Raw genomic sequence first — 57,671 nt, 5'->3', positions numbered from 1 at the left:
GCAGTGCCCGGCAGTCAGAAGCGACCGGGGAGTTGCTTGGTTACCACACCAGGAAGTCCCGCGCAGATGCTTTGCTGGCACGATCTGCAGCATGAGAAATAGCCGTGATCTCGTTGATCTCGTCGTTACCCGGCCGCGTTCGAGGTCGAACAACTTGTATCGAGGGGGGCAGACGCGCCTGTGTCGACCGCTACTTCCAAGCCGACAGGGTTTGCAGAGTGAGATCCGCCAAGGCAGCATCGGATGCCGGATTCTGTCCGGTGATCAGTTCCCGGTCTTGCACGACATTCGATTTCCATCCCGCTACGGTCGACACCTTGCCTCCCGCGGTTTCCAGTCCTTGCTGCGGCGTGAATAGAGGATCTGCATGAAAGACGTTCTTCGCCGCGATGGATTCTTCTTCGTCGCTGAAAACCGTCATCCTGTAACCTCGATACGGCCATTTTGCGGCCAGGCTGCGAGCTTGGTCGACATTGCCAGCCTGCAACGCTGCCTGGTTCGAAGCGGGGTCGCGGGTCGCGGACAGTAGCGCGACCGGACCGTGGCAAAGGAGCACCGTCGTGCGGTGATGCGCATGAAAATACCGGAGGATGGAACCCAGATCGTCGTTTGCCATGAGATCGATCATCGGCGCGGGACCGCCCGGGACGAAGATCGCTTTGTACTGGCTCAGGTCCTGATGAGCGACCTCGTTCAAGGTGAGCGGATGGGCGAGCCCGGTCAGCGTGCCCTGGAATCGCTGGGCCGATTCGAGCGCGTTCTTGCTTCCACCAAAGTAATCTGTGGTGACGGACGACTGGTCCACTGCCGGGACGTTACCTTTGGGATTGGCGAAGACAAGTTCGTATCCGGCCTCAGCGAACTTTTGAGCCGGTACGGTAAGTTCGTTGAGGTAATACCCGGTCTCGAACGTCTTGCCATCTTTCAGCGGCAGTACCTGCTCGCTTGAAAGTACGATAAGAATCTTTCCCTTCGACTGCTGGGCGAGCAGCGGAGAGGACACGAATGAAGCTATCAGGGCTGCAAGGGCAGCACTAATCAAGCGTTTGCCGATTGTCATCTGAAATCCTTGTGTAAATCGATGTCGCGACACCCGCGCGAAAGGAACCGGGACGGAATCCGCATGGCGCAGCAGGCGTGGCGTACAGGCATACGGCCGACGTTGCGTATCGTGTTCATGCGCTGGACTTACTGATCATTCCGGCGAGCGCAGTTTCGAGCGAGGTGCCCCCGCGCGTGGTTTCGGTAGCAGGGCGTTCAAAGACAATCCAGCCAGTGTTGAAACCATTTAGCATCTCGGCCATCGCGTCGGCCGATCGGGAAGTGAGTCCCCAGGAGCGATAGGTCGAAAGCCATTGCGTCTCGGGCTGTACCTGGGCTGTTACCGGTCTTCCAAGGACCGTCGCCAAAGCGGCAGCGATGTCATGAGGAGAGTATCGTCGCGGGCCCTCGAGTTCGACGATGCGTTGCCCCCGCCAGTCGGCCTGCAGAACAGCGGCGACAGTTGTACCGATATCGGCGGTGGCAATCATCGGCACCTCGCGGTCGAGCGGGTTGAGCATGCTCGGCAGCACGCCGGTCTCGCGCACGGAGGTGATCAATCCAGCGTAGTTCTCCATGAACCATCCCGCCCGGATCGAGGTGACGGCGGGCAAGTCGGCGAAGGCGCGCTCCATGTGGTGCAGCTTTAAAATTGCGCCGGTGCCGTGGGAATGTTGAGCCCCAATTGAAGAAAGCAGCACGACCTTCGTGGGGGATACCGCACGCAGGGCTTCGTTCAATGCCTTCAGTGCAGCGGTGTTTTCTGCGAACATGTCTTTGGACTCGAACCAGGTCGGCGTCATGATGAAGATGCCGTCCACGCCGTCAAAAGCGGTTTTCAACGCATCGCCGTCGTAGGGGTTTCCTACGACGACCTGCGCTCCTCGCGCGCGCCACGCTGCCGCCTTTTCCTCGCGGCGAACGATGGCTCGAACTTCGCTTCCATCGGCGAGCAGCTTGGTCGCTGCCGTTGTGCCGACATTCCCGGTAATTCCCATGATTGTGTAAACGGCCATGAATCCATCCTTTGTCTTTAACCTGCCGCCGCCCGTGTGGCGGTGCTTGATGGACTGCATTTAATGACTTTGACGGCTTGAGATAAAGAGGGCTCTGGTTCAAGGACTATCCGCTCTCGCTTGATAATCGCTTAAGATTGGCCGTTCCAGAGTGTCGCCACCGTGTCTGGTCGGGAGCAGCCGTTGAATGCGAGAGGGCCGGGTGCGCAATGTTGAAGGAACGAACACGGCGACTATTGACGGTTAATTTAACTTCCAGACTGGGTAAAATGGCACTATGGATTGAGGCTTATCAAGCAGAGGTTGTTAATGGATCGTCTGACGGGTATGGAAGTCTTTGTGCGGGTCGTTGATAAGGGGGGATTTACCGCAGCGGCTGAAGCAAGTGGCATGTCGACGACGATGGTCAGCAACCACATCCAGGAACTGGAGCGACGGCTCGGCGCACGGCTGCTGAATCGCACGACACGGCGTCACAGCTTGACCGAGATAGGCAAGGCGTTTTATGACCAATGCATAGATATCCTTACTAGAATAGATGGTGCGGAAACGGAAGCTCGTGAAATGCGCTCAGAGCCGCGAGGTCGCTTGCGCGTAAGCGCACCTGTGTCCCTGGGATCTCATCTGCTTTTGCCTTTGCTCGCGGACTACTTCAAGGCGTATCCACGGGTGGAAGTCGAACTGATGCTGAACGACAGGCTGGTCGATCTGGCGGATGAAGGATTCGATGCCGTGTTTCGCTTCGGCAAACTTGGCGATGTAGGATTGGTTGCACGGCCACTGCGGGGCCTCGGCCGGATCGTTTGCGCGTCCCCTGCCTATCTCGCCGAACAGGGCACGCCACGTAGTCCAGAGGAATTAGCCTCGCACAATTGTCTCTGCTTCCACTACATCCAGCCAGAGCGTGAATGGCGCTTCGACAAGCCCAAGGGCTGCACTATCTCGGTGTCGGGGCAACTGACGGTAAATAACGGTCCGGCGCTCCTGATGGCCGCTCTGGGCGGCATTGGCATTGTCATGCTGCCGGACTTCCTCGTGGCGAACGACATAGCGTCAGGCAGATTAATCCAGCTGTTCCCGGAAGAGGACTTTTCGAGAGCGCCACTGCAACTGGTTTATCTTCCAGATCGTTACATGACACCCAAGCTGCGAAGCTTCGTCGACTTTGTCGTGGAACACCTTGCTTGAGTGGACCCGGGCTAGGGCGAGCCGAGCGCCGGGTCGGTAAGACGTCGATCATCGCGTCGATGCCAGTGACTTGGCTGGCCTCGGACACTGTCATGCCAGGGCTCGTCATGGCTAACTCCGATCCGTCCAGCGGAACGATGTGTCGGCTCTATGCTGGCGATCCAAGGTGCCTGGCGAGCGAGGTGTGTACTGATGCGACAACAGACGCTCCCGCTTCTGCCCCCAATTTGCTTACTTGCCCGTACTCGCTGTGCTCGCCGACACGACAGCCTGTGCCGCGGCCTCACTTCATCGCCGCGATCACTTCGAACAAGGCGAGGTTCAGCAGCTTGACATCGTTATTGGCCGGTTCCGGTTGTGACGAGAACTTGGCGATCACCGTCTCCCGTGACGGGTCGACGTATAGCCACTGGCCATGGATGCCGATCGCGAAGCAGGCTCCGCTGGCGTTGCCAACCTGATACCACTTGTTGCGGTACTTGCCGTTCGGCAGCCAGGCTGAGAAGGTTCCCTGTCGCCATGCCTCGGTGCTCCCGCCCGAGAGCGTATCTTTCATCCAGTCCGCCGGTATCAGCCTGCGCTCGCCGACAGTACCGCCGAGGCGCACCAACTCGCCGATTCTCGCCAGATCGCGCACCGTCATGCACAGGCCGCCGCCCGAGCGCGCGGTGCCGGCGAGGTCCACCGTCACGCAGCCGTCCTGTCGTAACCCCAGTGGCTGCCACAGACGCTTGGCTGCGAAATCCGCGTAGCGTTCGCCCGAGGCACGCTCGATCACGAGGCCGAGCACGTCCGAGTTGGGGGAGCAATAATGGAAAGGACCGCCGTGCTCCCCCGCACCTTTGGGCAGCGAAGCGAGGAAGCCGATCACCGTCTCCGGTTGCTCACCGTCTCGCCGTGGATCCAGCAGGCCTGCCCGGCGGTAGCGCGCAAAGACCCCATTCGGATCGAGATAGTCTTCGTTGAACGCGAGGCTGGTGCGCATATCCAGTACGTGCCTTACGCGGGCGTCGCCGAACGCTGAATGCGCGAGCTCCGGCACGTAATGCGCGACCGGGGCTTCAGGGTCCAGAAGTCCGTCGCCGACGAGCACACCGGCGAGCAGGCCCGCGACTGACTTGCTGGCCGAAAACAGGATGTGCTGGCTCTGCAGGGTAAAGTGCGGCGCGTGAAAATCAGCGACGAAACGCCCGGCTCGCATCACCGTGATGGCATCGGTCGAGGTCTGCCGCAGAATCGCCGCTACCGTGCGGCGTTCGCCGTCGAGCACGAATTCATGTTCGGTCAGCGCGCCGGCATCGACCTTGGGTTCTTCGGGAAGACCGGGCGTGGCCGGGATTCGCGCCGTCGGGATCAACTCGTGGACATGGCGAAAGGCCCACACATTCCAGGGCGCCTCGCGCCAGTTGCCGTGCCGGACGCTGTCCCTGCGAAAGCCGTAGTCGCTTTCGAAATGTGAAGAGATCATCTTGGCTGCATATTCCTATGGCGTGCGGTCGTGAAAAAGCGAGGGGATCAATGAACGTGCTGCAGGAACTCGCGGAAGCGTTCTCCCGGCGGCGCCGACAGCATCTCGACGGGATTGCCGTCGTGCACCACGCGGCCGGCTTCCATGAAGAGCAGGCGGGAACCGACGCGTTGCGCAAAGCCCATTTCGTGAGTGACGACGACCATCGTCATGCCCTCGCTGGCGAGCGTCTGCATGACCTTGAGGACTTCCTGGCGCAATTCCGGATCGAGCGCCGAAGTCGGCTCGTCGAACAGCATCAGCTTGGGCTGGACGGCGAGTGCCCGCGCAATTGCGACGCGTTGCTGCTGACCGCCGGAAAGCTGCGACGGATAGTGATGCATCCGCTCGGACAGACCGACTTTCTGCAGAAGCGCGGTGGCGATCTCGCGCGCTTCCGCCCGCGTTTGGCCGCGCGCCCGGATCGGTCCGAACATGACGTTCTGCATCGCCGTCAGGTTCGGAAAGAGATTGAACTGCTGGAACACCATACCGGCTTCGAGCCTGATGCGCCTGACGTCGCGCGCTGAACCCACCACGCTGATGTCGTCGACGCGCAGGTCGCCGTCGCTGATTTTTTCGAGTCCGTTGATGCAGCGGAGCATCGTCGACTTGCCAGACCCGGACGGCCCGACGATAACCGCGACTTCTCCCCGTTCGATCGCGAGGTCGAGCGGATGCAGAACGACGTGGGAGCCGAAGCGCTTCGAGGCTTGCTGAAATTCGATCATGCTCATGGCAGGCGTACTCTCCGTTCGAGCACTCGCAGGCCCAGCGCGAGCATGCTGATCACGAGCAGGTAGATGACCGCCACCGCGGTCCAGATCTCGACCGCCCGAAAATTCTCGGCCATGATTTCCTGCCCTCGCCGGGTCAGTTCGCCGACGCCGATGACGAGAAAGATCGACGTGTCCTTGACCAGGTTGACGAACTGGTTGCCCATCGCCGGCAGCGCGCGCCGAAAGGCGATGGGGGTGATGACGTGAGCCAGCACGCTGTGAAACGGAAGCCCCATCGCGAGACCGGCCTCGCGCAGTCCGGCCGGCACGCCGTCGAGCGCGCCGCGGATGATCTCCGCGTTGTACGCGCCCGCGTTGACGATCAGGGTGATGATGGCGGCGCTGGTCGCACTGATACGGATATCCATCATGATCGGCAGTGCGAAGTAGACGAACATCACCTGGACCACGATCGGCGTGCCGCGAATCAAGGCAACGTAGATCTGGGCCGGGACGACGGCTAGCCGGCCGCCGTAGGTCAGCGCCACGCCCGCGAGCATGCCGAGCACGACGCCCCCGGCCAGCCCGGCCAGCGCGATCAGGAGGGTGAGCCGAAGGCCTTGCAGCAGGTCCGGCAGCGCGGCAATGACCGCCGCCCAGTCAAAGCTCATGACGACGCCTCGCCGAACCATTTCCGGTTGAGCGCCTGGAGCCGTCCGTCGGCCTTCATGGCGGCGAGCTGACGGTTGGCCGCGGCGACCAGCGGGCTGCCTTTCTGGAAGCCGATGCCGACGTCGAGGCCCTCCAGAGCCGGCAGCACGACCCTTACCTTGTTCTTGCCGGCGTTGTTGGCGTAGTAGAGCAACAGGGGTTTGTCGTAGATGACTGCGTCGGTGCGGCCGGCCTCCAGCGCAAGCAGCGCGTTGTTGATGCTGGGCAACTGCTCGAGCGTCGCGTCCTTGATGTGCTCCTTGACGTAGCCGACCGCGAGCGTGCCCGTTTCGGTGCCGATGTGTTTGCCGGCAAGATCGGCCGGCGTGTGGATGGTGTCATTGTCGATGCGGGTCAGCGCGATCAGGCCGCTTTTATAGTACGGATCGGAAAAATCGATAACTTGCTGGCGCTCCGGCTTGATGAATAGCTGAGACACGATTACGTCGATGTTGCGAGTCTGAAGCGCCGGGATCAGCGCGCCGAACTCCATCGGTTGCAGGCGCCATCGGCGGTTCAGCCCCTTCGCGATCTCGTTCCAGACTTCGACGTCGAAGCCGGTATAGGTGTCGCCCTGCTTGAACGCGAACGGCGGCGCGCCTACGTTGGAGCCGACGACCAGTTCGGCGTCGGCAGCCCGGACGGAACGGGACAGCAGGATGGCAGGCGCGGCTGCCAGGCTGAGTTGCAGCAGTTGACGGCGATTCATGGTTCTTCCTCCACGGTAAGGGAATCGTGCCGGGCCTGGCGTTTCCACGGCGGTCCGGTGTTTGTTATGGCCTGGCGTTTCGTTATGGCCGGCGTAGATGCGGATGCCGGAGCGTTCCCGCGTCACCTGGACCAGACACAGGCGTCAACGCGACAGTGAGTTCGATTTCGAGCAGGCCGTTGCCCGGCAGGCTGGCAACGCCGAGTGCCGATCTCGCATGCCGGCCGTTTTCGCCGAAGATTTCGTGGAGCAGGGTCGAGGCTTCATCCATGACCTGGCTGTGGTTCACGAAGCCGGGCACGGCATTGACGAAGCCCCGCAGGAACAGGATGCGGTCGACCGCCGCCGTGACCGGCAGCGTCGCGACGAGCACGCTCAGGGCGCGCAGCACGCAGATCCGTGCCGCGTGCCGGATGAGCTCGGCTGGCGTATCGCGATCGACCGGTCCGGCGATGATCTCCTCGCCGACACGGCTGACCTGGCCGCTGATGTAAGCGATGTCACCGTGGATCACCGCACCGACGTAGGCGCCTCGGGACGACGGCGCAGGCGGCAGCGTCATGCCCAGTTGCGCCAGCCGACCGGCGATATCGATCGTCATGACAGGGCTCCGCCGTGCGCTTCGAAGCGAACCGGACCGCCCAGCCAGCAGCCGTCCGGGCGGCCGTGGTCGAGACTGAAGCGTATCGAGATCTGCGACGGGCGTTTCATCGCGCGTCCCTGGCGGATCGTGATGGTCCGCGCGGACGCTTCCACCATGCCGTTGGCGAGGAGACCGAAAGACAGCGCGGAGGCCGCGATCCCGGTGGCCGCGTCCTCCGGATAACCCGAGGCGCGCGGAAACTGCCGGGCGTCGAAGATTTGCCGGCCCGCGTCGAAGGTGGCATAGGGATAGAGGCCAGTCGAGCCGATCCGCTCGCACAGTGCCTCGATTTTCTCGAAGCGCGGCTGAAGGGTGTCGAGATCGGTGGTGCTGGCGAGCGGAATCAGCGTCTTGACCCGGCTTGTGCAGGCGTTCTGGATCGGCAGGGGCGCCAGTTGCGCGCCGCTGAGGCCGAGCACGTCGAGGATTTCGTCCCGGCCGAGTTGCGCCTCCTCCAATGGCTCGATACGGCCCACGGGCTGGGAAATCTCGACCGCGGCGCCCTCGGCCGTGTGTCCGGTGATGCGGATCCCGACCTGGCCGCTGAGGGTGTGGATGGTCAGCCGGTCGCGCTGCAATCGCCCGCTTTGATGGAGTAGCCAGACCGCGCCGACCGTGGCGTGTCCGCACATCGACATCTCGTGGTTAGGAACCCAGAAACGAAACTCGAAATCGCACTCGGAGCCGGGCGGCGCCGGGAAGACGAAGCCGCTTTCGTGGCCGTAGTGCCGGGCCACCTCCTGCATTTGCGCGTCGGACATGCCGGCGGCATCGACCACGATGGGCGCCGGGTTTCCGCCTCCGGGACCGGCGGCGAACACGCTGACGAGTTCGACTGTGTGGCGCTGGGGCATGACGGTATGAACCCCGCCGACCGGGGAGTGTGTTTCCATCCGGTCAGATTACGGGGATTGGCGGCGCGCCGCGCGCTCGAGCGGGCCCTAGCTTTTGACCGAACGGGCCATCCTCGTGCGCACGTCAGAGGGCGAATGGCCGCCGATGCGGCGCATTGCGCGCGCAAGGGCCGCGCCGCTTTCGAAGCCGACTCGGAACGCCACCTCGCCGACCGGCAGGTCCGTTTCGGCGAGCAGCCGGCAGGCATTCTCGTAACGCATTCGCTGCTGGAACTCGCCGATCGAGAGGCCGGTGCCTTCGCGGAACAGACGCGTAATGTGACGGCGGGAGATGCCGAAGCGTTCTTCCAGGGCGTCGAGCGGAATGTCCTGATCGGCATGGCGGGTCACGAAGGCTTCGAGGTCGGCAACCAGCGCCATGCCGTGCTCTCCCGGCGAAGCCCCCGGCACCGTCTTGCCGGCAATGACCTCGCCGATGCACTGCATCAGCAAGGCCGACGACAGTGCCTGGCGCATGGTTGGGCCGCCATAGGTCCCCATGTCGTTGCGCAGCGATAGTTCCTGTAGCGCACGGATCGAGGAGGTTCGGCGCATGAGGAGAGGGATGCGCGTGCGACGGCGGAATTCACCGAGTGAGCCGACCCCGGCATCGAGCTTACGCAGCGCGTCCTCGGTCACGTAGACAGCGACGTGCGTGTGTGTCGCGCATCCCGCCCGGGTCTGATGCGCCCGCCCCGGGGGCACGACTGCGAAGCGATCCTGCGACAGCCAGGTGCCCGCGCGCTGGTCTTCATGCCGAAGCTCGACGGCGCCGTGACTCGGCAGGATGAACATCAGGCAATCGTGCCAGTGCCACGGCATCGAGTAGGTGCCGCCGCCGGTGAGCGTCGCGTGCCCGTCGTCGGCCGCGACCAGCAGGTCCTTGTCGGCCGGCTGACAGAGTTGGTCGAACGATCGCAGCATGGCGGTACTCCCACGAGATATGAAACGGGTGTCATACCTCTCGCCGGCTTTGAGATTGATGCGCGTCGTGGAACGCGGTCGGGAAGGCGCCGGCCCGGCATGAAGAGGATGCGGCGAAGGATAGCAGCGCAAAATACTGCGGGGTATTGCCGTTTGTCATCTTCCGGATTCGAACACGGCGGCGGGCACCGCGAACCTCGCTTGGCAGCTTCGTGACCAAGCACGCTCTCGCGCGTGGCAAGCCGCTGGGGACAAACCTGCGCAACTACCGAATGTCGATGTCGCGGCACCGCGCTGGACGTGTCATGAACCGCACGATCGATTTATTCCAGACAAGGTGAGCCCGCCACACCGGCCAAGTACGATCATTTTGAGCGCAAAGCGCGTTGGCGCTTGAGCCAGACAAGACCGAACAATGCGACACTGATCGCGGTAAGGATAGCGCCCGCAACCATGCAAATGGGCGTGAGCGCGGGGAAGAAGTCTCCGCTTTTGTCACGCGTGAAAGCCCAGGCACCGGCATCAAGCATCAACCCGCAAAAGCCGGTGGCGACCGCCGGTTCGATGCCGTTAGACCCGGTCGGCAGTTTTCGAGGTAAATCAGGCACCGGCTCGCGTTTAAATGGGGTCGCGTCCTTGTGCTGCTCGTCAGTTGGTTGTTCTGCAGACATAGTGTTGGCGGCATTGAAAGGGTGTCAGTGTATAGCGGGAGCGTCATCTTCGAGCGTTTCGAGGCTGACACCAGCGCCTTCTGCCGGCAAAGCTCGTCGTTCCGAGGTGATTGGGATTGGAGCCGCGCTCGAATAGCCGTTTCGACGGTGGCCCGGATGGACGTCTTGACCGCTGTTTCGGCGAGGATTTATCTCTTGCAGGCAATGCACTGCTCGTCAGTTTGCAGAAGGGGAGCGGGGCATGGCGCTTGTACTGATTTCGCACGATTTGGCCATCGTGCCGGAAGCCGCTCGGCGTGTCGCGGTGATGTATGCGGGCGAGGTCATTGAAACCAATCGCGTGCCCGATATCTTCGCTGCGCTACATCATCGGTACACCGAAGCGTTTCTGGCGCCAATTCCCGAGCGCAGCGCAGGCGCGGCCGTCAGGCTGCGCGTTTCATCAGCGCTGTCCGTATGCCATCGGCCGCTGCCGAGCCGAAGAACCAAAGCTGCGGGTGGTGGATGGCCGCGAGCTCTCGTGTCATCGCGCTGAGGATATCGAATGAATTCAAACATCAGTTTCAGTCGGGAGCCAGACCATGAGTAGCGTTCTGTTTCGAAACGGATGCTCGCTGGTCCCCAGATCGAGTTCGAGCCGTGGTTCGCCTGGACCGGCCACGGCATCAGCACATGGCGATGCTGCTGCAGCAATGATGCCTTGTTCATTTCCCTCCATTAACATTAACAAAGCCGCCTGTCACGAACGACGCTTTGTCACTTAACAACCAGACGATGGCTTCAGCCACTTCCTCCGGCTGGCCGCCGCGGCCCATCGGGATGGTGCTCTTCAGGCGATCGACCCGCCCCGGCTCGCCGCCGCTGGCATGCATGTCGGTGTAGATATGGCCGGGACGCACGCCATTCACACGAATGCCGTCGCGCGCGACCTCCTTTGACAAGCCGATCGTCATTGTTTCCAGTGCGCCCTTGGTCGCGGCGTAATCGACGTATTCGTTGGGGGAGCCCATCTGGGCTGAGGAGGAAGATACATTGACGATGGCGCCGCCCGCCCCTCCGTGGCTCGTTGCCATCCGGCGAACCGCCTCTCGCGAACACAGGAATGGACCTATTGCATTCACCGCGAATATGCGTTGTAACCGGGCGTGTGAGTAATCCTCTACCCGGCTGTGGCGCTCGTTCATGGCCGCATTGTTGACCAGCCCAACGATAGGGCCTAAGTTGCGCTCCGCTGTTTCGAAGAGTGCGATCACGTCCTCCTCATTTGCGACATCCACGTGGACGGCGATCGCGCTGCCCCCCGCAGCCTTGATGTCGGCTACCACGCGCTCAGCAGCCTCCACGTCGGCTCGATAACCGACGCACACCGCAAAGCCGTGCCTGGCTGCAAGCTTCGCGGTCGCTGCGCCGATCCCGCGGCTCGCTCCGGTGATAACCAATGTATTTGCCATGGGTGGAGTATTTCCTTGTTGAATGGTTGTCATGCTGAGGATGTACCTGATAATTATCGCGGCCTGTGCTCACGGTCTTTCCTCGGGTGCCAGATGCGAGCGCAGTGCGATCGCCAGCGGAAAGATCGCCAACGCGGTCAGAGCCGTGGCAAAAGTAGCGCCGTGTACGCCGATCCGGTCGCCAAGAAAGCCATAGATGACCGGTGAGATCGCACCCGACGCTATCGTCCCCGTGTAAAACAACGCGAATGCGCGCTCAGTACGCTCGGGGGCCGCCATTTCCGGAACTGTTCCATAAAGCACGGAGGAGGTGCCGTTGAGCATCATGCCCAGGAGCGGCAGCAGCACCATGGTGAGCGCCAGTGGCAGAAACATCACGGCGACGATGCAGGCCGCTGTGCCGCCCTCGGTGACCAGCACCGTGCCTATCACTCCCATGCGTGCGCCAAGCCAGCCGCAAGCGAACTTGCCGGCCGCGCCACCGATAAAGACCAGCGCCAGCGCGGTCCCCACCATCGGCAGCGAGACGCCTTTTGCCTTGAGCAAGAACGGCAAGAAGGTGAGCAGCCCCATCCGCACGGCCGTATCGAGCACGCCAATCGCGAACAGAAGGGAAAAACCTGTTCCCACGGTGCTGCGACCGTGGCCGGGCGCATTTACGTCCACCGGTGCGTCGCGCGGTATTGACGGGAAAAATAACGCGATGACCGCGGCAATTACGCAGCCCAATGCAGACACAATCCACAACGCATGACGCCACGGCATCATGGTCACCAGCAGCGAAATGGCAGCGGGCAGTGCGGATTTGCCGAGGTCTCCGGAAAAATTGTAGATGCTTAGAGGTCCTCTGGCATTGCGCCCGTAGATACGAGAGACGGCGCCCGATGCGATCGGGTGTTGCGTGCTCGAACCGCTGCCCGAAATAGCCAAGGCCACGCACAGGCCGAGCAGGCCGCCTGACATCCCCGCGACCGCATAGCCGAGCGCAGCCAGCAAAGTACCGAGGGCCAGCGTGGCCCGGCTCCCCAGCCATTGCGCGAGGCGCCCGGCAGGCAGTTGAAGAGTGGCCATCGTGCCGGCATAGATACCGCGCAGGATAGCCAGGGCGGCAAAATCAAGACCGAAGTCGGCCTGCCAAACGGGTAACAACGCATAGATCATGTCTGTGTAGCCATCGTGCATCGCGTGCGCGACGCATGAAAGCCACAGCACGCGAGAGCGTGACGGGGCGACCGGATCGACCTGCTGTGCGGGCAATAGGGAAAGAAGTGGCAAGGGCATATAAATTCTCTTCTCACGAGGCAACCCGGAAAGGCAAGTCGCCGTGGCGCGTTCAGGCTCCATGTGGCAATTTTATGACCGGACAACGACGCAGTTCAATTGAGCTAATATCGCGTCAACGGAGAAAAAAAGTCACGTCATGAACAGAGACAGAGGCACTGAGAAGGACCGGGACAAGTTGCCGCCACTTAACGCGTTGCGCAATTTCGAAGCGGTAGCCCGTCACGGCAGCTTCGCCGGCGCCGCAACCGATTTGCATGTCACCCACTGGGCCGTCGGAAAGCAGATCAGGTTGCTGGAAGACTGGTTCGGCTTGCCGTTGTTCGAGCGCCGCCCGCGCGGCGTTGTGCTGACCGATGAAGGCGCTGCGCTGCTGAACGACGTGAGCAACGCGTTCGAGCGCCTGGGCGCCGCGGCGGCGCGACTGCGCCACGATGAATTTACGCGCCGGGTATCAGGCATCGTGCGTGTGAACGTGCCGGCGAGTTTCGCGCTGTGCTGGCTGTTGCCGCGTCTGGCCGACTTTCAGGCGCGTTACCCCGACATCGACGTGCGGGTGTCGACCACATCGCGCAAGTTGCGCTATGTCGGCGACGCCTTCGACATCGGGGTTCGCTCCGGACCCGAACAAGGTGCTGGCGTCGTGTCGCGCACGCTGATGGCCGACTTGCGTCTGCCCGCCTGCAGCCCTGCACTGCTGCGCCAGCATCCGATACAGGAAGTGACAGATCTTCGCCATCACACCCTGCTGCATTCCGCCAGTACGCGCACAGCCTGGGCGCACTGGCTTCAGGAAGCCGGTGCGCCCGACCTGCGGGCTGCCCGTCATGCCGAGTTCGACCACGTGAACCTCCAGCTTGCCGCAGCCGTGGAGGGTCTGGGTGTAACACTGGCATCGCTGCCGCTGATAGGGCGCGACCTTGCCGCGGGGCGCCTCGTGTGTCCGATTGCAGCGCCAACCTGGCGCGCCGCCGACTACGCGCTAGTGATCAATGCCGATCGCGCCGGCGATGACGCCGTCATGGCATTTGAGCAATGGATCACGATGATGGCCAGCCGGGAGGCCGTACCGTTCGAGCCTGCCCAGGGCTAAGCTGAAGAAGCCATGGGTTTCGCTCGTTCAAGCGTACTTGGGATTGCGGTTGAGCAAAAAGCAGGGGCATAAACGCACTGTCCGGGACACGAAAACCTTCGTGCCCCGGACAGATTCAAGCGCTATAAAAAGCTAGAGCTTATTTGAAGCGGTATGTAGCGCCGATCTGGAACGTGCGGCCAATTGCGCTGTACAGCGACGAGTCATAACCGCTCTGGTTCTGGCCTTCCGTCCATACGACGTCGAACGGCGGACGCTTGTCGAACACGTTGTTGATGCCGCCATAAACGGTCCAGTTCTTGAAGCCGCGATAGCTTGTGTACAAGTTAAACTGACTATACGAACCCACGCCGTACGAACCGCGGTCGTCGTTGGACGACGCAATCGTGTTCGCGTACGGACCCGTGTACTGCCACGAGAGCGTCGTGAGGAAGCGGCGATAGTCCCACGACAAGCTCGTGTTGCCCTTCCAGCGCGGATTCGATGCGCCGAACGGCTGGTTCAGAGCCAGGTTGTTGCCCGCGAGATCTTGCGTGTCGGCACCCGGCGAGCGCAGCTTGTAGTGCCACACGTATTGCCAGTCGCCGGCCAGCGTGAAGTTGCCGAACGCGGTGCCGAGCGTCTTGCGCCAGTTGAAGTCGAAGCCATCGGTATCGAGCGAGCCGAGGTTCACGAAAGGCATCTTGATATAGCCCAGCGACCCGTCCGGATTGCGCACCACGCTGGCCGGATTGTTCGCGTTGAGCAGCGCTTGCGGATCTGACGTGCCGATCACGCCGTCGATGGTGATCTTGTAGAAGCCGCCGCCGATATCCGTCGTGCTGTCCGGCGACAACGCGAAGCCAAGGTTGAAGTTCTTCGTGCGTTCCGGTTGCAGGTTCGGATTGCCGTTCGACAATTCGGTGGCCGCGATGTTAGCCGGACCACCCGGTGCGAACGGATCGTTCAGCGTCTGACGACCGATATACGACGCTTGCGAGTTTTCAACCAGCGTCGGCGCGCGGAAACCGCGGCTGTACGAAGCGAATCCCGTCAGTGCCTGAACCGGCTGGTATCGCAGCGCGAAGCTTGGGGAGAACGCGCCGCCGAAGTCGCTGTAGTGGTCGTAGCGTCCCGATTGCGTGAACGTCAGCGCGCGAAAGATCGGAATATCAACCTGATAGAACACGGCTGCCACGTTGCGCGAGCCGTCGACCGATTGGATGTTGGCCGGCGCCACAATGCCCAGGCTCGAATACGTGCGGGGATTGATCACCGAACTCTCGTGGCGGAACTCCGTACCCAGACCAAGACCTACGTTGCCTGTGGGCAGCGTGAACAGATTGCCCGTGGAAGCTTGTGCCGACACAGCATCGAGCTTCGAGATGGACAACTGGTAGTCGTTCTGGAACAGGCCGTTCAAACCGTTCGGCGTAGCGGACGGGTTGGCGAAGTTATACGTGCCGTTGTTCAGCACGTTCTGAATGCCTGCTACGTTGAGCGAGTTGAAGTACGTGCTGCTGACCGTGCTTTGCGAGTGGCCTGCATCGAGTTTCCAGTCCCAGTCGCCGAACTTCGGCGTGGTGAACGAGCCCTTCACGCCTGTCGATGCCTTCCAGTACGTCGATACCGCATCCACGCCGACCATTGAGGTCGGGAAGATGTAGCTGAGCGGGGTCGCAACGCCGAACGGGTTGTACGGGTTGGAAGCCGGCACGGTGCGGTTCAGTGGCAGGATCGAATTGGTCGTCGGATCCCATACGTTCGACGACGAGGTCATCCCGGTATAGCCGAGCGCCTGGACCGTTTCATTGCGGCTTGCCCACAAGTCGGCATAGGCCTGGATGTCGTCGGTGACCTGAACCGTGCCGCGCAGCTTGGCGTTAAGGCGTGTGGTGGCCGGCATGAGCGACAAGGCGTTAGCGGTGTTGATCACACAAGTGTTGCCCGTACGGTCAGTGGTTTGTCCCGGCAGGCAGGGAGTCAGGGGAACTTTGCCGCCCGGCGTGGTCCAGAACGATTGCTGGTTGGTCAGCGGCGCGGTCGGGCCGCCATCGCGGCCGGCGAAGGACTGATCGCTCGTGGCGTCGCGGTCGCCGAATTTCGAACCCGTGTCGCGGTACCAGCTCACCGCGCCCGTAATGTTGTAGCGGTCGGTGCCGAGATTGCCGAAGCCACCGAGCACGCTGAAGTTGCCTTGTCCGTCGCCCGGGTGTTGCGCCTTGCCGAGCTGTCCGTCGATCTGAAGACCTTGATACGTCTTCTTCGTAATGATGTTGACCACGCCCGCAATGGCGTCGGAGCCGTATTGCGACACGGCGCCCGACTTCACGACTTCAACGCGGTCGATGATGTTCAGCGGGATCGAGTTGACGTCGAAGAAGGTGTCGGTGAAGTTCACCGCGTTCGCGTAGTTGGCCACGCGCTGGCCGTCGACCAGCACCAGCGTGTATTTTTCGCTGAGGCCGCGCAGCGCGATGCCTGCGCCGCCAGGAGCGGTTGTGTTGGTGGTCGATTGTGACCAGCTGCTGCCTGAGTTGGCGGAAATGCCGCGCAGGAAATCGGCCACCGTCGTGTAGCCACTTTGTTCGATATCCTTAGTAGTTATCGTCTGGACTTCAGCCGTGCCGACCTTGTCCGAGGTGCGGATCAACGAGCCCGTGACTTCGACTTTCTCCAGCTTGGTCGCAGCGGCAGGCGCTCCGACCGTGGTGGTGCCCGTAGTACCTGCTGCTGTGCTCTGGTCGCTGCTTTGTGCGTACGCCATCGGAATAAACGCGGCGCTCAGCACGAGTTCGGCGCCAATAATGCCCTTGATCGCCGTTACCAATCTCTTCTGTTTCACGTGCTCTCCCTCTTGTCAGTGAGCATATTTGATCGAATGAACCATGTCGTTCCCGGCGGATTGCCCGAACGGTCACGCGATATCGCCGGCGTGTTGCTTCGCACTTCGTTTGAGGTCCGTCGCTGGTGCACGCCGGTGAGCATCGGCAGTCAAGGCGCAATCTAAATAGGTGTTGAATAACGCCGTTGATGAAGCGGCAGCATCAAGAGCACGAGTTGTGCCAATTTGCGCAAGAGATAATCGGTGAAGGCAGGATTTTGCTATTTAATTCTGCTGTAAGAAATTGAAATGATGCACTTTTTTGTTATTTTAAAAATTGTGCAAAATGATTATCACGTTCTTAACATTTCAATTCTATTACCACAAAATTACTGTTTCGTGTTGATGTATTGAAGATATTTTTATTACCGAGATTTATACTAATGGTGCATTAAATGCACCTAGAAAGGGAAAAGTAAGAATGTGTAGTGCATTGGGACGTGATGCGGAATAAATCGGCTAAATCTTGTTGCCGGTGCAGAGTATAAGCATAACCTATACGCTTATGTGATAGTGCCGTAGAAGGCCCACCCCTAAAGGGATAAGCGTCTACGGGCCGAGCGCGGAAATTGAATGGTATTTCTGGTGATCAGAATAAGCATATATGCAATAATATAATATTACAAATTGCTTTCGTTCGCCCAAAATTGGGGAGTTGTTTGCACGAATAACGTGATCCCGTCTTTGGGAGCAGCTAAAAAACCGTGATTGCAGTCGTGTGGCTTTGTGTTATTAAGAGCGGCGAATGGCACGCTCTATTTTCAGCTGCATGGGTACGATTCGAGGATTTCTTAATGCGCCGTAAAATCAAGGCGTTATTGCAATCCTGAGATCAGGTTGGACAAAAATTCAGTTTCGGTTGGCATGGCGGTTGCTTAGTGCCTTGCGCTTTTCGCCAACGTTCAATGTCGGCGGCGGTAAAGAGCAACCCCCGTTATTCCCGAACTGATTAGCATTTTTTTGTCCTCAACCGGAGACTGCAGTGCTGCAAACCCTGATCAACTATTCCGTCCAGTCGATGGGCCTTATCCCTCTTCTGGGAGTCATCTTCTTGCTCGGCATGGCCGTCATCATTGAGCGTCTGGTGTTCTTCACGAAAGCCGTGCGCGCCGGCAAGACCATCGAGCATGATCTCAAGCTGCTCAAGGCGAATCATCCTGAGGACGCAGCGAAGGTCGTGAAGCACTACGAAACCACGGTGCAGGCTGAACTTGTGCGCAGCGCGATGAAGGTCAATGGCCGCGCCGAAGCCGTGGTGGAACGCGAGATCGAAGAAACGATCATGTTCCAGATGCCGCGCCTCGACCGCAACCTGTGGGTCCTCGACACGGCCGTGACGCTCGGGCCGCTGCTCGGTCTGCTCGGCACGATCATCGGCATGGTGGAGTCGTTCAACGTGCTGGGCGAAAGCGGTGCGTCCAACCCGAACGGCGTGACCGGCGGTATCGGCCATGCACTGACGGCAACGGCCTGCGGTCTGGTGATCGCGATTATTTGCGTGATCTTCCTCAACTACTTCAACAAGCGCATTCGCATGACGGTGAATCAGTTCGATCTGATCAAGTCGCTGCTGGTGTCGCGTTTTTCCGCGCCGGTTAGCCGCACGGCTGACATCCGTCCTGAGATCGCGGCATAAGCGTTGCCTGCGCTGCCGGCTGTGTGCCGCTGTATCGAATAGAAGAGGTTTGAGATGAGTAGAAATCACCGCAGTCATTACCTGGGCGCGGAAGAGAAGGCACGCATCGAGATCATTCCGATGATCGACATCATGATGTTCCTGCTGGTTTTCTTCATGCTCGCCACGCTCAAGATGATTCAGGGCGCGGGCATCAAGCTAGACTTGCCGCAATCGAGCACCGCCGAGCAGTTGCAGCAGACCATCAAGGTCACGATCGGCATCACCAAGACGGACGAGCTTTACCTCGACGCCAGGCAGGTCACTGAGGACGAACTCACGGCGCATTTGAAGGGCTTGCTGGGCGACTCCACGAAGGTCGATGTGGCAATTTCCGGCGATGAAGGCACGAGCTACAAGAACATCATTCATGTCATGGACCTGGTGCGCGCAGCCGGCATCAGCTCTGTGGCACTGGCGACGAATCCAGCAGCATGAACGCGCCAGTCCACCTGATAAACACGCCGCGCGAGCCGTTGAGCGGAGCGCTGTGGGCGTCAAAGAGCGTCGCGCGCGAGCATCACATTCCGATGAAGCTGGCCGTCGGCGCGGCGCTCGTCGTCGAGTTGCTTATGATCGCGGGCATCTCTCACGTGAACTTCACACCCGACGCGCCGCCGCCTCCGAAGGAAATGCGCGTGCGCATGGCTCCGCCGCCACCACCACCGCCACCGCCGCCGCCCGAGGTTAAGAAGATCGAACCGCCGCCCGCGCCGAAACCTGTCGAGAAGCCGCAGCCCACGCCCAAGCCGCAGCCTGTGCCCAAGCCACCGCCCGCGAAGCCTGCAGCGACGCCGAAGGAAGCCGAGATTCCCGCAGCGGCCGATCCGTCAGCGAATGCGCCCGCATTGGCGACCGGACCGGCGAACGCCACGCCATCCACACCGACCGCTGCAACCGGTGCTGCGCCCGCGCCGGCTCCCGGCCTGCATGGCGTAGTCGATGGCCGGGGCCATTGCCAGTCGGTGCAGCCACAGATCCCGCGTCGGGCGCTGGAGCAGGGTATTTCGGCCAGCGTGATTGCGCGCCTATCCATAGGAACCGATGGCCAGGTGAGCGGCGTGCAGATCGTTCGCGTGACTCCGCCTACGACTGTTTTCAACGAAGCGGTCATGACCGCGGGAAAACAATATAAATGTGAGAAAAACCCGCAGCCCTACGTGGGTGAAGTGGAGTTCTCGTTCAAGACCCAAGCGAGCGACGATGACTGACGCAGGACCGCTGTTCCGTTTGATGTTGCTGGCCGGACTTGTGCTCGCGAGTCCGGCGTTCGGAAAGGCATCGATCGCGCAGTACGACGCGCCTAGATACCCGGAGAATTTCACGCATTTCGACTATGCCGATCCCGGTGCGCCGAATGACGGCGACATGATTTTTCAGAACTACGACGCAGCGCAAAGCTACGATTCGATGAACCCGTTTCTCATCCGCGGCGCCCCTGCGCCCGACCTGAAGAACCTGATGTTCGACACGCTGATGCAGCGGAGCTGGGACGAGCTGGCCTCGCAATATGCATTGATTGCCGACGACGTTGAAGTGGCCGCCGATGGCAAGTCCGCGACGTTCCATATCAATCCCGGCGCGCGCTTTTCCAACGGCGATCCGATTACCGCCGCTGACGTCAAGTATTCGCTGGACACGCTGCTAAGCCCGAAGGTTTCGCCAATCTTCAACTCGCAGTTCGCAAATATTTCGAGCGCTACCGTGGTTGATAAACTGAGCGTGCGCTTCGACTTCAAGGAAGCACGCCGCGATGCCCCGTTGATCGCGGGCGACCTGCCCGTTTTCTCGCCGAAGTGGGGCATGAAAGCGGACGGCACGCGCCCGCCGTTCGATCAGATTGCGAACGTGCCGCCGATCGCCAGCGGCCCGTATCTGATCGAGCAGCGCAAGAACGACAAGCAGATTACCTACACGCGCAATCCGGATTATTGGGCGGCGGACCTACCTTCGCGGCGCGGCATGTATCGTTTCAAGCGCATTACGTTTCGCTTGTTCGCAGACGCGTATTCGTCTCGCGAAGACTTCAAGGCGGGCCGCGTGGATATGCGCGTGGAGTATTCGTCGTCCTCGTGGGCGCGCAAATATGTCGGCAAGAATTTCAATAACGGGACGCTCAGGAAAGAAGCTTTTCCGAATGGTCCGGCGCGAATGCAGGGCCTGATTTTCAACATGCGCAAGCCGCAGTTCGCGGACCGTCGCGTGCGTCAGGCGCTGACCATGGCGTTCGATTACGACTGGCTGAACCGCCTCTACTTCTACAATCAATACCGTCGTACGGGCAGCTATTTCCAGGACAGTCCTTTTGGCGCAACCGGTCTGCCCGACGCGAAGCAACTCGCGCTTCTCGAACCGTATAGATCGAGCCTCCCGCCCGCTGTATTCGGTCCAATGATCCAGCCACCCAACACGTTGCCGCCGAACTCGCTGCGCGGCAATTTGCGCGCAGCCCAAGCGTTGCTGAATGAGGCAGGTTGGCATTATCGCGACGGGGCGTTGCGCAATGCAGCGGGCACGCCCATGACCATAGAAATTATCGACAACCAGCCGGGCATGGACGGGATCATCATGCCGTACGTGCGGCAGTTGCAAACGCTCGGCATTCAGGCGCGCATGCGGGAACTCGACAGCGCGCTCTTTGAAAAGCGCGTGAGCACGTTCGACTACGACATGATCACCCATATATATGATCCGGTCACGATTCCCGGCAATGAACTGACGCGGCGTTTTGGCAGTGCAGCGGCATTGGAGACCGGCTCGGAGAATTATCCGGGTGCGAAGTCGAAAGCCGTCGACGCCATGATCGATGCGGCGCTCAAGGCTCAAACGCTGGGCGAACTCGAAACGGCAACCCGCGCACTTGACCGGGTAATGATCAACGATTACTACCTCGTGCCGGAGTATTACGCGCCAAATTCGCGTGTCGGCTACCGGTCGCGCATGGGACATCCGGAGGTCATTCCGCGCTCGTACGGTACCGAGGACTGGTTGATCAGTTACTGGTTCGTGAAGCCAAACTCTGCTCAGTTCACATCGACCCAAGCACCATGACAACCTATATTCTCAGACGTTTATTGTTGATGATCCCCACGCTGATCGGCGTGCTCACGCTTACGTTTGTTGTCACGCAGTTCGTGCCGGGCGGACCGGTTGAACAGGTGATGGTGCAAATGCGCCACGGCGGAAATCAAGGCGGCGAGGCCGGCGGAGGCGGTGGGTATCACGGCAGCCAGGGCGTGGACCCGCAGCAAGTCGAGCAATTGAAGAAAGAGTTCGGCTTCGATAAACCGCCGCTAGTCCGCTATTTCCTCATGCTGAAAAACTATGCGAGCTTCAACCTGGGACAGTCTTATTACCAGCATCAAAGCGTATGGGACGTGATCCGGTCGAAGCTGCCGGTGTCCATCACGCTCGGCCTCTGGACCGTGCTGCTGACCTACCTCATTGCAGTGCCGCTGGGGATCTCGAAGGCCGTGCGCAACGGTTCACGCTTCGATACCGTCACGACCATTCTGGTGCTGACCGGCTACGCCATACCCGGTTTCGTGCTCGGCGTGCTGCTGCTGATGTTGTTTGGCGGAGGCACGTTGTGGCAAGTCTTTCCCATGCGCGGCCTCACCTCCGATGACTTCGAACAACTCAGTATCGCGGGCAAGGTACTCGACTACTTGTGGCATATCGCGATGCCGGTCACGGCGGCGGTGGTCGGCCATTTTGCGATCGTCACCTTCCTCACGAAGAACACGTTCCTTGAGGAAATCAGCCGGCAGTACGTGCTGACCGCGCGCGCAAAAGGCGCGCCGCAACGCGACGTACTGTGGAAACACGTGCTGCGCAACGCAATGATCCCGCTGCTGACTGGCCTGCCCGCTGCGTTTATCGGCGCGTTCCTGAACGGCAATCTGCTGATCGAGACGCTGTTCTCGCTCGACGGCATGGGCCAGCTTTCCTACGACTCGGTGATCCGCCGCGACTACCCCGTCGTGCTGGGTTCGCTCTATTTATTCACCCTGATTGGTCTCGTGACCAAGCTAATTACGGACGTCTGCTATGTCCTCGTCGACCCCCGTATCCAGTTCGACCGGCTGGACCGCTGAGACAACCGGTGGGCTCGCCTCGCAAGCCCAGCCGCCGTCGATTTCCCCCGGCAAGCGCGTATGGCTGCGCTTCAAGGCTCAACGCCTGGGCTACTGGAGCACGATCCTGTTCGCGTCCCTGTTCCTGATCAGCTTGCTCGGCGAGGTGATTGCGAACGACAAGCCCCTCGTGATCCAGTACGAGGGTCAATATTATTTTCCCATTTTCAAGAACTATTCGGAGAAGACCTTCGGCGGAGATTTTCCCGCGCGCGCAAACTATCTCGATCCCTACATACGCGAGCGCCTTGAATCGAACGGCAATTTCGCAATCTTTCCACCGGTCCATTTTCACTACGACACGGTCGATTACTTCGCCAATTCTCCGAATCCGGCGAGGCCTTCAGCGGCGAACTGGCTAGGCACCGATCAATTCGGCCGCGACGTCCTTTCGCGCTTGCTGTACGGCTTCCGGCTCTCTGTGCTCATGGCGCTCGCACTCACCGTCTCGGGCGTCTTGCTGGGCGTCCTGACGGGCGCAGTGCAGGGTTTCTACGGCGGACGGACCGATCTGATCGGGCAGCGGCTGATCGAAATATGGAGCTCCATGCCGGATCTTTATTTGCTGATCATTTTCGCGTCGATATTCGAACCTACGCTCTGGCTGTTATTTATTCTCCTTTCGATGTTCGGATGGCTCACGCTGTCGGACTACGTACGCGCCGAATTCCTGCGTAACCGGTCGCTCGATTATGTGAAGGCGGCTCGCACAATGGGTTTGTCGAATGCGCAGATCATGTGGCGTCACGTGTTGCCGAACAGTCTTACGCCGGTGATCACCTTCCTGCCGTTTCGCATGAGCGCGGCCATTCTTGCGCTGACCAGCCTCGATTTTCTGGGGCTGGGTGTACCCGCGCCCACGCCGAGCCTGGGCGAACTGCTCGCACAGGGCAAGAACAATCTGGACGCGTGGTGGATCTCCGGCGCGGCGTTCGGCACGCTCGTGGTGACGTTGTTATTGCTGACCTTCATGGGCGATGCGTTACGCAATGCGCTCGATACCCGCAAGCGCGGTTCTGCATTCGGAGGCGCGCAAAAGTGACTCAGGCCCTACTGAAACTAGACCACCTCTCCATCCGCTTCGGCGATAAAACCGTCGTCCAGGATTTGAATCTTTCCATTGCACGCGGCGAGCGTGTTGCACTGGTCGGTGAATCCGGATCGGGTAAGAGCGTGACGGCTTTGTCGATTCTCGGACTGGTCGAAGACGCACGGCAGAGCGGCCGGATCCTGCTCGACGGCGACGACCTGCTGCGTAAAAGCGAGCAGCAATGGCGCGGCATTCGCGGCCGCGACGTCGCCATGGTCTTCCAGGAACCGATGACCGCGCTCAATCCGCTATTTACCATCGGCAAGCAGATTGCGGAAAGCTTGCGGCTGCATGAGGGCATGCGGCCGAACGCGGCGCGCGAGCGAGGTATCGAGCTCTTGCGCCGTACCGGAATTCCCGAACCGGAACGACGTATCGACAGTTTTCCGCATCAGCTTTCCGGCGGCCAGCGGCAACGCGCGATGATCGCCATGGCGCTTGCATGCCGTCCGCGTTTGCTGCTCGCCGACGAACCCACGACCGCGCTCGACGTCACCGTGCGGCAGCAAATTGTGGATTTGCTGATTGAGTTGCAGGAGCAGGAAGCGGCGGACAGAGGCATGGCGGTACTGCTGATCACGCACGACTTGAACCTCGTGAAGCGCTTCGCGCAGCGCGTGGCGGTGATGGAGAAGGGCGTGCTGGTGGAAACCAATTCGACCGCTGAACTGTTCGCGAATCCGCAGCATCCTTATACGCAACGCTTGCTCGATAGCGAGCCTGTGCGCGATGTCGAGCCGGTTGCATCGAACGCGCGACGCCTGCTCGAAGTGCAGGGGCTTGCGGTCGATTACCGGATGCCGTCGAAGGGCTGGAAGTCGACGTTCACGCGGTCGTCGTTTCGCGCGCTGAAAAATATCGACATTACGTTAAAGCGCGGCGAAACGCTTGGCATCGTAGGCGAATCGGGTTCCGGAAAATCGACGCTGGCCGCCACTATTCTCGGCCTGCAACAGCCGGCCGAAGGGTTTATTCATATCGACGGGCAGCCGCTTTCCACACTGAAAAGCACAAGCTCGCGGCGCATGGCATCGAAGCGCTTGCAAGTTGTCTTTCAGGACCCGTTCGGCTCGCTCTCGCCGCGAATGACGATTGAGCAGGTGGTGGGCGAGGGGATCGCTTTGCATCGTCCGGAAGTGACGCCTGCCGAGCGGCGGCAGCGCGTAGCTACGTTGCTGGAAGAGGTTGGCATGCCCGCCGACGTCATGCCGCGTTATCCGCACGAATTCTCCGGCGGGCAGCGTCAACGGATTGCAATTGCACGGGCGCTGGCAGTCGAACCGGAATTGCTGGTCCTCGACGAACCCACCAGCGCGCTCGATGTATCGATCCAGCAGCAAGTCCTCGCGTTGCTCACGCGGCTGCAAAAGAAGTACACGCTGAGCTATTTATTCATTACGCACGATCTCGCCGTGATGCGCGCGATGGCTCATCGGGTGGTGGTCATGAAGTCGGGGGAAATAGTGGAAAGCGGCGACACGCTGCAAGTATTGCAAGCGCCTGCGCATGGTTATACGCAGGCGCTTTTAGCGGCTTCGACAGTGACCTGAGCCGCTTGGGACCGGAAGGAATCGAGGAAGCTAAAACAGGGTGCGAAGAAGCAGACGTCGCGCCATTTTTTCGCGCCCGGTATCTCTCCAGGCCAGATTTATTTGCTCGAAAAGCCGAGGACAGGTTTCTTTGCACCGGTCCAGATTTCATTTGCGAAGAACTATCCGCTTATTGGTGTAATCCCCTACGGATGTTCTTGAATGATAGCGCTACCATTCGCTCATTCAAAAGCGTTTGGTAACGCTACCAAGGAGAATAAGCGTGTCGTCGAACCCCACGGTCCCCCGCAAGACCCCTGAGCAATTACGCAGCTTCCGCTGGTATGGCGTGAACGACCTGCGCTCGTTCGGACATCGTTCGCGCACCGCGCAAATGGGCTATCACCCATCCGATTACATGGGCAAGCCGGTGATTGCCATCGTCAACACATGGAGCGAGCTCAACTCGTGCCATACGCACTTCAAGCAGCGCGTTGAAGAGGTCAAGCGCGGCGTCTGGCAGGCTGGCGGCTTCCCGGTCGAGATGCCGGTGATGACGCTCGCCGAGCCGTTCCAGAAGCCCACCACCATGCTCTACCGAAACTTCCTCGCGATGGAAACCGAGGAATTGCTGAAGTCATATCAGTTCGACGGCTGTGTGCTCATGGGCGGCTGCGACAAGACCACACCGGGCCTGCTGATGGGCGCGATCAGCATGAACCTGCCAACCATCTTTCTGCCGGCCGGCCCGATGCTGCGCGGCAACTGGAACGGCCGCACGCTCGGCAGCGGCTCGGACACGTGGAAATACTGGGCCGAACTGCGCGCCGGGAAGATTACGGAAGAGGAGTGGAAGGGCATCGAAAGCGGGATTGCGCGCTCGCCGGGCCACTGCATGACCATGGGCACCGCATCGACTATGACCACCGCCACCGAATCGCTCGGCCTGATTCTGCCGGGCTTTTCATCGATACCCGCAGTCGATTCGCGCCACGCGCAGTTTGCATCGCTGACCGGACAGCGGATTGTGGAGATGGTCTGGACCGACCAGAAACCGTCGGACATCCTGAGCGCGAAATCCTTCGATAACGCCATCACCACCGTGCTCGCCATGTCCGGTTCCACGAACGCGATCGTGCATCTGGTGGCGGTGGCGCGACGGGCGGGTATCGACTTGACGACGGCGCGCTTCGACGAACTCGCGCGCATCACGCCGGTGCTCGCCAACCTGCGCCCGGCCGGCAAATACCTGATGGAAGACTTCTTCTACGCGGGCGGTTTGCGCGCATTGCTCGTGGAACTGGGCAGCCTGATCGACGGCACGCAGATGACGGTGAGCGGGACGACGCTCGGCGAGAACATCGCGGGCGCGGAGATCTTCGACGAAGACGTGATCCGCAAGCGCGCCAATCCGCTGGTGGAACGCGATGGCCTCGCGGTGCTGACCGGCAATCTCGCACCGGATGGCGCGGTCATCAAGCCGGCCGCGATGGAGCAGCATCTGCTGAAGGCGCGCGGACCGGCCGTCGTATTCAAGGATTACGCGGATATGGCGGCGCGCATCGACAGTGACGAACTCGATATCACCGCCGAGTCCGTGATCGTGCTGCAACACGCGGGTCCGGTGGGCGCGCCCGGCATGCCGGAGTGGGGCCAGTTGCCGATTCCGCAGAAGCTGCTGAAGCAGGGGGTGAGAGACATGGTGCGGATCTCGGACGCTCGCATGAGCGGCACGAGCTACGGCGCGTGCGTGTTGCATGTGGCGCCGGAATCGTTCGTTGGCGGGCCGCTTGCGCTGGTGAAGGACGGCGACATGATCGAACTCGATGTGCCGAACCGACGTCTGCATCTCGACGTCAGCGATGAAGAACTCGCCACTCGCAGAGAAGCGTGGAAGGCGCCGAAACGGCCGTTCGAACGCGGCTTTGGCGTGATGCATCAGCTTCACGTCACGCAGGCAAACAAGGGCTGCGACTTCGATTTTCTGGAAGAGCCGGTAGCCGCATCGTCGCAGACCGTGGCCGCAACGACGGGTGCGCATCGCGACGAACCCGAGATTCACTAACCTTATTCAGAGCACGCCTTATGAACCCATCCGATACCCCCGTCAGCGCCGCCGCGCTGGAACTGTTGCGTCACGTCAGCACGGCTACGCTCACCACGCAGTTGTTCAAGCGTGGCTTGCGCAACGTGTTTTTGCAAGGCGTCGCGCCGCTCGTCAAACCTGCGCCGGGCGCACCGAACCTGGTTGGGCCGGCATTCACGCTGCGCAATATTCCGGCGCGTGAAGACCTCGATCACGTGGGTGTGTTCCAGGACCCCGACCATCCGCAGCGCAAGGCGGTGGAGAGTGCGCCGCCGGGCAGCGTACTGGTTCAGGACTGTCGTGGGGACCGCACGGTGGCATCGGTAGGGTCGATTCTCGCGCTGCGGTTGGCGAAGCGGGGCGTGGCGGGCATGGTTTCCGATGGCCCGGTCCGCGACAGCGGCACGATTTCGGAACTCGGCCTGCCGCTGTGGTGTGCGGGCGCGAGCGCGCCGCTGAATCTGGCGAAACATCACGCGGTGGATATGAACGTGCCGATCGCGTGCGGCGGCGTGGCGGTGTATCCGGGCGATATTGTTGTCGCTGATGTGGACGGTGTCGTGATCGTGCCGCGCGAAATGGCGGAAGACGTGGCGCGTGATGCGAGCGAACAGGAGCAACTGGAAATCTTCATCTCGCAACGTATCGATGAAGGCAGGCCGCTGCGCGGGACCTATCCGCCGAATGAGGAAACGCTGGCGGCCTACGCGCAATGGCGGGCAAAAAAATAACAACGTATCGACGTCGGACCTATAACGGCTCGCCGGCACGCAGCGAGCGCAGGAGACACGGTGAGTACTGTTCCGCATGCGGTAGATGAAATGCCATTGATCAACCGGCTGGCATTCAGGCTGATGCCGCTGCTTGGCCTGCTCTATCTGATCGCGTATATCGACCGTTCGAATATCAGTTTTGCCAAGCTGCAGATGCTGGGCACTCTCGGTTTGAGCGAAGTGGCGTATGGGCTTGGCGCGTCCTTGTTTTTCATCGGCTATCTGATCTTCGAAGTGCCGAGCAACGTGCTGCTGCACAAGTACGGCGCGCCGCGCTGGATCGCACGCATCATGCTGACGTGGGGCATTGTCACCGTACTCCTCGCATTCACGAAAAACGCCACGACGTTCTACGTGCTGCGCTTCCTGCTCGGTGCTTCCGAAGCCGGGCTTTATCCTGGCGTGATTTATTACCTGACCTTGTGGTTTCCGTCGCGGCATCGGGTGCGGATGCTGGGGTATTTCACGGTGGGCAGCAGTCTGGGGAACATGGTGGGCGCGCCTATTTGCGGCTGGCTGTTGGACAAGGGTGGACTCCTTGGTCTGCAAGGCTGGCAGCTCGTGTTCATTGTCACGGGAATACCGTCTCTTCTTCTGACCGCTGTCGTGCTGTTGTATTTGCCTGCGTCTCCGCTCAAAGCGAAATTCATTTCGGATACCGAAAAGAAATGGCTAGCCGATACCCTCGATAACGAACGCGCCCTCGCGGCACAAACCGAAGCGGGCAAAACAAGATTTCTGAGCGTGTTGACGGAACCGCGCGTGATCGGCATGGCGCTGTATTACATGATGCTGTCCATGTCGGTGTATGGTGTGAGCTACTGGTTGCCGACACTGGTCAAGGGGTTCGGTGTGAGCAATACCGTCAACGGCCTGATCAATATCGTGCCGTGGCTGCTCGCGACTATCGTGCTCGCGTGGTTGCCGTCGGAGTTGCGCGCTGCCGACCGCACGATGACCGCGATGCTTTGTGCGTCGGTACTCGGCGTGGTGTTCTTTCTCGGCAGCGTGTTCCTGCCGACCAACACGTTGCGTTTCATGGCGTTGAGTCTTGGCGCGCCCTGCATGTATTTGCTCCTGCCGTGTTTCTGGACGCTGCCGTCGAAGTTCCTGACCGGCGCGCGCGCGGCAGCCGGGATCGCGGCGATCAATTCGCTTGGTAATGTGGGTGGTTTTATCGCGCAGAATCTGGTGCCATGGGTCCGGCAGGTGAGCGGCAGCACGAAGACGCCCATGCTGATTCCCGCTGCGTGTCTCTTTACGTTCGGCGTCGTCACGCTGGTTTTGATTCGGCGCGATCGCCATGACGGTATGCAGGAGGTGGCCAATGGGCGGAGGGCGGAAGCGGCGTAGGGCTCAGCGGTATCGTTCTTATGACAAGGCTCGATCGGCGTTGACTACGATACCGGTGTCAGGCCCTACTGCAACCAAGCGAACCATGCCGAACGACAAGCCGACCGCTTATTCCATCGAAGCTCAGGACGAAGCGCCGGCCGTGCCCGTCAAGCGGTCGCGCGGCGGTCCGAAAGGGCTGCGCATCACCGACGTCGCGGCCGCCGCTGGCGTCTCGCCCATTACGGTTTCGCGTGTCTTCAACAATCCGGAATCAGTCGCGCCGGAAACGCTCGAGCGCGTGCGTCAGGTTGTGCAGAAGCTTGGTTACGTGCCTAACCGACTGGCGGGCGGGTTGTCATCGTCGAAGTCGCGGTTGATTGCGGCGATTGTCCCGACCATCGCGCACTCGTTGTTCTCCCAGACCATTCAGGTGTTCAGCGAGACCATGTCGAAGGCCGGTTATCAGGTGCTGCTTGCGTTGAGCGGCTATAGCGATTCCAGTGAGGAAACGCTGCTTGATGCTGTTTTGAGCCGGCGTCCTGAAGGGGTATTGTTGACGGGCGTGGCGCATACGGATTCGTTGCGTGAACGGTTGCGCAATGTTGGCATTCCGATTGTGGAAACATGGGACATGACGGAAACGCCGATTGATATGCTTGTCGGTTTCTCGCATTACCGGGTGGGCGTTGCGGTTGCGGAACGGTTCCTTGCGCGAGGGGTTTTGCATCCGGGCCTTGTGTCGGCCAATGATGATCGCGCGGTTGCACGTATCACCGGTTTTCGCGAGCGGCTGGCGCGCGCCGGGATCCATGATATAGCGGACGTGATTGTCGCGCCGCCCAGTTCCGTATTGATCGGCAAGGCCGCATTGCCGAAGCTTCTTGAGCGGGTGCCCGCGCTCGATGCGGTTTTCTGCGGCTCGGATCTGCTTGCTATCGGCGTGCTTGGCGAGGCAAAACGCAGGGGTATCGAGGTGCCGTCGCAACTGGCCATCTGCGGTTTCGGCGATCTGGAGTTCGCTTCGGAAACGAGTCCGCAGTTGACGACCGTGGGCGTGGACGGAACGCGCATTGGCGTGAGCGCGGCGCATTGTTTGTTAGCGCGGTTGAAAGGCGAGAAGGAAGCGAACGTGGTCGATGTTGGGTTTCATATTGTCGAGCGGCAGACGGGTTGAGTTTGGAAGTTGGCTTTCGTTCGCACTGGGGGAGGGTTGATGGTGTTTGGGGAGCGGGGGTTAGTGGGCAGGGTTGATGCCGGGGATGGTCGGTTCTGGGGTTAGCGGTCGGGGTCTATGCCGGGTTGGTCGGTTCTGGGGTTAGCGGTCGGGGTCTATGCCGGGTTGGTGCTTTCAGTGTTAGCGGTCTGCGAGAGTCGGATTTTCTCTTTATCACTATTAGCCACTGTGCGTGGCGGCACGTCATTTCTTTGTCCAAAGCGACAAAGAAACGAAGCAAAGAAAGCGCTTTAACCGCTCTACCCTAAGTGTCCACAGCGTGCAGTTTCTATTCATGGGTGCCCCAAAAGCACGGTGCTCGCCAGAGCCACTGATGTGTGAACCCCTCCTTCTCCGAACACCGATACCCACACGCTTCGCCACCAGTGATTGAACCTGCCCAAGGGACACCCCGCGCTATCCGCGGACGACCTCCCTCCAAATGTGTACGCGCCTCGAACCACGCCGCCAACCCGCCAGGAAACGAGGCCGCGAAGATGCGGGCGGCCGTAACCGACGAAGATAGCTGTACAGAATGCACAGCCAATTTACAAAAACTGAAGCAGTAAACACAAACACGCATCAAGCTGTGGCCTATGAATACGGTCGCACGGACCAGGTAGCTAACCTGTCAAAAAACCGCAGCCGTAAATATCCGTAAGGCCGTGCGGGTTCATTGGCAATGGTGCTTGCCCGAGAGCGTACGGGGCGAAGCGTGTTCGTGTCAGGATTCGCGAGAAGGAGGGGTTCACACATCCTTCGCTCTGGCGAGCACCGTGCTTTTGGGGCACCTATGAATAGAAACTGCACGCTGTGGACACTTAGGGTAGCGTGGTTGAAAGCGTTTTCTTTGCTTCGTTTCTTTGTCGCTTTGGACAAAGAAATGACGTGCCGCCACGCACAGTGGCTAACAGTGATAAAGAGAAAATCCGACTCTCGCAGACCACCACGGCCGAAAGCACCAACCCAGCAATAGACCCCGACCACTACCGCCGAAACCACCACCCCGGCACTGACCCCGACCACTCGTAACGAACGGCCCGAACCCATAATTTGCACAACAAATCCGCTGCGCGTCACTGTTCCGTTTCAACACGAATCCCGACGCAGGTGTTCCAAAACTGAACGCCCGGTCATCCTCGTGCACAAGCGGAAAACCCGCACTGCCCGAGCCCACGTGCAAGACGGCCATTGGCACGCATCTCGCAAGCATGGTCCCACCGGTCGCGGCAATCATGGTCGCGGCGGTCATTCTCACCGACATGCGAGGAGCACGCACATGAATCACGCCGAGATGCAATTTTTGAACACCGACTTCCCGTATAAAAAGCAGTATGGCAACTTCATCGGTGGTCAATGGGTCAAGCCGGTAGGTGGTGAGTATTTCGATAATATTTCGCCAATCACGGGCGAAGCGTTCACGTCCATCCCGCGCTCACGCGAAGCCGATATCGAACTCGCGCTCGATGCCGCGCACAAAGCCAAGACCGCCTGGGGCAAGACCTCGCCCGCCGAGCGAGCGAACATCCTGAACAAGATCGCCGACCGGATGGAAGCGAACCTGACGCGCATCGCGGTGGCGGAAACCATCGACAACGGTAAGCCGCTACGCGAAACAATGGCCGCCGACATTCCGTTGGCCATCGATCATTTCCGCTACTTCGCCGGTTGCGTGCGTGCCCAGGAAGGCTCGATTTCGCAAATCGATGAGGACACGGTCGCATACCACTTCCACGAGCCGCTAGGCGTGGTGGGACAGATCATTCCGTGGAATTTCCCGATCCTGATGGCGGTATGGAAACTGGCGCCCGCGCTGGCTGCCGGCAATTGCGTCGTGCTGAAGCCCGCCGAACAAACGCCCGCTTCGCTGCTGGTGGTGATCGAGTTGATCGAGGATCTATTACCGGCCGGCGTGCTGAACGTGGTCAACGGCTTTGGACTGGAGGCAGGCAAACCGCTGGCATCGAACAAGCGGATTGCGAAGATCGCGTTCACCGGCGAGACCACGACCGGCCGCCTGATCATGCAGTACGCCAGCCAGAACCTGATTCCGGTAACGCTCGAACTCGGCGGCAAGAGCCCGAACATTTTCTTCGCCGATGTCATGAACGCGGACGACAGCTATTTCGACAAGGCGCTCGAAGGGTTCGCCATGTTCGCGCTGAATCAGGGCGAGGTCTGCACGTGCCCGTCGCGCGTGCTGATTGAAGAGTCGATCTACGATCGCTTCATGGAACGCGCGCTCAAGCGCGTAGCGGCAATCAGCCAGGGACATCCGCTCGACTCGAAGACGATGATCGGCGCGCAAGCCTCGCAGGAGCAGCTTGAAAAGATCCTGTCATATATCGATCTCGGCAAGCAGGAAGGCGCGGAATGCCTGATCGGCGGAGAACGCAATGCGCTCGATGGCGAGTTGAAGAACGGCTACTACGTTAAGCCGACCGTCTTCCGCGGTCACAACAAGATGCGCATCTTCCAGGAGGAAATCTTCGGGCCGGTGGTGTCGGTAACGACGTTCAAGGACGAAGCGCAGGCGCTGGAAATCGCCAATGACACGCTTTATGGCCTCGGTGCGGGCGTGTGGACGCGCGATGGTACGCGAGCCTACCGTTTCGGCCGCGACATCCAGGCCGGACGTGTGTGGACGAACTGCTATCACGCCTATCCGGCGCATGCGGCGTTCGGTGGTTACAAGCAATCGGGTATTGGCCGGGAGAATCACAAGATGATGCTCGACCACTATCAGCAGACGAAAAACCTGTTGGTAAGTTATAGCGAAAAGCCGCTCGGTTTCTTCTGATCAAAGCGGTTGTTGCGTGATCTGAATGGCGGGCCGCGCTGCGGCTCGCCATAGTGTGTGTTCAGTGGAAACCCTTATGACCGAAGAAGAAGTTTCGCGCGTGGTCGCCACGCCGGCGGCGATCGAATTGATCGATAAGCTGAAGGCCGAACACGGGCAGGTGTTGTTCCATCAATCGGGCGGTTGTTGCGACGGCAGTGCCCCCATGTGTTTCCCGGTCGCCGAATTCATGGTCGGTTCGTCGGACGTCAAGCTCGGCGAGCTAGCCGGCGTGCCGTTCTACATGAGCGAATCGCAATTCGAATACTGGCAGCACACGCAGTTGATCATCGATTGCGTGCCGGGGAATGGCGGCATGTTTTCGCTGGAACGCCCCAGCGGGTTGCGTTTTCTCACGCGGTCGCGCCTTTTCGACGACACCGAATCCGCCTGGCTCGAGCATCATCCGGTCGAGCGCGTGACGGGTTAAACGCGGGATTGAACGCTGTAGCAGTGGTACATTGTCTCGATCGACCACGCGACGGGCGGAGCTGACGACCGACTCCCTCCGCGAATGCTGGCGGAGGAGACAATGGTTATGAACCCGGTTTCTATCGACCGTTCAAGCGGATCAAGCCGATCCGCGCTGCTGGCCGGCAATCATGCCGGCCGTATGGAAGGGCTGGATATCATCAGGCAATCGCACGAACGTTCCCGCAGCTTCGGCCTGTCGGACACCATGCGGCCCGACTACGGCGTGCTCGGTGAAGCCGAGCTCCGGCTCAAGCGCGAGCAGAATCGCGCGCTCTCCACGCATGCGCTGCCCGTCATAGAAACGCTCTACGGGCAGATCGCCAATACGCACAGCATGGTCGTACTGACCGACTCCGAAGGGCTGATCCTGCATTCGCTCGGCGACGACGATTTTCTCGCCCGTGCCGACCGCGTCGCGTTGCGTCCGGGCGCGCTATGGAGCGAACAGCAGCAGGGCACCAACGCAATTGGCACAGCCATTGCCGCAGGCGATGCCACCATGGTGCTCGGTGACCAGCATTACCTGCGCGCGAACCGGTTTCTTGCGTGCTCCAGCGTGCCGATTCTTGATCCATTCGGAGAGTTGCTAGGCGTTCTCGACGTCACCGGCGATTGCCGCGGCCACAGCCGTCACACCATGGCGCTTGCCAAGATGTCCGCGCAGATGATCGAGAACCATTTGTTCACCAGCGCCTTTCCTGAAGCATTGCGAATCCATTTTCACGGGCGGCCCGAGTTTATCGGCACGTTGATGGAAGGCATTGCTGCGTTCAGGGCCGATGGGCGCTTTCTATCGGCCAATCGCAGCGCACAATTTCAGTTTGGCTTGCCGCTGGCCTCGTTGCGCGCGCATACCTTGTCGTCGTTGTTCAACGTCTCGTGCGGGGAGTTATTCGACCGGATGCGCAGCGGTGTGGGCACGCCCGTCGAGCGCACGATTTCGCTCTGCCTGCACAGCGGCGTCAACGTATTTGCCAGCGCAGATCTGCGGCGCTCGACGGCCGTTTCGCTCTCGACGGATAGCGGCGATGTCACCGACGTCGTCCCTCGCAAACGCGTCCCCGAACCCCAACCCAAACTCTCCGGCATGCGTTACCTGATGACCGGCGACGCTCAGGTTGCGGCGCTCGTTGAACGGGTGCGCAAGGTGATCGGTAAAAATATTCCGATCCTGATTGGCGGCGAGACGGGTACCGGCAAAGACGTCCTGGCGAGCGCGGTGCATCGTGACTCGCCGCGTTGCGACGGGCCATTCGTTGCGTTGAATTGTGCGTCGATCCCGGACACGCTGATAGAAGCCGAGTTGTTCGGTTATGAGGAAGGGGCGTTCACGGGCGCATCGAAGCGTGGTGCGTGCGGCAAGATTTTGCAAGCCGATGGCGGCACCTTGTTTCTCGATGAAATTGGCGATATGCCGTTCTCGTTGCAAAGCCGTTTATTACGTGTGCTGCAGGAGCGCACGGTGACGCCGCTCGGCAGCACGCGCGCAGTGCCCGTGGATTTCGCGTTGATCTGCGCGACCAATCGCAATCTGCGCGAGCGCGTCAGTGCTGGCGAATTCCGCGAGGATCTCTATTACCGGATCAACGGTCTGCTTGTGACGTTGCCGCCGTTGCGCCAGCGTACCGATCTCGCCGTGACCGTTGAAAAGATCCTTCGTGCCGAGCGTCCGAGCGGTACGCCCATCAGGGTTTCACCCGAGGTGCTGGCGGCGTTCACCCGCCACTCGTGGCCAGGAAACTTTCGGCAACTGGCGAACGTGCTGAGGACCGCGTGTGCGATGCTCGACGACCATGAAACGTGCATCGGCCTTGATCATCTGCCGCAAGATTTCTTCGATGACGAACGCGACACCAGGACATTGTCAAGGCCGGTGAAGGACAGCGCGCGCCTGGACGATCTCGCGTTGTCGGCCGTCGCGGCAGCGCTTGAGACACACGCCGGTAACGTCTCGGCGGCGGCGCGAATGCTTGGCGTATCGCGTAACACGCTCTACCGGAAGATGGCTGCGCTCGACGAAACGCGACGTCGATAACGTCGCGGTCGATTGAGACAAATGTCTCATCAACCTCGATGGTGCACTGCGGTGTGATCTCCCCGAATACGCATGCTAAAACGTCATCATGCGTTTAAGTTTTCAGGTTGCAGCGTGTCGTGAATGACGCGAGCGCACCGAATCTGCCGGAGGCTCTTCATGCCGTATGTTTCGCAGACCAGACACATCGATCGCGTGCGCAACGTGATAGAAGGCCGCATGACCAGCCCGGGTGCCGATGCGTCGCGGCTGGCGTCATCGTACCGGCGGTCGCTGGAGCAATACCATCTCGATCCGGGCGCGACTGTTGGTCCGCGCATCCTGACCGTTCCCGAATTGCGCGATGTCCAGCAGCGTGAAGAAACCGTGCTGCGTGCATCGGGCCAATGTCTTTCGCGACTGCATGAAACCGTGCGCGAAGCCGACTACTGCGTGATGCTGACCGATGCAGCGGGCGTGACTATCGACTACCGGGTGGATCGTGATCGCCGCCACGAATTCAAGCGCGCGGGTCTGTATCCCGGTTCGTGCTGGTCCGAGCGTGAAGAGGGGACATGCGGCGTTGCGTCGGTGTTGCTCGACGCCGAGGCGATCACCGTCCACAAGACCGACCATTTCCGCGCGGCGTTCACCACGCTGACATGTAGCGCATCGCCTATCTTCGGCGTGCAAGGCGAGTTGATCGGCGTGCTGGATGCGTCAGCGGTGCGCTCGCCCGAAGAGCGCGAGAGTCAGCGGTTGGTCAACCATATCGTGCGGCAAAGTGCGCTGCTGATCGAGGACGGTTTCTTCCTGAACGCGACTACGCATTGCTGGGTCTTGCTCGCGCACCGCAGCCGGCATTACGTTGAGGCACAGCCGGAAATACTCATCGCCTTCGATGTACGCGGCTACGCGATTGCCGCTAACCGGCGCGCGAAGGAATGTGTGCCGGCGCTGGATCAGTTGCCGCGCCACGTCTCCGAACTCTTCGATATCCGCGCCGAACGCCTGCTCGATGCACGCCCCGGACGCGATCTCATCTCGTTCAGGTTGGTGGGCTCGGGGTCACCGCTGCATGCGCGTGTGAGGCCACCTGTTCTACGCGCTTCCAGAAGCCCGGTGCCTACACCACGCGAAGCCGCTAAACCGGTAACGCAACCCGCGTTGTCTGAAAGCGAAACACTGGAACGCGCCCGCATACTCGCTGCGATGACCGATGCAAAGTGGCGGCCCGTCATGGCGGCGCAGGCGCTGGGTTTATCGCGGGCGACGTTGTATCGGCGGATAGCGAAGTTTGGAATAGTGGCGCCGCACAGGCGTTAGCAGTAGATAAGCGCTTTCATTTTAGCGGGCACAGACCCGTCTTTCTTAACCGATACTTAGTGATCCGTATCTCATGGAGGAGCGACCATGTCTGAACAGAATCCGAATCAAACCATCAGCAACATCCTGGAGACATTCGAAGCCGCGTTAAAAAGCGGCGACACCGCGGCGGCCATTGCGCTATTCCAGCCCGATGGTTATTGGCGCGACCTTGTCGCGTTCACCTGGAACATCAAGACGATGGAAGGCCGCGAGCAGATTGCCGCGATGCTCGATTCGCAGTTGAACACGGTCAAGCCATCAAAGCTGAAGATTGCCGATAACGAAACGGCGACCGAAGCGGACGGCGTGACGCAAGCGTGGATCACGTTCGAGACGGGAGTCGCGCGCGGCACGGGTTTTATCCGCGTGAAGGACGGGCAGATCTGGACGTTGCTCACGACCATGACTGAACTCAAAGGCCACGAAGAACCGAAAGGGTTCAGGCGGTCGATGGGCGCTGAACACGGCGCGCGTACGGACCGCACCAGCTGGAAGGAGAATCGCGAGGCTGAACTGGAGACGCTGGGTTATGAGAAGCAGCCGTATTGCCTGATCGTCGGCGGCGGGCAGGGTGGCATTGCGTTGGGAGCGCGGCTGCGGCAACTGGGTGTGCCGGCGATCATTATCGATAAGAACGAGCGCCCCGGGGACGCCTGGCGTGCTCGTTATAAAACGCTGTGCCTGCATGATCCGGTCTGGTACGACCACATGCCGTATCTGCCTTTCCCGGACAACTGGCCGGTGTTTTCGCCGAAGGACAAGATAGGCGACTGGCTGGAGATGTACACGAAGGTGATGGAACTGAACTACTGGGGATCGACGACCTGTACATCTGCCCGATACGACGAAGCCGCCGGCGAATGGATCGTGGAAGTCGAGCGCGACGGCGAAAAACTGACGCTGCGGCCGAAGCAACTCGTGCTCGCCACCGGCATGTCGGGCAAACCGAATCTGCCGAAGTTCAAGGGCATGGATGTGTTCAAGGGCGAGCAGCATCATTCGTCGAAACATCCGGGACCGGATGCTTACAAGGGCAAGAAGGTCGTGGTGATTGGCGCGAATAATTCTTCGCACGATATTTGCGGGGCGCTGTGGGAAGCGGGCGTGGATGTGACCATGGTTCAGCGTTCGTCCACGCACATAGTCAAGTCGAACACGCTGATGGACCTGGCGCTGGGCGATCTTTACTCCGAGCGCGCGGTGGCGGCGGGCATGACCACGATGAAGGCCGACCTGACGTTTGCATCGATTCCATACAAGATCCTGCACGAGTTCCAGATCCCGGTATACAACGCGATCAAGGAGCGTGATGCGGAGTTTTATGATCGGCTGGAGAAACGCGGTTTCATGCTTGATTTCGGCGATGACGGCTCGGGCCTCTTCATGAAATATCTGCGACGCGGATCGGGCTATTACATCGATGTGGGCGCGGCAGACCTCGTCGCGGACGGCAAGATCAAGCTGAAGAGCGGGGTGGATGTAGTCGAGTTGAAAGAGCATTCGGTCGTGCTCAGCGACGGCAGCGAACTTGAAGCGGATCTGGTCGTGTACGCGACCGGTTATGGGTCGATGAACGGCTGGGCCGCGGATCTTATATCACGTGAGGTGGCGGACAAGGTGGGCAAGGTGTGGGGCTTGGGATCGAATACGACCAAGGACCCGGGGCCGTGGGAAGGCGAGCAGCGCAACATGTGGAAACCTACGCAGCAGCAGGCGTTGTGGTTCCATGGCGGTAACCTGCATCAATCGCGCCACTACTCGCAGTATTTATCGCTGCAACTCAAGGCGCGGATGGAGGGGATTCCAACGCCGGTATTCGGCTTGCAAGAGGTGCATCATTTGTCGTGATGGCAGGTTGTAACTGACGCTTTGCAACGGAACGTCAGGCGTGCCCGGCGGGGGTCGATTCTTTATCGATTGTTGCCGGGCACGTGTGTTTCATGCGTCGGCTATGCTGCTCGCAGCAGCCGTATGATGGGTAGGCCTCTCCGTGAGAGCCGGCCATACCAACGCCTCAAATTGATCAGGTGGAACGGGCTCGGAATATAAAAAACCTTGGGCAAAATCACAACCCACGGCGAAGAGGAAATCCCGTTGCTCTGTCGTCTCCACCCCTTCCGCAATGACTTTCAATCCCAGTTTGTGAGCGAGTACGACCATCGCCTCGCAAAGCGCCTGATTGTCTCCATCAAACGCGAGGTTCTGCACGAATGAACGGTCGATCTTGAGGTAATCGATATCGAAGCGCCTGAGATATGCCAGCGACGAGTAACCTGTCCCGAAGTCGTCGATCGAGATCCGGATCCCCGCATCGCGGAAGGTCAGCAGCTTCTCGTCGATCTTCGATTCGGCATGCAGTAACAGCCCCTCGGTTATTTCGATCGCAACACTCTGCCCCGGCATCCCTTCCTGATTCAGATAGTCGGGCCATTGGGTACACAGGAGGCTGTCTTGACGAATCTGCACCGGTGACACGTTGACGCTGATCTGGAAAGACGGATGGAATCGGCTGCGCCATTGCCGGGCCTGCTGCACGGCCTGTTTAAACATCCAGTCTCCGACCGGAACGATGAGTCCCGTGTCTTCGGCCAATGGAATGAAATCCAGCGGGCTGATCGTGCCGCGTTCAGGGTGCAGCCAGCGGATCAGTGCCTCGGCTTTGTAGACCTCCCCAGTCGCCAGATCGACGATGGGCTGGTAATAGATCTGGAACTGTTCACCGGGCAGGGCGGCGCGTAGATCACTCATGAGACGCCGGCGCTTTTCTGCCGCCACTTGCAAGTCGGGCGTGAAGTAGCTGAAACGATTGCGCCCGGCGTTTTTGGCCGCATACATGGCCTGGTCAGCATTCTTGAAAAGGACATCAAGCTCGCTGGTGTCGTCGGGGTAAAGCGTGACGCCGACGCTGGCCGATATGAAAGCCTCGTCCGGGCCGAGCTTGAAGGGTTCGGCCAGCTTGTCGATAATAGTCTTTGCGATCCGGTCAATACTTTCGATGTCGTCCAGGTTGGGCAGGATGACAGTAAATTCGTCACCGCCGAGACGAGCAACAGTGTCCGATTCGCGCACGCTCGACGTGATGCGTCTGGCCGCCTCGATCAGCAGGATGTCCCCGGTGTCGTGTCCCAGGGAGTCATTGACCTCTTTGAATCGATCCAGGTCGATCAGCATCAAGGCCATACGTTTTCCGGAGCGACGCGCCATTCTGGCTTCATGGTCGAGACGGTCATGAAACATCTGACGGTTCGGAAGGTGGGTCAGCGCATCAAAATTGGCCTGTTTCCAGATCGTTGCCTCGAATGCCATCCGGTCCGATAAATCGCGACCAACGGCCAGCACGGAACTCACCTTGCCTGACCGGTCAATCTCCGGAGTCAGGCGGATATGGGTGCACTGTTCCTGTCCGTCGCGACTGACCCATTTCAGTTCGAACTGCGAACTTTCCCCGCTTGAAATGACGTCTAGAATCTTCATCTCGTAGATCAGCGCATTAGCGCCGCCGGGGTTTTCTGAAGGGCGCTTGCCGAGCGCTTCGCCGAGGCTGCACCCCGCCGAGGTACAGAACGCGGGATTGGCATAAATGCGGTGGAGGTCCCGGTCGTAGCGGGTAATCGTGTCAGGCGAATTCTCGATCAACGTGCGCGACTCGTGCTCCTTGGTAACGAGTTCCGCCGTTCGCTCGATGACGGTCTGTTCAAGGGAGGAGTTGATCTCGTTGATCTTCTGGATTTTCTGCTTGATTGCCTCGCGCATTCTTTCAAACCGCTGCGCCAGTCTGCCTAACTCATCTTGACTGTCGGCATCGGTGAGCGCCTGTGCGTCTTCTTCAGCCTCGGCTCCCGCATCGTTGCCCGTATCGTGCATCTTTCGCACCAGTTCCTTAAGCGGTGCCGAAATGCTGTGGGAGATAAAGTAGGCGAGGAAGATCGAAAGCAAGAAGCCCGAGATGCCGACCAGCACGATCTGGTCGCGCACCGACTGTGCCTGTGCCGTCAATTTGGCTTCGGGAATTGTGCTGACCACAAACCAGGTCGTGCCGGGAATCCTTGAGTACGCGGCAAAGTAGCGCGCGCGGCGCTCGCCCTCGAAGGCGACGAAACCACTCGGCTGGCCATAGGGTTCGTTATGCGCGATTTGATCGATCAGACCAGGTTCGGCCGTCTCACTGGTACTCGCGGATGTGTCGTCGGCTCGGACAATCAGCTTGTTGCTACTGGCATCGAGAACGTAGATTTCCGTTCCACTCCCCAAGGCGACGTCATTAAAAATTGTCGAGAAATATTCGGGGCGAACGACCAGAACCAGATTGCCGATCTGCCGATTATTGCTCTTGCCAATGATAGCCCGCACCATCCCCAGGTTTTGTTGCCCAACACCGTTGTCGTAACTGCCCCAATAAGGGTGTCCATTATGATCGGGCGCCTGCTTGACCAAATGCGTCACACCCTGGGTCAGTTGCGCGAACGCCTGGGTGTCCATGATGCGGTTGTTCTTGTCGAGCAGGTATTTCTGGTTGATGAAATCAATCGATCCGTAGTGCTCCAGGAGTAGCCGGGTCATATCCCGGCGAGCCTCGCTCTGCTCTTTTGCGCTGCCGTTTGCGACCCTTGTCAACGCACCTTGAACCCGATCGGAGAGCACAAGGAAGCTGCTTTCCGTCTCGATCTGCTCCATCCGCAACAAGACGTTCTTGGATAGCTGCCTGACCACCTCTTTCGAAAATATCTCTGCCTTCTCCCTGATCGCCGCACTCGACTCGACATACGATAAGTATCCCGAAAGAAGTATGGGCAGCAGCGAGAGCAAAATGAATGCGGTGATTAGCCGGTAGCGAATTTCGACCCGGCGCAGCAGATCCAGGGAGAGGTATTCGAAAACGCTTCGCAGCGAACCGATGATTGAGCTCATTTGTAGTGCATCTTTGCTTCGTTCTTGACAGATTCGTCCAGGAGTTTTGCCGCCTGCCTGGGCGTGATCTTCTTGAACAACACATCCTGCATCAACTGATGCAACCGCTCGATCGAGTTGGAGGGTAGGACAGAATAGTACGGGCTAGCGGTCACGGAAAAATGGCTGACCCTATTCGTGTAGTCGGCAATCTTTGGATTGCTCACCATTGTTTCGTCGACTTGCTTGAATGGCGGAATGTTCTGACGTTTTCTTTGGAGAATGGAGAATCCCTTCCCGGCGATGAATTCCAGAAAGCGAGTGGCGGCGACTTTGTTGGGCGTCTCACACACCGCAAACCCGGTTTCACTGCCAATCACAGGCACCACCCGCTTGCCAGGCGCGTTCCAGGGGGGAATAAACACGCCAACCTCGAAGGGGTTGCCGCGCAACAAAAGGCCGGCTGCCCAACTGCCGTGGAAAGCCATCGCAACCTTGCCTTCCTTGAACAGGCGTATGCCTTCATCGTAGTCCGTCGCCATGAACCCCTCTTGTACGTATCCGCGGTCTGCAATCAGCAGAATCTTCGCAAAGATATCGGCTACCTGAGGCGTGTTCAAATCGAGCGTGCCGTCAGAGATTTTCTTCTTCCAATCCGGGTCGCGTGCCACCACATTGTTGGCAAAGCCGAAACTGAAGGGACCGTTGCCGAGCATGTTAGGGAAGCCGCCGTTCCACATGATAGGTGTAAAACCCGCACGTTTGAGCTTATCGCAAACTATCAGGAATTCGCGGAAATTGGTCGGCAGTTCCGTGATCCCGGCCTTCGCGAACATGTCCTGGTTGTAATAAATCAGCGTTGTCGCCACTCCGCCGGAGATTCCAAACTTTCTGGATTGGCGACTCGTCCAGTCTCCCTTGAGAGGGTCGAGCATGTTGTTCCATGCTGACGTTTCGCCGACGTCCGCCAGGATGCCTTGATCGGCCAATTCAGCCGCATAGGCGTTAGGGTTGACACTGACCAGATCCGGCAAGTTGCCGGAGGCGATCCGGGGCTTGATATTTTCTTCGACTGAATTGCCAATCATGAACTGCACATTCACGCGTATGTCTGGATTGAGCTTGCTGAACTCGGCGGCAATCTGAAGCATTTCCTCTGGCCAATCTGGGGCCCATATCAGCGCAGTGATGGTGGTCCGGGGCGGCGCGCTCGCGCTCGAAGAGGTGTGGTCTTGCTGGTGACAACCATACAACGACATGAGAATGACGCTGAGCAGGACAGATAGAAGGGAGGCAAGCTCAATTCGTCGCACTTGAGGTTTACTTTTTGGTTGCGGGATGGAACGACCCGGCGTCAATGGGCACTTTGGACGCACCTGAAAGCTAACCGTTGGAACCTGCATCGCGAAAGAGCTAATGGCATAACCATGGTGGCGGCTCTGAAGCGGAAAGTCGCAAAGACAAGGCGAATTGAACGGGGGCAGTGCTTAGATTGAATATCGGCAACGGGAGTCAATACTTTAACTAGCGCGAACCCGGATTTCCCCGGCATGACGGGGAGTCGCCGACGCGAATACGTGTCTGTCGATCCGCCGTGAATCTTTGTATGCGAGGGCCTGGCACGTGACGGCTGGGACCGTCTGCAACTCCTGACGGTCCCGGCCATCAGGGTTTACAGTTAAACTATTTGCCATGAACGAGTGCCGTTACTGCAGAAAAATGCGTGACGAATGGGATTGCCACGGGCAGGAGTGCCGCACGGCCATAGCCCGGGCTCTGCGAAGGCAGCGGCTTGGCCTGCCGATGGTGCCGAATCTCATCCGCAACGAAATCCCCGCTGGCGCGACCACGGGGGAGGTCATTACCGTCCTGTGGCGCCAGCGCGTGCGCGCTCGCCGTGCCAACGAAGAGCGCCGGAATCGTAAGGCGGCCGATGATTTCGAAGGCGACTAGCCGCCAAACCGGGCATCAGTCGATCGTTCGTTTCCAGCGACCGAAACCGCGCCCTGCCGGTCTTACGCATGCACCAAATCTCAACCCCGTATGGCCCTTCATGCGGCGCATCGCAATGCGCGCGGCTTTCAATTTCATAGGCGGCAAGACCGGCGTGTCGATGCCTTCAGGCACGAGCCATGCGCGCGCGCACGCAGCATCGCAATGGCGACAATAGACCGCCACCATTCGCATATTGAACGGCTCTCGGCCACATCAAGGCAAAATACGGGTTTTAGCCCCCATCGGGCTGACGAATTAAATGCCGGCATTCGCCCTTCAAGGCTTTCAATGAGCCTTGTCCAGCGGCCGGCAGGATAGCTCGTTGTTCAAGCGAGCCTACAGGAGCAATTTTGTATGACCGAATCAAACCTGTCTTTCTTCGGCAGACTTTCCCTGGCCGTCGGAACATTTTTCGCTGTCCTGGGTGACCGCGAATTCGCAGCCCAAGTGCGTCGGCTGCGCGACGGGGCAGTAGTGGCGGCGCCAGTCACCGCACCCCAACCCGCAGCAGCAGTCGCTCCCACGATCAAGGCGGCAAGCCCGGACGCGGCGCTTCAGCTTCTCGGACTTCTCCAGCGCGGCGCGCGCTTTGTTGACTTTGTCGAAGAGGACATTGCAGGTTATTCCGATGCGGACATCGGCGCCGCCGCGAGGCTTGTGCACGACGGTTGCCGCGCGACGCTGCGCGAGCATTTCACGATTCGCCCGGTACGAGAAGAGGCCGAAGGCAGCCGCGTGACGCTCGCCGATGGCTTCGACGCGACCGCAATCAGACTGACAGGCAACGTGGTCGGCAAGCCGCCGTTCAGCGGCAATCTTAGTCACCGCGGCTGGCGAGTAGAAGACGTCCGGCTCCCGATGTTGACAAAGACCCACGACGCAACCGTGATCGCACAGGCCGAGGTGGAACTATGACGGAGGCGCGTTATTCGATCGGCATCGATCTGGGCACTACCCATTGCGCCCTCTCGTATGTCGATCTCTCCGCCAGTGACGGCGAGAAAACCAGTCAAGGCGTGCTGCCGATCACGCAGCTCACCGCACCGGGGGCCATCGAATCACCGGACCTGCTGCCCTCGTTTCTCTACCTGCCGCATCCGAGCGAACTGACGCCGGGTGACCTGGCCTTGCCGTGGACCGCCGAACGCGACTTCGCAGTCGGTGAAATGGCACGCAGCCGAGGCGCAGGGACGCCGATTCGTTTGGTATCGAGCGCCAAGAGCTGGCTCTGTCATTCGGGCGTGGACCGTCGCGCGGCGATCCTGCCAAGCGACGCGCCGCCTGAAGTCACGCGTGTCTCACCGCTTGAAAGCTCGGTTCGCTATCTCACGCATCTGCGTGAAGCATGGGACTACGCGCATCCCGACGCACCGTTCAGCGAACAGGAAATCACGGTCACCATTCCCGCTTCCTTCGATCCGGCCGCGAGGGAATTGACCGCCGAGGCAGCGCAAGCGGCTGGTTACGCCCGCATGACGCTGCTGGAAGAACCGCAAGCAGCGCTCTATAGCTGGATCCAGAAAAGCGACGGCGCCTGGCGCAAGCAAGTGAAGGTCGGCGACATCATCCTGGTCGTGGACGTGGGCGGCGGCACGACCGACCTGTCGTTGATCGCGGTTATCGAACGTGAGGGCAATCTTGAGTTGCATCGTGTCGCGGTCGGCGAACACATCCTGCTGGGCGGCGACAACATGGATCTGGCGCTGGCGCATGGGGTTGCGCGCAAGCTGGCTGCCCAGGGAACGCAGGCCGATCCGTGGCAGTTGCGCGCGCTCACCTATGCGTGCCGGGCAGCCAAGGAAACGCTGTTGACCGACCGCAGTACAGATACCGTGCCGCTGGTCGTACCGAGCCGTGGATCGAAACTGATTGGCGGCTCGATCCGCACCGAACTGACCCGCGCCGAACTCACGCAGACGATTCTCGATGGCTTCTTCCCGCAAGTCGATGCATCGGCGCGGCCGGTGACCCGAGCACGAGGCGGCCTGACGCAGCTCGGCCTCCCGTATGCGCAGGATGCGGGCATTACGCGGCATCTCGCAGCGTTCCTCGGCCGACAGGTCGCAGCACTCGCCGATCTCGACGGACTGCAGCACGTGCCGGTCGAGAACGCGAGCTTCCTGCATCCCACGGCGGTCTTGTTCAACGGCGGCGTGTTCAAGTCGACGCTGCTCGTCGAACGCATTCTCGATGGCCTTAACGGCTGGCTCGCAGCCGAAGGCGCGGCGCCAGCACGCCTTTTGGGCGGCGCCGATCTCGACCTCGCGGTCGCGCGCGGCGCGGCGTACTACGGCTACGTGAAACGCGGCAAGGGCGTGCGCATTCGTGGCGGCACGGCGCGCGCTTACTATATTGCGATCGAGTCAGCCATGCCGGCCGTGCCCGGTATGGAGCCACCTGTCCAGGCATTGTGCCTCGCGCCCTTCGGTATGGAAGAAGGCACGGACGCGGCCTTGCCGGCTCAGGAATTCGGCCTCGTGGTCGGGGAGCCCGTGCACTTCCGCTTCTTCGGTTCGTCGGTACGCCGGCAAGATCAGGTCGGCACGATGCTCGACTACTGGTCGCCCGACGAGTTGCAGGAGCTGGAGGAAATCCACGCTACGCTGCCGCCCGAAGGACGTACGCCCGGCGAAGTCGTGCCGGTGAAGCTGCATGCACGGATCACTGAAGCCGGCACACTGGAACTCGAAGCCGTGCCGCGCGGCACGAACGAGCGCTGGAAAGTCGAATTCGATGTGCGCGGCAGCGCGAACGCCTGAGCGCGATGAAGCGAACCATCGTCGGCATCGATCTCGGCACGAGCAATACGGTCGTTGCGTACGTCGAGGCGGGGTCTGACGAAATCAGCATCTTCGATATCGATCAGCTTGTGGGTCTTGGCGAGGTCGGCGCGCGCGAGCTGTTGCCGTCCGTGCGCTATCACCCGGCGCCGGGCGAGCTTGCGCCTGGCGATCTGCAATTACCGTGGAGCGGAGCCAACAAGCACGATACGCAGCCGGCCGTGATTGGACATCTGGCTCGCACGCTCGGCGCGCAGGTGCCGGGACGCCTCGTGACCAGCGCGAAAAGTTGGCTCTCGCATGCGTCGGTCGACCGTCTTGCACCGATTCTGCCGTGGGGCGCGCTCGCGGTCACCGGCAAGGTCTCGCCGGTGACCGCGAGCGCCAGCTATCTGGCTCACGTGCGTGCCGCGTGGAACCGCCGTTTTCCGCACGCGTTGCTCGAAGATCAGGACGTAGTGCTAACCGTTCCTGCATCGTTCGATGACGGCGCGCGCGCACTTACGCTCGAGGCCGCGCGTATTGCGAAACTGCCTGCTCTGCGCTTGCTCGAAGAGCCTCAGGCCGCTTTCTACGACTGGCTGTTTCATCATCGCGCGACGCTTGGCGCCGAACTCGCGCAGACGCGCCTCGTGCTGGTCTGCGATGTGGGCGGCGGCACAACAGACCTCACACTGATCAAGGTGCATTTTGAGGACGGCGAGCCGCAACTGACCCGCATTGGCGTCGGCAATCATTTGATGCTCGGCGGCGACAACATGGATCTTGCGCTCGCGCATCTGGTCGAGACGCGTTTGGCCAAGGAGCAAACGCGGCTGTCGGCGGCGAGCCTGTCCCAGCTCGTCGAACGATGCCGCGCCGCGAAGGAGCAATTGCTTGGCGCACAGCCGCCCGACTCCGTCGCAATCACGCTGCTTGGTGCGGGGGCCCGGCTTGTCGGCGGCGCACGCACGACGGAGCTGAGCCGGCAGGAAGTCGAGCAGATCATCGTGGAAGGGTTCTTTCCCATGGGCAGCCTGGACGAACTGCCTCGCCGGTCGCGGGCCGCGCTCGTCGAGTTCGGCTTGCCCTACGCGGCCGATGCGGCAATCACGCGGCACATCGCAGCGTTTCTGAAAAGACTCGACGCGCAGTCGCGCGATGCATTGGGTGCATCGGATATTGCGCAAACGTCGATGCCCGATACCTTGCTGCTCAACGGTGGCGTCTTCCGGGCCGAAGCGCTCTCCCGGCGTCTGGCGAGCGCGCTGGGTACGTGGCGCGGGCAGCCTCTGCATGTGTTGCAAAACGACCATCCCGACGTTGCTGTCGCGCGTGGCGCGGTCGCTTACGGCCTGGCCCGCGCGGGACACGCGCCGCGTATTGGCGGCGGCTCGCCACGCAGCTACTTCCTCGTCCTTGATAACGACGCGCAGGACAACGCGCAGGCATTGCGAGGCGTGTGCCTGTTGTCACGCGGAACCGAAGAAGGCCACGAGGTCCATCTCGAGGATCGTGTGTTTGCACTGCGGCTTGGGGCACCGGTGCGCTTCCATCTGGTTTCCACCGTCGCCGACACGGCTTGGAAGCCAGGCGACCTTGTCGACCTCACGACGGGCGACTTCGTCCGCTTGCCGCCGGTCGCAACGGTGGTGCAGCAGCAGGACGCAAGCGGACCTCGCGAGCGACGGGTCAGACTCACGACGTCGCTGACGGAACTCGGCCGGCTGGAGATGCACTGCATCGCAACCGATGACGCTTCGCAACGATGGCTGCTCGAGTTCCAGTTGCGCCGTGACGATGCTGAACACGACATCTCCGCGGCTAGTCGAAATCCGTCACTCGACAAAGCGATTGAACTCATCGACCGCACGTTCGGCGCTCGCTCGGCGAATGTCGATCCCAAGGAAGTGAAGCGTCTGCGTGCAGGACTAGAACAGCTACTGGGGCCGCGTCAGAGTTGGGATAGCGCACTGCTTCGCGAACTGTTCGGGGCGCTCTGGGAGCGCGCTAGCCGGCGGCGTCGTTCCGCAGATCATGAGCGCCTATGGTTGAATCTGGCGGGATACTGCGTGCGGCCGGGATTTGGCTATCCGCTCGATGAATGGCGCATCGAACAGCTTTGGTCGCTGTTCGATGACGGCATCCAGTACGTCAACGAGGGCCAGGTGTGGTCCGAATGGTGGACGTTATGGCGTCGCGCGGCAGGTGGCCTGCGTGAGGATGCACAGCTTCAGGTGCTCGATGCAACGGCCTGGCTTCAGGCTGCTGCGGGCACGAAGCGGCACAAGCTGCCCTTCGATCCCGCGAAGGTCGGCCACGCGGACATGCTTCGTCTTTCCGCGTCGCTTGAACGCATCCCCGTTGATCGCAAGATCGATATCGCGGAAGAGCTTCTGGCCCGGCTTCAGCGGCCCTCGGAAAATCACCAGGGCTGGTGGGCAATTGGACGCATCGGTGCACGCCGGCCGTTCTATGGCAGCGCGCATGGTGTCGTGCCGGCGGAGGTGGCGACCCGATGGCTGGACACAATCCTCGCGCTGGACTGGAGAAAGGTTGAGCCCGCCGTGTTTGCCGCCGCGCAAATCGCGCGTATGACGGGCGACCGTTCAAGGGATCTGGCGGAGCCGGTCCGCGAGACTGTCGTGCGGCGACTCGAAGCCGCGAACGCACCGCCGGCGTGGGTCAATATGGTTCGCGAAGCCGTGACGCTCGACAACGCGGACACCGGGCGCGTGTTCGGCGAGTCACTGCCTGTCGGATTAAAACTGATTGTCGACTGACACGTCTTTCGGGGGACCTTGATGCAACCAGGCGGTCACCTGAATTGTTGTCGCGCTAATGAAGAATGCTTCCCGCTCCGCAGCATTTCTTGAACTTCTTGCCGGAACCGCATGGGCACGGATCGTTGCGGCCGACCTTCGGAGCTGCGCGCTGGACCGTCGTTGCGAGTTCGCGTTCAAACACCGCTCGTCGGAACGGAAGCCAATAGCGGTAGATCATGGCGATGCTGTCGGGAATCTGTTTCGCGAACTGTTCCCGTTGATCGGGCCGAAGGACGAGTGAGTCCTCTTCTTCGCTAAGGTCCTCAGCGCCTAGTAAATGTAACGGCCTTAGCCATACTTGCCCATCTGGTTCATCGAACAGCGGTTGCCACGCTGAGCGGCACAAGTTGAGACCCTCCATGAAACCAAGCGCCCAAGGCTCGGCGTTCGGATACACATGCGGATCGTCTGGAAACTTGTCCTCACTGAATACCGGCGCGAACGAGCCCAGATCATTCTCCAGGGTTTCGATAATGCCGTTGAAGTGTTGAACGATGAGACTCATGATGCGTTGGGCCTGTTCCTTCGACTCGAATGCAGGTGCGTCGTCACGCTCCGGCCCCCAGATACCCGGCAGCCACTGACTCGGCATCAATGTGATCGGACCGATCGCGATGGCGGTCAGATAGCCGTCCAGACCGTCGACCATCAATGTTTCATCCGATACTAAATCGGACATCAGGAACCGGTCGAGTTCATCCAGTTCATCGTCGGACAGCAGTGGCATTTGGGGGATCGGTCTCGAATTGGGTGACAGAATTGGATTACCTCAAGGCAGCGCAGGCAACCCTTAAAGATGCTGCCGCGCGATGCCAGTCCGTGCGCTAAAAGCGCATTTTAACCGCGACCGGAAACCGTGGCTTCGAGACCAATGTCGGTGGTGCTGCAATGCGTCAGACACCTATGGGTAATTTCATGGCTGCAGGACGAAACGGTATTCAATAGCGTTCCAGTAAATGTCAACCGGTCCATATTTTATGGACTATCCCGCGGCACGGAAGTCAATCGGATGTTGTGAACGGGAGACACAACATTCGAAAACAGATCCCGATTTAATTTGAAGGAAATATTATCGCGCTTGCGATCAAAAATCGCGCATGAACTGCTGGCGTTACATACACCGTCAGTTGGCCCAACAAATCAATAGGGGAGACACTCTGTGAAGAAAACTACCAGCGCAATCGGTGCAATCGGCGGCGCGCTGCTCGCCATCGCTGCTCAGTCCGCTTTCGCGCAAAGCTCGGTCACGCTATATGGCATCGTCGACACAAGCGTCCGCTATCTCACCAACGCCGATGCAAACAACAACAGCCAGGTAGCGATGGGCGTCGGCCCGATCACCGGCAGTCGTTGGGGCTTGAAGGGATCTGAGGATCTGGGCGGTGGTTTGTCCGCGGTATTCCGGCTCGAGGACGGCTTCAACCTCTGGAATGGCCAGTTTGCGAGCGCGAATACGCTCTTCAACCGGATGGCTTATGTCGGGCTGTCGAGTAACCAGTATGGCACCGTCACCGTGGGTCGCCAGAACACGCCGCTGTTCGATCAGTTAGGGAACGTATACGACCCGTTGACCGTAGGTAACTACGATCAGGACGGCTGGTTGCCCGGCGCACTCGGCTACGGCCTGCGCCAGAACAACTCCGTCAAGTACAACGGCCAGTTCGGCGGCCTGAATGTTGAAGCCATGTACGGCTTCGGCAACGTGGCCGGCAGCACTGGCGCGAGCAACATGTACGGCGTGACTGCTTCGTACACCTACAGCGGCTTGTCGCTGGATGCGGGCTTCCAGCAGAACAGCGACATACACAACAACAAGTTCAATGTTGTCAACGTGAGCGCGGTCTATGCATTCAGCACGGTCAAGACCTTTGCGGGCTGGCTGCATTCGCAGGACAACACCGGCATGGTCGACATCTTCATGTCGGCTGCAAACTCGCCGGCGGCCAACTTCGCGGCGCCCGTGACAAATACCAACCGCATTGACGATGGCTTCTACACGGGTGCCACGTGGCAGGTCACCCCCCCATTGCTGCTGACCGCGGCGGCCTACTACGACCACTCACGCAATGCGCTGGACGCGGACGGAACCACGCTTAGCCGCGGCGTGCGCTACTCAGGCGTGCTGCTTGCCGAATACTCGCTGTCCAAGCGGACAGAAGTGTATGGCACGGTCGACTTCATCCGTGGCACCGGCGCGGCGCAAGCAGACTTTCCGGGACGTAACAACCAGACCGGCGTTGCAATCGGTCTTCGCAACATATTCTGATGTGAGCCGCCCGGTTTGCCGCCGGGCATGACACTTCCGAACCAACGGCGCGCACTTAACGGTGCGCGCCGTTTTTTGCGAGACGTTGCGTCTGCGAATGGTCGGCCGGAGCGGACAGTCGATCTGCAAACCATTCGCAAATTACCGGCACGCCATCAGATCAATAGTTCGACTGACTGCAACACGTGGCGTGTTTCCGGCAAACTCGATTCGCATCCCTCGCGAATCGTTTCGATCATGCATTCTATAAAGCACTCGGCTGCGGCGCTCGCGGGATGACCGCTGCGCGAGATGACGCTGACCATTGCGTCGTCCAGTTGCTCGCGCAACGGAATGGCGCACAGGCCTTCCTTGGCCGCACTGACCTCGACGAGCGGCCACGGGAATACGCTCACCATGTCGGTCTTTTTGAGCAACGCAATGGCAATCGAAAGAGAATGCGTCAGATGAATCTTTCGCGGCACGGGCACGTTGTATCGGGTGAACATGTTGTCGACGAGGGCATTTTCGCTCAACGGATCCCACGTCAACACCCAGTCCAGATCGCTGAGATCCGCCAATGAATGGCAATTCGCTCTCGGATGTCCCTCGCGAGCGACGAGCGCGCAAGTCGACGAAAACAGTGGCCGATACTGAAATTCAACACCGAACGCCCCAGGCTCCGGCCGGCCGATAAAGAAGTCGAGGCTGCCGTCGCGCAGGCGCGGATTGGCGATCGACAACAATCCCTCGAAGAATTCCAGGCGGATATCGGGCATGCGCTCGCAAAAGCGCGTGACCGTGTCCGCCAGGAACGTCATGGCGATCCACGGGGTGACCGCTACGGTGAGCTTGCCCTGCGTGGCGCCCCGCAGGGCGTTCATGGCTTCCTGGGCGCGGGTCATCTGTCCGTAGATCAATCGGGCGTGAACGAGGAGCGCCTGGCCGCTCTCCGTGAGCGTGACGCCTGACGACGTGCGCACCACCAGCGACATCTGCACCGTTTCCTCAAGTTGGCGCAGGCTCTTGGTGATAGCCGCCGGGGAGGCTTTCAAAACGCGCGCCGCACCGCGCACCCCGCCTGCTTCGGCAATGGCGATAAGCGTGCGGATTTGATGAAGTTTCATACGGCCTCAATGATAAAAGACGGGTTTGCGCGGGGTGTTCACCTCTGGTTGCCATGTTCACGATTCTAGCTCTCCCGTCCCGTTTTCTGTCGCGCTACGGTAGCGTCACCCGATCAAGTTCCAACGCTCATCACGGACTTACGAGAATGACTGCTTCCATCGACATGCTCGCCAGCCGCGCCGAACTGATCCAGTCGCGTCATCGCATAGAACGCAGACCGGATCACCGACCGCTCAAATTGATTCAACACCGACGGGGAACTCCATGAAACACGTAACGCTTTCAGCCTTTTGCGCACTGGCGATGTTGCCCCTTGCTGTTCTTGCACAGGACAAAGACGCCATTCGCTTCGGCGTTGATCCCAGCTATCCGCCGTTCGAGTCGAAGGCGCCCGATGGAACGTTCACGGGTTTCGATATCGACCTGGGCAACGCGATCTGCGCGCAGCTCCATCAGAAATGCGTGTGGGTCGAGCAGAACTTCGACGGCATGATCCCGGCGCTCAAGGCGCGCAAGTTCGACGCCATACTCTCCGCGATGTCGGCTACGCCGGCGCGGCGTCAGCAGATTGACTTCAGCCACCGTCTTTACAGCAGCAGCTCGGCCTTGATTGCGCGCGCGGGCTCGAATCTTCAACCTACCGCGCAGGCGTTGCAGGGTAAACGCGTGGGAGTTGTGCAGGGATCGACACAGGAGAGCTATGCGAATGCGGAGTGGGCGCCGAAGAATGTGACGGTGGTGTCGTATCAGACGCAGGATCTGATCTATCAGGACCTCGTGACGAATCGTCTCGATGCAGCATTTCAGGCCGCCGTGCAAGCTGACTTCGGCTTTCTGAAGACGCCGCAAGGCAAGGGCTTCGCACTGGTGGGCAAGCCGGTGGGGGACAGCCGCGTAGCGGGCGATGTCGCCATTGGCATACGAAAGGGCGACACGCCGATGGAAACGCAGATCAACCAGGCCATTGCCGCGATACGTCAGGACGGTGTGTATCAAAAGGTGGCTGCAAAGTACTTCAATTTCGATATTTACGGCGATTGAGCGTCAGGACTCAGCCCATTTTTTCTCGTAGGGAGTCAGACATGTTGGAGACCGTAACCGCCCGTCTTGAGCGGGCCGTCACGCCGCAATTGGTGGAAGACTTTCACCGCGATGGCGCGGTTTGTATCCGCCAGATATTCACGCAGGAAGAAGTCGCCTTGCTGCGTGGCGGTATCGATAGCAACCTGCAAGCGCCTAGTCCGCGTGCGAAGGTTGCCAGCCGTCCCGACGATCCGGGCTGGTTCTTCGAAGACTTCTGCAATTGGCAGGAGAACGATGCGTATCGCCAGTTTATTTTTCATTCGGCGGCACCCGCGGTTGCCGCGGCGCTGTTGGGGAGCGAGACGATACGGCTTTACCACGATCATCTGCTGGTGAAGGAGCCGAATACCCGGCAGCGTACGCCTTGGCATCAGGACCAGCCTTACTACAACATCACCGGCCGCGATAACGTCAGCATGTGGATTCCAGTCGATCCTGTCTCGCAGGAATCGAGGCTGGAGTTTGTTGCGGGGTCGCATCTTGGGCCGTGGCTGATGCCGCGTACGTTCATGGACAATCAGGCGAAGTGGTTTCCAGAGGGCAGTCTGGCAGACCTGCCGGATATTGAAGCTGACCGGGGGGCGTATCCGATCATTGGGTGGGCGCTGGAACCGGGGGATATGGTGTGTTTCAACATGCTGACGCTGCATGCGTCTGGCGGTGTGAGTGGGCAGACACGGCGGCGCGCGTTCTCGATTCGCTTTATTGGAGACGATGTTCGGCATGCGCCGCGACGTTGGCGTACTTCGCCGGAATTTCCGGGTCTCGCGCAGACGCTGCCAGAAGGCGCGACGATGGAGCACCCGCTTTTCCCTGTTGTCTGGCCTGTAGCGTAGTAGGGTGATAGCGCTGGTGCGCGGTGAAGTGGCAGCCGCAAACCGGCTACTCCAAAGAAGTGTCTGGTGGCAATATGCGCGCAAGCGCACAGAGTCATTTGGCTTGGAGGCCATACTCTGTTCGATACCGCACAAAGTCTTCACCTGATTTCCACGAGCAGTATTTCTGCAGGTCCTTCATAAGCCCGAACTCTACGAGCAGCCGGGGAAATGATCCCTCACAACACCGGGTCGACATGGGGGAGCCACGCTGCCTCGCGCAAAGCAGCGCATAGGTACGTTCAAGCACGTTTAAGCCCGTTCGAGCAATCAGGTGCTACCGATGCGTCTCCAAGCCATCAAATATGCCTTGATTCTTGCCTGCGGGTGCATGGCTGTCACCGATGCACTTGCCTCCGATGCTGCCGGCGTCGTCAAGACCCTCAAGGGCACGGTGCAGATCGAGCGGGCGGGAGCAAGTTCGGGCGCGGCCATCGGCAGCGAGGTTTACGGTAGCGATCGCATAGTGACCGGCCCGGAATCCTCAGTGGGTATCACGCTGCGCGACGATACCCAGCTCTCGGCCGGCGCCAATTCCATCCTGGACCTCAACAAATTCGCCTTCAATACCACGACCCATGACGGGGTGCTCGACGCCACGATCAAACGCGGCTCCCTTTCAGTGATTTCCGGAAAGCTGGCAAAGGCGAATCCGGATGCCGTCCGTTTCAGCACGCCAACGACCACGCTGGGCGTACGCGGCACTGCATTTATCATCGAGGTTGGCGGGAACGGGGAGCGTGCCCGGTGAAGGCCCTCATCCGGCGTCACGGCCAGGCAGTTGCAGCGGCATTCGTCACGCTGGCTTTCCTGTCCGGGTGCAGCACGCCGCCGGACAAAATTATTTTATTGCCAGATCCAGAGGGCAAGGTCGGAGCAGTCATTGTCCACAGCGCCACCGGGGAGCAAACAATCAACAAGGCTTACGCTGGGGTCGATGTCACCCAGGGCGGTGCCATCGAAAAAACGATGGATAGCCAATCCGTGGTGGAGACACGATATGCCGAGCTACTGGCGGCCCGGCCTCCGCGGCCCATGACATTTACGATTTTCTTTCTCTTCGACTCTGCCACCGACCTGGCTCCGGAGTCGTTCGCCACGGTTAAACAGCTAAAAGCGGTCCTGGCTACCTGGCCTGCGCCACAGCTCGTGGTAGTCGGTCACACCGATCTGGCGGGCTCGCAGGAATTCGACGACAACCTGTCCAGGCGGCGAGCGCAGACTGTTGCAGCGTTCCTGATCAAGCAAGGCATTCCCGCCCAACAGATAGAGACCGCTGCCCGGGGCAAGCGCGAGCCACTGGTCCACACCGCAGATGGCGTTCCCAACCACATGAACCGGCGCGTCGTCATTACCATCCAATGATCCGCGTCAGTCATCGACGGTGAACGGCCTTTCCCCTGATGAAACGCTACTACGACCTATGGCTAGCCAGGATCAGGAATCTGCTTAAGGCGGCCCAGGGACGTCCGGTTGCACTGGCGATGTTGTTCGGCCTGAGCCTCGTCAACCTGTCCAGCGAATGGCCTGGCGACATAGCGCGTCCGGCCTTCATGGCCGCGCTTGACGAGGCGCTTCCTGATTCCTTTAAAACGGCCCGGCAACTTCTGTTCGACCAGTATCAACGTCGGTTCCCGCGAATTCCGGCTGCCCAGCCCGTGACCATTGTCGAGATTGACGATGAGACGCTTGCAACCGTCGGTCAATGGCCCTGGCCGCGGAATCGGCTCGCGAGCCTGATCGATGCCATTGCGGCACTGAAACCACTGGCTATCGGTCTCGACATCTACATGCCGGAGCCGGATCAGACCTCTCCCGACAAGGTGGCCGGCAATCTGCCGAAAACGGCTGCGGCTCTCGCCGCCGGCTTGCGGGCGCTTCCCAGTCACGAAGCCATTCTCGCCAGTTCGTTGCGCGCGGCGCCGACCATACTGGGTGCTGCGGCACTCGATCATCCCACCTTCGCCGCCAGCACCGATCTGCGAAGCGCTCCCATTCTCGTGCATGGCACCGACCCGCTGGGCCGCGTGCAACGGTTCGACTATGTGCTCGCCAGCCTGCCGGAATTGCAGGCGGCGGCTCACGGACAGGCGATGCTGAGCGTGGCGCTGGAACAAGGCGTCGTCCGGCATATTCCCCTCATCATGGGCTTGGGGGAGAAACTGGTCCCCAGTCTGCCGATGGAAATGCTCCGCCTCGCCACGGGTTCATCGGCGATCGATGTCTATGCGGATGCGTCGGGCGTGCAGGCGGTGGGTGTCGCGGATGTGCAGGTGCCTACGCAGCCGGGCGGTGACATCTGGTTGCATTTCGCGTCCATTCGGTCGACGCTGAATCGCTATGTGTCGGCACGCGACGTCCTGCAGGGAACAGTCGATCCGGAACGGTTCCGGAACAAACTGGTGCTGGTCGGGCTGACCGGCACCGGCGTGACTGACATGCGCACGACCGCGTTGGGGGAACTGGTGCCGGGTATCGAGATTCAAGCGCAGGTGATAGAGACTATTGTCGAGGGACGTTTCCTGCGCCGGCCCGCCTGGCTGAAATGGGCGGAAAGCGCTTTCATCATGGCGTTCGGTCTACTGATCATCTGGTATGCGCCCCGCACGCAATCGCGGTTTGCGGTGTTCAT

The 57,671-nt window shown here is 60.2% G+C and carries 45 protein-coding genes and 1 pseudogene (1 of these 46 only partly in view); 29 read left to right on the top strand and 17 right to left on the bottom strand.

The window, feature by feature from the left end; genetic code table 11:
* Nucleotides 1-190: 190 nt before the first annotated feature.
* Nucleotides 191-1,060, bottom strand: coding sequence for a type 1 glutamine amidotransferase domain-containing protein (locus ACSQ8V_RS30825; RefSeq protein WP_436208308.1), 870 nt, complete (start codon nt 1,058-1,060; stop codon nt 191-193).
* A gap of 115 nt (nt 1,061-1,175) precedes the next feature.
* Nucleotides 1,176-2,117 carry an NmrA family NAD(P)-binding protein gene (locus ACSQ8V_RS30820; RefSeq protein WP_436208307.1) on the bottom strand — a complete coding sequence of 314 codons (942 nt, stop codon included), beginning with the start codon at nt 2,115-2,117 and terminating at the stop codon, nt 1,176-1,178.
* Nucleotides 2,118-2,366: 249 nt separating this feature from the next.
* Between ACSQ8V_RS30820 and ACSQ8V_RS30815 the strand changes: the two genes are divergently transcribed.
* Entirely contained in the window at nt 2,367-3,245 is an 879-nt protein-coding gene (locus tag ACSQ8V_RS30815) for a LysR family transcriptional regulator (protein WP_436208306.1), read from the top strand.
* A gap of 283 nt (nt 3,246-3,528) precedes the next feature.
* Here ACSQ8V_RS30815 and ACSQ8V_RS30810 read toward each other — a convergent pair whose 3' ends face one another.
* The 8 genes from ACSQ8V_RS30810 to ACSQ8V_RS30775 form a co-directional block, all read right to left on the bottom strand.
* Nucleotides 3,529-4,713: a serine hydrolase domain-containing protein gene (locus tag ACSQ8V_RS30810; protein WP_436208305.1), complete on the bottom strand. Its 1,185-nt coding sequence runs from the start codon at nt 4,711-4,713 to the stop codon at nt 3,529-3,531.
* Nucleotides 4,714-4,760: 47 nt separating this feature from the next.
* Complete coding sequence (glnQ, locus tag ACSQ8V_RS30805; protein ID WP_436208304.1) at nt 4,761-5,489, bottom strand: glutamine ABC transporter ATP-binding protein GlnQ; 729 nt, start codon at nt 5,487-5,489, stop codon at nt 4,761-4,763.
* Nucleotides 5,486-6,142, bottom strand: a complete 657-nt coding sequence (glnP, locus tag ACSQ8V_RS30800; RefSeq protein ID WP_436185507.1) for a glutamine ABC transporter permease GlnP — start codon at nt 6,140-6,142, stop codon at nt 5,486-5,488. The genes glnQ and glnP overlap by 4 nt, the downstream gene beginning before the upstream one ends.
* A complete protein-coding gene (locus ACSQ8V_RS30795; protein WP_436208303.1) occupies nt 6,139-6,891 on the bottom strand; it encodes a transporter substrate-binding domain-containing protein in 753 nt (250 codons plus the stop codon). Before ACSQ8V_RS30795 ends, glnP begins: the two co-directional genes overlap by 4 nt.
* A gap of 82 nt (nt 6,892-6,973) precedes the next feature.
* The gene (locus tag ACSQ8V_RS30790; RefSeq protein WP_436208302.1) at nt 6,974-7,492 is read right to left on the bottom strand and encodes a RidA family protein; all 519 of its coding nucleotides are present in this window, start codon (nt 7,490-7,492) and stop codon (nt 6,974-6,976) included.
* Nucleotides 7,489-8,388: a PhzF family phenazine biosynthesis protein gene (locus tag ACSQ8V_RS30785; RefSeq protein ID WP_436208301.1), complete on the bottom strand. Its 900-nt coding sequence runs from the start codon at nt 8,386-8,388 to the stop codon at nt 7,489-7,491. The genes ACSQ8V_RS30790 and ACSQ8V_RS30785 overlap by 4 nt, the downstream gene beginning before the upstream one ends.
* 87 nt (nt 8,389-8,475) lie before the next feature.
* Nucleotides 8,476-9,351, bottom strand: a complete 876-nt coding sequence (locus ACSQ8V_RS30780) for a helix-turn-helix domain-containing protein (protein ID WP_436185504.1) — start codon at nt 9,349-9,351, stop codon at nt 8,476-8,478.
* Between the two features lie 365 nt (nt 9,352-9,716).
* Nucleotides 9,717-10,022: a hypothetical protein gene (locus ACSQ8V_RS30775; protein ID WP_436208300.1), complete on the bottom strand. Its 306-nt coding sequence runs from the start codon at nt 10,020-10,022 to the stop codon at nt 9,717-9,719.
* A gap of 209 nt (nt 10,023-10,231) precedes the next feature.
* Between ACSQ8V_RS30775 and dppD the strand changes: the two are divergent.
* Nucleotides 10,232-10,570: pseudogene (gene dppD, locus ACSQ8V_RS30770) on the top strand (dipeptide ABC transporter ATP-binding protein DppD); the annotation flags it as partial.
* Nucleotides 10,571-10,726: 156 nt separating this feature from the next.
* On the opposite strand, the gene ACSQ8V_RS30765 reads toward dppD, so the two are convergent.
* Together ACSQ8V_RS30765 and ACSQ8V_RS30760 are read right to left on the bottom strand one after the other, a co-directional pair.
* Entirely contained in the window at nt 10,727-11,473 is a 747-nt protein-coding gene (locus tag ACSQ8V_RS30765) for an SDR family oxidoreductase (protein WP_436208299.1), read from the bottom strand.
* Between the two features lie 69 nt (nt 11,474-11,542).
* Nucleotides 11,543-12,754, bottom strand: coding sequence for an MFS transporter (locus tag ACSQ8V_RS30760; RefSeq protein ID WP_436208298.1), 1,212 nt, complete (start codon nt 12,752-12,754; stop codon nt 11,543-11,545).
* A 139-nt stretch (nt 12,755-12,893) separates the two neighbouring features.
* Here ACSQ8V_RS30760 and gcvA point away from each other — a divergent pair, with 139 nt between their 5' ends.
* On the top strand, nt 12,894-13,847 hold the full coding sequence (gcvA, locus tag ACSQ8V_RS30755) for a transcriptional regulator GcvA (protein ID WP_436208297.1): 954 nt from the start codon (nt 12,894-12,896) through the stop codon (nt 13,845-13,847).
* 139 nt (nt 13,848-13,986) lie between these two features.
* Here the strand turns inward: gcvA and ACSQ8V_RS30750 are convergent, their stop codons facing one another.
* Complete coding sequence (locus ACSQ8V_RS30750) at nt 13,987-16,671, bottom strand: TonB-dependent receptor domain-containing protein (RefSeq protein WP_436208296.1); 2,685 nt, start codon at nt 16,669-16,671, stop codon at nt 13,987-13,989.
* Between the two features lie 1,021 nt (nt 16,672-17,692).
* On the opposite strand from ACSQ8V_RS30750, the gene ACSQ8V_RS30745 reads away from it, so the two are divergent.
* From ACSQ8V_RS30745 to ACSQ8V_RS30670, 16 genes are all read left to right on the top strand, one after another.
* Nucleotides 17,693-18,346 (top strand): MotA/TolQ/ExbB proton channel family protein, encoded by a 654-nt coding sequence (locus tag ACSQ8V_RS30745; RefSeq protein WP_213765222.1) that lies wholly within the window; start codon nt 17,693-17,695, stop codon nt 18,344-18,346.
* Between the two features lie 54 nt (nt 18,347-18,400).
* Nucleotides 18,401-18,823: an ExbD/TolR family protein gene (locus ACSQ8V_RS30740; RefSeq protein ID WP_213765221.1), complete on the top strand. Its 423-nt coding sequence runs from the start codon at nt 18,401-18,403 to the stop codon at nt 18,821-18,823.
* Complete coding sequence (locus tag ACSQ8V_RS30735) at nt 18,820-19,596, top strand: energy transducer TonB (RefSeq protein WP_436208295.1); 777 nt, start codon at nt 18,820-18,822, stop codon at nt 19,594-19,596. Before ACSQ8V_RS30740 ends, ACSQ8V_RS30735 begins: the two co-directional genes overlap by 4 nt.
* 22 nt (nt 19,597-19,618) lie before the next feature.
* Nucleotides 19,619-21,436 (top strand): extracellular solute-binding protein, encoded by a 1,818-nt coding sequence (locus tag ACSQ8V_RS30730; protein WP_436209218.1) that lies wholly within the window; start codon nt 19,619-19,621, stop codon nt 21,434-21,436.
* Nucleotides 21,433-22,482 carry a microcin C ABC transporter permease YejB gene (locus ACSQ8V_RS30725; RefSeq protein WP_436208294.1) on the top strand — a complete coding sequence of 350 codons (1,050 nt, stop codon included), beginning with the start codon at nt 21,433-21,435 and terminating at the stop codon, nt 22,480-22,482. Before ACSQ8V_RS30730 ends, ACSQ8V_RS30725 begins: the two co-directional genes overlap by 4 nt.
* The gene (locus ACSQ8V_RS30720) at nt 22,436-23,563 is read left to right on the top strand and encodes an ABC transporter permease (protein WP_436208293.1); all 1,128 of its coding nucleotides are present in this window, start codon (nt 22,436-22,438) and stop codon (nt 23,561-23,563) included. The genes ACSQ8V_RS30725 and ACSQ8V_RS30720 overlap by 47 nt, the downstream gene beginning before the upstream one ends.
* Nucleotides 23,560-25,161: an ABC transporter ATP-binding protein gene (locus tag ACSQ8V_RS30715; protein ID WP_436208292.1), complete on the top strand. Its 1,602-nt coding sequence runs from the start codon at nt 23,560-23,562 to the stop codon at nt 25,159-25,161. Before ACSQ8V_RS30720 ends, ACSQ8V_RS30715 begins: the two co-directional genes overlap by 4 nt.
* A gap of 262 nt (nt 25,162-25,423) precedes the next feature.
* Nucleotides 25,424-27,205: an L-arabinonate dehydratase gene (gene araD, locus ACSQ8V_RS30710; RefSeq protein WP_436208291.1), complete on the top strand. Its 1,782-nt coding sequence runs from the start codon at nt 25,424-25,426 to the stop codon at nt 27,203-27,205.
* Between the two features lie 20 nt (nt 27,206-27,225).
* Entirely contained in the window at nt 27,226-27,957 is a 732-nt protein-coding gene (locus tag ACSQ8V_RS30705; RefSeq protein ID WP_213765215.1) for a ribonuclease activity regulator RraA, read from the top strand.
* Nucleotides 27,958-28,047: 90 nt separating this feature from the next.
* Nucleotides 28,048-29,352, top strand: a complete 1,305-nt coding sequence (locus tag ACSQ8V_RS30700; RefSeq protein WP_436209217.1) for an MFS transporter — start codon at nt 28,048-28,050, stop codon at nt 29,350-29,352.
* An 85-nt stretch (nt 29,353-29,437) separates the two neighbouring features.
* Nucleotides 29,438-30,508 carry a LacI family DNA-binding transcriptional regulator gene (locus tag ACSQ8V_RS30695; protein WP_436208290.1) on the top strand — a complete coding sequence of 357 codons (1,071 nt, stop codon included), beginning with the start codon at nt 29,438-29,440 and terminating at the stop codon, nt 30,506-30,508.
* Between the two features lie 1,318 nt (nt 30,509-31,826).
* Nucleotides 31,827-33,347, top strand: a complete 1,521-nt coding sequence (gene adh / locus ACSQ8V_RS30690) for an aldehyde dehydrogenase (protein WP_213765212.1) — start codon at nt 31,827-31,829, stop codon at nt 33,345-33,347.
* A 76-nt stretch (nt 33,348-33,423) separates the two neighbouring features.
* The gene (locus ACSQ8V_RS30685) at nt 33,424-33,816 is read left to right on the top strand and encodes a DUF779 domain-containing protein (RefSeq protein ID WP_213765211.1); all 393 of its coding nucleotides are present in this window, start codon (nt 33,424-33,426) and stop codon (nt 33,814-33,816) included.
* A 108-nt stretch (nt 33,817-33,924) separates the two neighbouring features.
* The gene (locus tag ACSQ8V_RS30680; protein WP_436208289.1) at nt 33,925-35,895 is read left to right on the top strand and encodes a sigma-54-dependent Fis family transcriptional regulator; all 1,971 of its coding nucleotides are present in this window, start codon (nt 33,925-33,927) and stop codon (nt 35,893-35,895) included.
* Nucleotides 35,896-36,054: 159 nt separating this feature from the next.
* On the top strand, nt 36,055-37,200 hold the full coding sequence (locus tag ACSQ8V_RS30675) for a GAF domain-containing protein (RefSeq protein WP_436208288.1): 1,146 nt from the start codon (nt 36,055-36,057) through the stop codon (nt 37,198-37,200).
* Between the two features lie 87 nt (nt 37,201-37,287).
* On the top strand, nt 37,288-39,090 hold the full coding sequence (locus tag ACSQ8V_RS30670; RefSeq protein WP_213765208.1) for an NAD(P)/FAD-dependent oxidoreductase: 1,803 nt from the start codon (nt 37,288-37,290) through the stop codon (nt 39,088-39,090).
* A 90-nt stretch (nt 39,091-39,180) separates the two neighbouring features.
* Here the strand turns inward: ACSQ8V_RS30670 and ACSQ8V_RS30665 are convergent, their stop codons facing one another.
* A complete protein-coding gene (locus ACSQ8V_RS30665; protein WP_436208287.1) occupies nt 39,181-42,150 on the bottom strand; it encodes a bifunctional diguanylate cyclase/phosphodiesterase in 2,970 nt (989 codons plus the stop codon).
* Entirely contained in the window at nt 42,147-43,388 is a 1,242-nt protein-coding gene (locus tag ACSQ8V_RS30660; protein ID WP_436186445.1) for an ABC transporter substrate-binding protein, read from the bottom strand. Before ACSQ8V_RS30660 ends, ACSQ8V_RS30665 begins: the two co-directional genes overlap by 4 nt.
* A 433-nt stretch (nt 43,389-43,821) precedes the next feature.
* Here ACSQ8V_RS30660 and ACSQ8V_RS30655 point away from each other — a divergent pair, with 433 nt between their 5' ends.
* From ACSQ8V_RS30655 to ACSQ8V_RS30640, 4 genes are all read left to right on the top strand, one after another.
* Nucleotides 43,822-44,082 carry a hypothetical protein gene (locus ACSQ8V_RS30655; RefSeq protein ID WP_213765206.1) on the top strand — a complete coding sequence of 87 codons (261 nt, stop codon included), beginning with the start codon at nt 43,822-43,824 and terminating at the stop codon, nt 44,080-44,082.
* A 396-nt stretch (nt 44,083-44,478) separates the two neighbouring features.
* Nucleotides 44,479-45,039 carry a DUF2760 domain-containing protein gene (locus ACSQ8V_RS30650; RefSeq protein WP_436185489.1) on the top strand — a complete coding sequence of 187 codons (561 nt, stop codon included), beginning with the start codon at nt 44,479-44,481 and terminating at the stop codon, nt 45,037-45,039.
* Nucleotides 45,036-46,883: an Hsp70 family protein gene (locus ACSQ8V_RS30645; protein ID WP_436185488.1), complete on the top strand. Its 1,848-nt coding sequence runs from the start codon at nt 45,036-45,038 to the stop codon at nt 46,881-46,883. The genes ACSQ8V_RS30650 and ACSQ8V_RS30645 overlap by 4 nt, the downstream gene beginning before the upstream one ends.
* Before the next feature lie 5 nt (nt 46,884-46,888).
* A complete protein-coding gene (locus tag ACSQ8V_RS30640; protein WP_436208286.1) occupies nt 46,889-49,666 on the top strand; it encodes an Hsp70 family protein in 2,778 nt (925 codons plus the stop codon).
* A gap of 55 nt (nt 49,667-49,721) precedes the next feature.
* Here the strand turns inward: ACSQ8V_RS30640 and ACSQ8V_RS30635 are convergent, their stop codons facing one another.
* Nucleotides 49,722-50,435: a UPF0149 family protein gene (locus tag ACSQ8V_RS30635; RefSeq protein ID WP_436208285.1), complete on the bottom strand. Its 714-nt coding sequence runs from the start codon at nt 50,433-50,435 to the stop codon at nt 49,722-49,724.
* A 432-nt stretch (nt 50,436-50,867) separates the two neighbouring features.
* Between ACSQ8V_RS30635 and ACSQ8V_RS30630 the strand changes: the two genes are divergently transcribed.
* Nucleotides 50,868-51,974: a porin gene (locus ACSQ8V_RS30630; protein WP_213765202.1), complete on the top strand. Its 1,107-nt coding sequence runs from the start codon at nt 50,868-50,870 to the stop codon at nt 51,972-51,974.
* A 155-nt stretch (nt 51,975-52,129) separates the two neighbouring features.
* Here the strand turns inward: ACSQ8V_RS30630 and ACSQ8V_RS30625 are convergent, their stop codons facing one another.
* Nucleotides 52,130-53,080, bottom strand: a complete 951-nt coding sequence (locus ACSQ8V_RS30625; RefSeq protein WP_213765201.1) for a LysR substrate-binding domain-containing protein — start codon at nt 53,078-53,080, stop codon at nt 52,130-52,132.
* Nucleotides 53,081-53,345: 265 nt separating this feature from the next.
* On the opposite strand from ACSQ8V_RS30625, the gene ACSQ8V_RS30620 reads away from it, so the two are divergent.
* From ACSQ8V_RS30620 to ACSQ8V_RS30600, 5 genes are all read left to right on the top strand, one after another.
* A complete protein-coding gene (locus ACSQ8V_RS30620) occupies nt 53,346-54,122 on the top strand; it encodes an ABC transporter substrate-binding protein (RefSeq protein WP_436185484.1) in 777 nt (258 codons plus the stop codon).
* 41 nt (nt 54,123-54,163) lie between these two features.
* Nucleotides 54,164-55,000 carry a phytanoyl-CoA dioxygenase family protein gene (locus tag ACSQ8V_RS30615; protein ID WP_213765198.1) on the top strand — a complete coding sequence of 279 codons (837 nt, stop codon included), beginning with the start codon at nt 54,164-54,166 and terminating at the stop codon, nt 54,998-55,000.
* 322 nt (nt 55,001-55,322) lie between these two features.
* Nucleotides 55,323-55,790 carry a FecR family protein gene (locus ACSQ8V_RS30610; RefSeq protein WP_436208284.1) on the top strand — a complete coding sequence of 156 codons (468 nt, stop codon included), beginning with the start codon at nt 55,323-55,325 and terminating at the stop codon, nt 55,788-55,790.
* Nucleotides 55,787-56,404 (top strand): OmpA family protein, encoded by a 618-nt coding sequence (locus ACSQ8V_RS30605; RefSeq protein WP_436208283.1) that lies wholly within the window; start codon nt 55,787-55,789, stop codon nt 56,402-56,404. The genes ACSQ8V_RS30610 and ACSQ8V_RS30605 overlap by 4 nt, the downstream gene beginning before the upstream one ends.
* Nucleotides 56,405-56,442: 38 nt before the next feature.
* On the top strand, nt 56,443-57,671 hold the 5' portion of the coding sequence (locus tag ACSQ8V_RS30600) for a CHASE2 domain-containing protein (RefSeq protein WP_436208282.1). It continues 256 nt past the right edge of the window; only the first 1,229 of its 1,485 coding nucleotides appear in the window; its start codon is at nt 56,443-56,445; its stop codon lies off the right edge, out of view.

Origin of the sequence: Caballeronia sp. LjRoot31 (genome assembly GCF_964253885.1) — a bacterium.
GTDB lineage: Bacteria > Pseudomonadota > Gammaproteobacteria > Burkholderiales > Burkholderiaceae > Caballeronia.
The sequence above is the reverse complement of the archived record's forward strand: the minus strand, read 5'-3'. Positions and strand labels throughout refer to the sequence as shown.

What these genes read in the sequence shown, in the direction of transcription:
- ACSQ8V_RS30740 (WP_213765221.1), top strand. Translation starts at nt 18,401, where the DNA reads ATGAGTAGAAATCACCGCAGTCATTACCTGGGCGCGGAAGAGAAGGCA.
- glnQ (WP_436208304.1), bottom strand. Translation starts at nt 5,489, where the DNA reads ATGAGCATGATCGAATTTCAGCAAGCCTCGAAGCGCTTCGGCTCCCAC.
- ACSQ8V_RS30700 (WP_436209217.1), top strand. Translation starts at nt 28,048, where the DNA reads ATGCCATTGATCAACCGGCTGGCATTCAGGCTGATGCCGCTGCTTGGC.
- gcvA (WP_436208297.1), top strand. Translation starts at nt 12,894, where the DNA reads ATGAACAGAGACAGAGGCACTGAGAAGGACCGGGACAAGTTGCCGCCA.
- ACSQ8V_RS30725 (WP_436208294.1), top strand. Translation starts at nt 21,433, where the DNA reads ATGACAACCTATATTCTCAGACGTTTATTGTTGATGATCCCCACGCTG.
- ACSQ8V_RS30820 (WP_436208307.1), bottom strand. Translation starts at nt 2,117, where the DNA reads ATGCAGTCCATCAAGCACCGCCACACGGGCGGCGGCAGGTTAAAGACA.
- ACSQ8V_RS30640 (WP_436208286.1), top strand. Translation starts at nt 46,889, where the DNA reads ATGAAGCGAACCATCGTCGGCATCGATCTCGGCACGAGCAATACGGTC.
- glnP (WP_436185507.1), bottom strand. Translation starts at nt 6,142, where the DNA reads ATGAGCTTTGACTGGGCGGCGGTCATTGCCGCGCTGCCGGACCTGCTG.
- ACSQ8V_RS30780 (WP_436185504.1), bottom strand. Translation starts at nt 9,351, where the DNA reads ATGCTGCGATCGTTCGACCAACTCTGTCAGCCGGCCGACAAGGACCTG.
- ACSQ8V_RS30625 (WP_213765201.1), bottom strand. Translation starts at nt 53,080, where the DNA reads ATGAAACTTCATCAAATCCGCACGCTTATCGCCATTGCCGAAGCAGGC.
- ACSQ8V_RS30665 (WP_436208287.1), bottom strand. Translation starts at nt 42,150, where the DNA reads ATGAGCTCAATCATCGGTTCGCTGCGAAGCGTTTTCGAATACCTCTCC.
- ACSQ8V_RS30815 (WP_436208306.1), top strand. Translation starts at nt 2,367, where the DNA reads ATGGATCGTCTGACGGGTATGGAAGTCTTTGTGCGGGTCGTTGATAAG.
- ACSQ8V_RS30825 (WP_436208308.1), bottom strand. Translation starts at nt 1,060, where the DNA reads ATGACAATCGGCAAACGCTTGATTAGTGCTGCCCTTGCAGCCCTGATA.
- ACSQ8V_RS30660 (WP_436186445.1), bottom strand. Translation starts at nt 43,388, where the DNA reads ATGTCGTTGTATGGTTGTCACCAGCAAGACCACACCTCTTCGAGCGCG.
- ACSQ8V_RS30760 (WP_436208298.1), bottom strand. Translation starts at nt 12,754, where the DNA reads ATGCCCTTGCCACTTCTTTCCCTATTGCCCGCACAGCAGGTCGATCCG.
- ACSQ8V_RS30680 (WP_436208289.1), top strand. Translation starts at nt 33,925, where the DNA reads ATGAACCCGGTTTCTATCGACCGTTCAAGCGGATCAAGCCGATCCGCG.
- ACSQ8V_RS30765 (WP_436208299.1), bottom strand. Translation starts at nt 11,473, where the DNA reads ATGGCAAATACATTGGTTATCACCGGAGCGAGCCGCGGGATCGGCGCA.
- ACSQ8V_RS30650 (WP_436185489.1), top strand. Translation starts at nt 44,479, where the DNA reads ATGACCGAATCAAACCTGTCTTTCTTCGGCAGACTTTCCCTGGCCGTC.
- ACSQ8V_RS30705 (WP_213765215.1), top strand. Translation starts at nt 27,226, where the DNA reads ATGAACCCATCCGATACCCCCGTCAGCGCCGCCGCGCTGGAACTGTTG.
- ACSQ8V_RS30685 (WP_213765211.1), top strand. Translation starts at nt 33,424, where the DNA reads ATGACCGAAGAAGAAGTTTCGCGCGTGGTCGCCACGCCGGCGGCGATC.
- ACSQ8V_RS30635 (WP_436208285.1), bottom strand. Translation starts at nt 50,435, where the DNA reads ATGCCACTGCTGTCCGACGATGAACTGGATGAACTCGACCGGTTCCTG.
- ACSQ8V_RS30775 (WP_436208300.1), bottom strand. Translation starts at nt 10,022, where the DNA reads ATGTCTGCAGAACAACCAACTGACGAGCAGCACAAGGACGCGACCCCA.
- ACSQ8V_RS30610 (WP_436208284.1), top strand. Translation starts at nt 55,323, where the DNA reads ATGCGTCTCCAAGCCATCAAATATGCCTTGATTCTTGCCTGCGGGTGC.
- ACSQ8V_RS30720 (WP_436208293.1), top strand. Translation starts at nt 22,436, where the DNA reads ATGTCCTCGTCGACCCCCGTATCCAGTTCGACCGGCTGGACCGCTGAG.
- ACSQ8V_RS30675 (WP_436208288.1), top strand. Translation starts at nt 36,055, where the DNA reads ATGCCGTATGTTTCGCAGACCAGACACATCGATCGCGTGCGCAACGTG.
- ACSQ8V_RS30645 (WP_436185488.1), top strand. Translation starts at nt 45,036, where the DNA reads ATGACGGAGGCGCGTTATTCGATCGGCATCGATCTGGGCACTACCCAT.
- ACSQ8V_RS30620 (WP_436185484.1), top strand. Translation starts at nt 53,346, where the DNA reads ATGAAACACGTAACGCTTTCAGCCTTTTGCGCACTGGCGATGTTGCCC.
- ACSQ8V_RS30795 (WP_436208303.1), bottom strand. Translation starts at nt 6,891, where the DNA reads ATGAATCGCCGTCAACTGCTGCAACTCAGCCTGGCAGCCGCGCCTGCC.
- ACSQ8V_RS30810 (WP_436208305.1), bottom strand. Translation starts at nt 4,713, where the DNA reads ATGATCTCTTCACATTTCGAAAGCGACTACGGCTTTCGCAGGGACAGC.
- ACSQ8V_RS30670 (WP_213765208.1), top strand. Translation starts at nt 37,288, where the DNA reads ATGTCTGAACAGAATCCGAATCAAACCATCAGCAACATCCTGGAGACA.
- ACSQ8V_RS30730 (WP_436209218.1), top strand. Translation starts at nt 19,619, where the DNA reads ATGTTGCTGGCCGGACTTGTGCTCGCGAGTCCGGCGTTCGGAAAGGCA.
- ACSQ8V_RS30735 (WP_436208295.1), top strand. Translation starts at nt 18,820, where the DNA reads ATGAACGCGCCAGTCCACCTGATAAACACGCCGCGCGAGCCGTTGAGC.
- ACSQ8V_RS30695 (WP_436208290.1), top strand. Translation starts at nt 29,438, where the DNA reads ATGCCGAACGACAAGCCGACCGCTTATTCCATCGAAGCTCAGGACGAA.
- ACSQ8V_RS30790 (WP_436208302.1), bottom strand. Translation starts at nt 7,492, where the DNA reads ATGACGATCGATATCGCCGGTCGGCTGGCGCAACTGGGCATGACGCTG.
- ACSQ8V_RS30615 (WP_213765198.1), top strand. Translation starts at nt 54,164, where the DNA reads ATGTTGGAGACCGTAACCGCCCGTCTTGAGCGGGCCGTCACGCCGCAA.
- adh (WP_213765212.1), top strand. Translation starts at nt 31,827, where the DNA reads ATGAATCACGCCGAGATGCAATTTTTGAACACCGACTTCCCGTATAAA.
- ACSQ8V_RS30785 (WP_436208301.1), bottom strand. Translation starts at nt 8,388, where the DNA reads ATGCCCCAGCGCCACACAGTCGAACTCGTCAGCGTGTTCGCCGCCGGT.
- ACSQ8V_RS30655 (WP_213765206.1), top strand. Translation starts at nt 43,822, where the DNA reads ATGAACGAGTGCCGTTACTGCAGAAAAATGCGTGACGAATGGGATTGC.